We start from the raw sequence: 53,769 nt of genomic DNA, 5'->3' as shown, positions 1-53,769 counted from the left end.
GGGGCATGATCCAGCGGGTCGGTCCAGCCGGCGCGCAGCCGCTCGATGCCCGCCCAGGCGATCATCACCGCATTGTCGGTGCAAAGCCGGATCGGCGGCGCGATCAGCGGCAGCCCCGCCGCTTCCGCCTCGGCGCGGAGGGCCGCGCGCACGCCCTGGTTCGCCGCGACGCCGCCGGCCACCACCATCGCCGTGGCGCCGGGCAGCATGGCCAGCGCGTTGCGCGCCCGGTCGGCCAGCACGGCGGCGACGACGCGCTGGAAGGCGGCGGCCAGGTCGGCCCGGTCCTGCTCGTTCTCCAGCTTCGGGATGCTTTGCGCCACCGCGGTCTTCAGCCCGCTGAAGGAAAAGTCGCAGCCGGGGCGCCCCAGCATCGGCCGGGGCAGGGGAAAGCGCTTCGGATCACCGGACGCGGCCAGCTTCTCCAGCGCCGGGCCGCCGGGCCAGGGCAGGCCCATCAGCTTGGCGGATTTGTCGAAGGCCTCCCCCACCGCGTCGTCCAGGGTGGAGCCAAGGCGGCGGTATTGGCCCAGCCCTTCCACCGCCACGCATTGGCAATGCCCGCCGGAGAGCAGCAGCAGGAGGTAGGGGAAAGCCACGCCATCCTCCACCAGGCCGGGGAGGCGCGCCGTCAGCGCATGCCCCTCCAGGTGGTTCACCGCCAGGAAGGGCAGGTTGTGGGCGATGGCCATGCCCTTGCCGAAGGAAGCGCCGACGATCAGCCCGCCGATCAGCCCCGGCCCCGCCGTGGCCGCCACCCCACCCAGATCGGCGGGCGACACCCCGGCTTCCCGCATCACCTGAGCCGCCAGGGCGGGAAGATGCGCCAGGTGGGCGCGCGCCGCGATCTCCGGCACCACGCCGCCAAAGGGGGTGTGCTCGGCCAGCTGGGAGCGCACCGCCTCGGCCAGGATGGTGCCATCCGGCGCCAGCAGGGCGGCGGCGGTTTCGTCGCAGCTCGCCTCCAAACCCAGAACCGGTCCCCTGATCGCCACCAAATGCATCCGTGATATGCCTTTCGCCTTCCGGGGCGTGGTTCTATGACGACCCCATGTCACTTGCCCACCCCGTCCTGCCATCTGCCATGGCGGGCATTTCCGCGCGGGACCGGTTCTGATGTCGCTATCTCCTGGGGCCACCCCCTCCGGCCCCGCTTCCTGCGCCCCTGCCGCCGGCCATCCGGTGCGGCGTCACGCGCATCGTTCGCTGCCGCTGCGCGTGGGCACCCGTGGCTCGCCCCTGGCGCTTTGGCAGACCCGCACCTTTCTCGACCGGGTGCTGCATGTCTGTCCGGTGCTGCGCAATGCCAAGGCCTTCGAGGAGCATGTTATCGCCACCTCGGGCGACCGCATCCAGGACAAGCGGCTGGCGGATATCGGCGGCAAGGGCCTGTTCGCCAAGGAGATCCACGAGGCGTTGCTGGACGGGCGGATCGATTTCGCTGTGCACAGCCTGAAGGATCTGGAAACCGAGCTGCCGCCCGGCATCGTGCTGGCTTGCACCATGAAGCGCGAGGATGCGCGCGACGCCATGGTGCTGGGGCCCCGCGCGGGGGACACCGACCCGGCCAACCCCTACGCCGCCATCCCTTCCGGCGCGCTGATCGGCACCGCCAGCCTGCGGCGGCAGGCGCAGTTGCTGCATGCCCGGCCGGATCTGCGGGTGGAGATGATCCGCGGCAATGTCGGCAGCCGCCTTTCCAAGCTGGAATCCGGCGCCTTCGACGGCACGCTGCTGGCGCTGGCCGGGCTGAAGCGCCTGGGGCTGGAGCGCCACGCCTCCCTGGTGCTGGATGCCGAGACCATGGTGCCGGCCGCCGGCCAGGGCATTGTGGGCATCACCGTGCGCGCCGCCGATCTTGAGCTGTGCGAGCTGCTTTCGGCGGTGGAGGACCGCGAGGCCCGCGCCGTGTCCCGTGCCGAGCGGGCGCTGCTGGCTGCGCTGGACGGTTCCTGCCGCACCCCGATCGGCGGCCATGCGCGGCTGCTGCCGGATGGCCGGCTGCACCTCACCGGGCTGGTGGCCCGCCCGGACGGCTCCTTCCTGTTGAAGCGCACGGTGGCGGGCGCCGCCACCGAGGCCGAGCGCCTGGGCCGCGAACTGGGTGACGGGCTGCGCGCCGACAGCCCCGTCGACATTTTCGCCGGCTGATCCCTTGTTGCCGCCCGGCGTGCTGATCACCCGGCCGGAGCCGGGCTGTACCGAAACGGCCGAGGCGGTGTCGGCGATGGGCTGGATGCCCGTGCTGGCGCCCGCGCTGGTGCTGCGCCCGCTGCCGCTGCGCATCCAGGCGGGCATGCGGCCCCAGGCGCTGGTGCTGCCCAGCCGCGCCGCCGCCCGGGCCCTGGCCGGCACCGCCGATCCTGGCTGGCCGGTGCTGGCGGTGGGGCCTGGCACCGCGGCCGAGGCGCGGCGCGCCGGCTTCACGGATGTCTCGGAAGCGGAGGGCGATGCCGCCTCCCTCGCCGTCATGGTTTCCGGGCGCCTTGATCCGGCGCGTGGCCCGCTGCTGCTGGCGGTGGGCCGTGGCTACAGCACCCTGCTGGCCCAGGCCCTGCGGGAGCGCGGCTTCACCGTGCAGCGGCGCGTCACCTATCTGGCGCAGCCGGCCGATGCGCTGCCCGATTCGGCCGGGGAAGCGCTTCGGGCGGGGAGGGTGCGTGCGGCGCTGTTTTTGTCCCCACGCTCGGCCAGCATCGCGCAAACCCTGCTGGATCGGGCGGGCCTGATCGAAAACTTGCGTGATATCGAGGCGTTGGCCCTGTCTCCCCGCATTGCGGCGGTTCTGGCGGGCATGCCTTGGAGAGGGATCCGTGCTACGGCGAAGCCCGATTTTCAGGCGTTGCTGGCTCTGCTGGGGCGGGCGCCGGTGACCGGACAGCGAGGGGCAGGAGCAGAAAATGAGTGATACGCCGAAAGACACCCCGAAGTCTGATCCGGGCCGCAAGAATGGCGGCAAGGGTCGCCCGCCCGAGGTGACGCCGGGCGCGCCGCCCGCGGGGGCCGGATCTTCCCCCGCTTCCGCCCCGGCGGCGCCCGAGGCGAAGGCGGCGCCCGCGAAGCCGGCCGACGCCGCCCGGCCCATGGAGGCAACCCCGCCCGCGGCGACGGTGCCGCCGAAGCCGCGCCCGGAATCGGGCACGCCTTCCGTGCCGCGTCCCGCTTCGGCGCCCCCTGCGCCGGAGCGGCATGACCGCCTCGCCCTGCCGGTGGCGGTGGTCAGCGGCATTGTTGCCCTCGCGGCGCTTGGCATCACCCTGGCGGATCGCGGCCGGGTGGATCTTGGCCGCATTGATCGCCTGGAGCAGGGCCAAGCCTCGCTGCCGGCCCTGACAGGTCAGGTGCAGGCGCTGGCCGGACAGACAGGCCAGGCTGGCCAGCGCTTCGCGGCGCTGGAAACCGCGCTGCGCGAAGGTGCCGCCGCCCAGAACAACCAGATCCAGGCCCTGCGCGACCAGGTGGCCGGCCAGCGCAGCGATCGCGAGGCGCTGCAGCGTGCCGCCGATGCGCGCATCGAGGCCGCCGAGCGTTCCCTGTCCCAGCGCATCAATGGCGCCGAGTCGCAGCTGGCGCAGCGCATCGCCTCGGCCGAAGCCGCGCTGGGGCCGCGTTTCGCCGCCGTGGAGAACGCCATGCAGCAGCGCGTGGCCGCGGTTGAACGTGAATCGGCCGAGCGCATGGCGGCCGCCGAGCGCGCATCGGCCGAGCGGCTTGCGGCGCGCGACCGGGAGCTGGATGCCCGCTTCGCCGTGCTTCAGCAGCGTGAATCCCGCCTGGACGTGGCCGAGCGCCGCCTCGCGGTGCTGGTCGCCACCACCGCCGCCGATAGCGCGCTGGCCGCCGGCCGCCCGCTGGGGCGGGCGCTCGCCAACCTGCCGGGGGAGGCGCCGGCGGCCCTGTCGCGCTACGCATCCGCCGCGCCGCCCACCGAGGCCTCGCTGCGCCTGTCCTTCGACGACGCGGCCCGCGCCGCCCGGGCACAGTCTCAGCCTTCCACGGAAGGGCAGACCGTGTGGGAATCCGCCGCGCAGCGCCTGGGCAACCTGGTGACGGTGCGCCGCGGGGAAGACGTGGTCTGGGGCGATGCCATCAGCGGCGAGCTGGAGGAGGCCCGCCGCGCGCTGGATGCGGGCGACCTGCCCGCCGCCGTGCAGAAGGTGGAGGCGCTGCCGGGGCCGGTGCGCTCGGCCATGAGCGGATGGCTGGGCGAGGCGCGCGGGCTGCTGGCCGCCCGTGCCGCGCTTGAAACGCTGCGCGCCGGGGGCCAGGGCTGATGCGCCGCGCCATCAAGCTCCTGCTGCTGTGTCTTGTTGTTGTCGGCATTGCCTGGGGGCTGATGCGCCTGGGCGGCGTGGTGGAGGTGCGCGTCGGCGACACCTTCATCGGCCTGTCCCTGCCGGTGCTGCTGATCCTGCTGGTGGTGCTGTTCACCGTTCTGCACCTGTTGCTGGTCGCCTGGCGCGCCCTGGTGAACTGGCCGGCGCGGGCGCGCGCCAAGCGCGAGGCCCGCAACCGGGAAAAGGGCGAGGCCGCGCTGACCAGGGCGCTGGTGTCCATGGCCGCGGGCGCGCCGGAAGCGGCGCGCGGCGAGGTGATGCGCGCCCGGCGCCTGATGGGCGACAACCCGCAATTGCTGCTGCTGACCGCCGAGGCCGAGCGCATGGCCGGCCAGGAAGCCGCCGCCACCGAAGCCTTCCAGGCCCTGGCCAAGCGGGAGGATGCCCGCTTCATCGGCCTGCGCGGCCTGTTGCGCCAGGCGATCCAGCGGCAGGACTGGCCGGCGGCGCAGCAACTGGCGCGGGAAGCCGAGGCCGCGCGCCCCGGCACCACCTGGCTGCGCGAGGAGCGCGCCATGCTGGCGCTGCGCACCCAGGACTGGCGGGAGGCCCTGACCCTGGCGCCGGCCGACACACCCAGGGCTTCCCTGGCCCTGGCCGCCGCCCAGCAGGAGCCGGAGCCGGCGCGGGCCGCCGATTACGAGAAGCAGGCCTTCCAGGCCGATCCGGCCTTCGCCCCGGCCACCGTGGCGCATGCCGCCCGGCTGGCTGCCGCCGGTTCCACCCGCAAGGCCCGCTCGGTGCTGGAGCAGGGCTGGCGCGCGGCACCGCATCCGGACATCGCCCAGGCTTATCTGGAAGGCGAGGCCGACCCGCTGGCCCGGGTGAAGCTGGCGGAAGCGCTGGTGGCGGAAAACCGCACCCATGCCGAAAGCCGGCTGCTTCTGGCACGGCTGGCCCTGCTGGCCGGGCTGACGGGCCGGGCGAGATCGGAACTGGAAGCGCTGGTCGAGAGCGGCGAGGCCGATGCCCGCGCCTATCTGCTGCTGGTCGACCTGGAACAGGCGGAACATGGCGAAGGGCCGGTGTTCCGGACCGCCGAGGCCAAGTGGCTGCGGGCCGCGACCAGCGCCAGGCCGGAGCCCCGCTGGCGCTGCGGCCATTGCGGAAAAACCCATGCCGCCTGGAAGCCGGTTTGCGACCAGTGCAACACGCCAGGCCGCATCGCCTGGGGCTGACCAGCGCGGGCTGAAACCGGCCGGGGAACCCACCTCCCCGGCATGGGCGGTCCCGCCCGACCGATCAGCGCAGCGGGTTGCGCAACAGCAGGCCCGCCCGCCGCAGGCATGACCCCGCCTGCAACAGGGCGGGCAGGGCCGCCGTGGCCTCCGGCGCGGGCATGAGGCGCAGCAGCGCCGCCAGCGCTTCCCGCCGGGGGGCGCGCTGGCCCAGGGCGAAAGCCAGGAGCAGCGCGGCTTCGTCATCCGTCAGGCCGGAATGAAAAGGCGGCGCGGGAGACACATGGCGCTGCGCCAGCCGCAGCACCATGTCCAGCGCCGGCGCTGCCGAGACCGCATCTTCCGTGACCAGCACCAGGCGCAGCGCCGGCAGAACAGGATGCCCTTTCGCCGCCGCCATCATTCCGCTGCGGAGGACATCCAGCAGAAGCCGCTCGGGCGGGGGCAGTTCGTCGGCCTCCGACTGCGTCCAGGGCCAGATGGGCAGGCCATGTGTTGCCACGGGCTGGAACTCCCCTGCTGTTCCATCCGAACGCTAGAGCGGATGAGAATGCCTCGCAAGAAATGCCGGCGGGTTTCTCTACCATCCAAGCAGATCGGGCTGGGCCGTTTCGGGATGGGCCATTCCCGGGAAGGTGGAGCCGAACAAGGCCGCCGCGAATCCGGCTTCCGTCGCGGCGGGGCTCCAGGAGCCGGCGCGCGGCGCCTCGCCCGGATGGAGGGCGGGTTCGACCAGCCGTGCCGCGCCGGACAAGCCCAGCGCGAAGCTCCGCTCCGTCTCGAAGCTGAAATGCGCACCGTTCAGGCTTTGATCCTCGCCAGGCTGCAACAGCAGCGCCACCACCTGCTGATCCGTCAGCGCGGCGCCGGAGGCCGGTTCCTGGTCCAGGATCAGGTGAAACAGGCCGATCAGGCTTGTGGGAGCATTCGGCAGCAGCGGCCATGAGCCGGCATGGCCGGAGGAAGCCAGCGCCACCAGCGCGTCGGCCAGTTGCAGCTCGGCCGGCAGGCCTTCGCGCGGGATCACCCACGTGGCGAGGTTGCGGAGCACGAGATCCGGCGGCTGCCATTGCTCCGCGCCGGACAGCAGGACCGGTTGCGGCTGGCCCCGGTCCTGTTCCGCCTGCCAAGTCACGACCATTCTTCCGGCCGGACCGACCGTGAGCTGCGCCTGGACATGCCATTCCGCCGGCGGGGGTGGGGGAGGGGGCGGAGGAGGATCGGGCGGCGGCTGGTTCGGCTCCGTTGGCTCCCCTGGGTCGGGGTCCGGGTTTCCAGGTGTCCCTGGGTCAGGTGTTCCTGGGCTGGGGGTTTCGGGGCCGGGATTGCCAGGGGTGGTGCCGCCACCATCCCCGGTTCCGGGATCGCCCGTGCCTGGATCATTCGTGCCGGGGTCGCCCGTGCCTGGACCGCCCGTGCCAGGGCCGTTACCGCCGGGATCGGTGCCGCCATCGCCGCCGGGCGGCTCCTGCGGAGGGTCCTGCGGCGGGATCACCGGCGGCGGCGCGGGCGTGGTGTCCTCGTCGGTGGTGTTCAGGACATCGATGGCGAGCAGGAAGGCGGCTTCGTGGAAGCCGTCGGACACCTCGATCATGATGTGCTTCACCGTGCCGCCGAGGCCCAGCAGATCGACGCCCTCGCGCAGCTTGAGGATGTTCTTGTCGACGATCTCGAAGAACCAGTCATCCTGGCCGACCAGCGCATAGGTGAGCTTGCTGGTGCCCGTGTCGGGATCGCCGCCCTGGACGCGGCCGATGATGCCGCCCACGTCGCTTTCCAGCACGAAGCCGCCCGCGGCGAAGAAGATGCGGCTTGGCGGCGCGTCCTCGATCCCCAGCAGCGTCACCGACCAGCTGCCGCTGACCTCCTGCCAGCCGCCGGCCAGCCTGACCCGCAGCCCGAAGGTGAACACCGGGTCGGCGCCCGCCGCATAGCCTTCCCGGTCAAAGGTCATGACCGGCAGGATGGTGATGGCGCCGCTGGGATGATCCACCGAGGCCTCGAAGAACCGGGCGCCGGCGCCGGTCAGCTCGGCTTCCAGCGGCAGCTCCGGCGTGCTCAGCGTCAGCCTGCCGATCCAGTCGCCGGACCGGTTGTTTTCCAGGATGGTGTTGGGCACGTCGCCATGGGCTGAGATCGGGGGCGGCACCTGGGATGATCCTCGGATTTCGTGTCCGGGCCTCCTGCCGCGATCCTTGGTTGATCCTTCGGGATGAACATGAAGAAACCCTGAGCGGGATGGGGCGGCCGGCCAGCATGGCCAGCGGCGATCAGGAACGCCTCCGAAAGGAATTTTTTCATTCTTCGGGCTCACACTGCCGCGAGGCGTCAACCGACTTGTCAGCCCCGCCCGGGAGGATCCCTGTGAGCCTTAAGACCCGAATCACCGCTTCGCTGGCCGTTATGCTGCTCAGCTTCGTGGCCCTGGGCGGCTTCGCGCTGCAGCGCATGGCCACCATGCAGACGGTTTCCGAGAACATCACCCGCAACTGGCTGCCGGGCCTGGAGGCAAGCAGCGGCATCGCGCGCCAGGGGCTGCATCTGCGCCAGCTGGTGATGCGCCACATCGTCATGACCGACCTGGCCACCCTGCAGGCGATCGACCGCGACATCGACGCCACACGGGCCCGCGCGGGCCGCGCCATCGCCGAATATGAGCGGCTGGCGACGAGCCCGCAGGCGCGCGCCCTCCATCAGGAGCTGCTGCGCAACTGGGCCGCCTATGTCGAGCTGCTGCCGCAAACCCAGGCGATGAGCCATGCCGGGGACAAGGGGGGCGCGGCGATCCGCACCGGCGGCGTCATCCGGGAAGCCTTCGAGGCCTTCGACAAGACGCTGGACCAGCTGACGGCCTACAACATCGATGGCGCCCATGCCGCCACGGACCTGGCCGGCCGCACTTATGACACGGCGTTCTGGATGATCATCGCCGCCTTGTGCGCCGGTGCGGTGCTGGTGGCGCTGATCGGCTTCAACCTCATCGCCCGCGTCAGCCTGCCGGTGCTGCGCCTGACGGGCAGCATGGAACGCATGACCGCCGGCGACCTGTCGGTCCCGGTGGCCGACCGGGACAATGCCGACGAGATCGGTGCCATGGCCCGCGCGCTGGAGGTGTTCCGCGCCAAGGTGCAGGAAGGCGAGCGCCTCGCCACGGCGCAGGCGGAGGTGGATCGCGCGCAGCAAGAGCGCGGCCGCCGGCTGGAAACGCTGGTCGGCCGCTTCGGCGAGGAAACCAGCCAGGCCCTGGCCACGCTGCAGGGCGCGGCGCAGCGGCTGAACGGCACTTCCGTTGAAATGACCCGCAGCGCCGATGAGGGCGCCCGTCTCACCCGCACCCTGTCCACCGCCTCGGAAGGCGCGTCGAGCAACGCGCAGACCGCGGCGGCGGCCACCGAGGAGCTGACCGCCTCCATCGGCGAGATCACCCGCCAGGTCAGCCGCTCCGCCGAGGTGTCGCGCCGCGCCGTCGAGGAAACCGAGCGGACCGACCGTGCGGTGCGCGAGCTCGCCGAAACCGCCAACAGGATCGGCGATGTGGTGAAGCTGATCTCCGACATCGCCGGCCAGACCAACCTGCTCGCCCTGAACGCCACCATCGAGGCGGCGCGGGCCGGCGAGGCGGGGAAGGGCTTCGCCGTGGTGGCGTCCGAGGTGAAGTCGCTCGCCTCCCAGACCGCGAAGGCCACGGAGGAGATCGGCCAGCAGGTCGGCGCGATCCAGGGCGCCACCGGGCTGGCGGTGGAGGCGATCCGCGCCATCGCGCATGTGGTGGCCGAGATCGACCAGACCGCCGCCGCCATCGCCGCGGCCGTCGAGGAGCAGGGCGCCGCCACCCAGGAGATCGCCCGCAACATCGCCGGCACGGCGGAAGCGGCCGGGGCCGTGTCGCGGGAAACGGCGGTGGTGCGCAGCGCGGCGGAAGACAATGGCCGCGCCGCCGATCAGGTGCGGGTCGCCGCCGGCGAGCTGTCCGGAACCAGCGACACGCTGCGCCAGCAGGTGGCCCGCTTCCTCAAGGAGGTGAAGGCCGCCTGAGCCGTGCCGCGAAACGCCGCGAAAGGCGGCCATCCAGCAAGGCGAAGCCGCCCGCGATCAGCACCATGCCGGCAAGGTGGCGGGGCAACAGCGCCTCGCCCAGCACGATGACGCCGAGCAGGATGGCCGTCACCGGCACAAGCTGCGTCACCAGCGCGGAGTTGGTGGCGCCGCCTTCCGCCAGGATGCGGAAGAACAGGGCATAGGCGAGGCCGGTGGACAGCAGCCCCAGTGCCAGGATGACCAGAAGGGTCGCCCCATCCGGCCAGAACAGGTTCCAGGGCGCGTCGAACCACAGCACCAGGGGCAGCACCAGCAGGATGGAGGTGCTGGTCTGCCCCGCCGCCGCCGGCAGCGGCGCCACACCCAGCCGCCGGAAGCGCCGCCCCCAGACCGCGGCCATCGCATAGCTCAGGCACGCGCCCAGCCCCGCCAGGATGCCCGGCAACTCAGCGCCGCTGCCGTCGTCGGGCGCGAAGGCGGCGGGCCCGGCCAGCACGGCGACCCCGGCGAGGCCCAGCAGCACGCCGCCCAGGCGCGGGCCGGTCAGCTTCTCATCCCGCGTCGCCACATGCGCGACCAGGGCGGTGAGCACGGGCGTCGCCGCATTCACCACCGAGGCCAGGCTGCTCGAGATGCTTTGCTGCGCCCAGGCGATCAGGATGAAGGGGATCAGGTTGTTGAGCAGCGACATGCCGAGGCAGGCGAGCAGCACCGGCCTGGTCAGGGGCAGGCGCTGCCGCTGCATCCCCGCCAGCAGCCACAGCAGCGCGGAAGCCAGGACCACGCGCGAAAGCACCACGGTCAAAGGCGGCCAGGCCTGAACGGCGATGTTGATGAACATGAAGCTGCCGCCCCAGAGCAGGGACAGCAGCAGCAACAATCCCCACAGGCGGGGCGTCATGGAGCGGGACTCGGCGTTATTGGCATGGCGGCACCCTAGCGGCACCGCCGGCGGCCGCCACCGCCGCTCCTTGCCCGGGAATCAGCGGCGCCGGTCGAACAGCACGCCTTCCGCCTTGAGGGCCGCGATCTCCTCCGCCGAATAGCCATGGCGGCCCAGCACCGCCTCGCCATGCTGGCCGAAGCGCGGCGGCGCGGCGCGGGTGCCGCCCGGCGTGCGGGACAGCTTCACCGGCGTGCCCAGGGCGCGGAATCCGCCCAGCTCCGTCACCATGGCGCGGTGCTCCGTGTGCGGCTCGGCCAGCGCCTCATCCACGTTCAGCACCGGCCCGGCGGGCAGGCCGGCGGCGAGCAACCGGTCGCAGAGGGAATGGCCGTCCTCCTCCGACAGCCGCTCTTCCAGGATAGCGGTCAGCGCGTCGCGGTTGGTGACGCGGTCGCCATTGGTGCGGAAGCGCGGGTCGTCCGGCAGGCTGTCGAGGCCCAGAAAGGCGCAAAGCTTGCGGAAGGCGGGGTCATTGCCGCAGGCGACGAAGATCTGGCAGGTGCTGGTGCGGAACGCCGAATAGGGCGAGATGTTCGGGTGCGGATTGCCGGTCGGCTTCGGCCGCTTGCCGTTGAGCAGGAAGTTGGCGGCGTGCGGGTGCAGCAGGGCCATGCCGCAATCATGCAGCGTCATGTCCACGAACTGACCCTGGCCGGAGCGCGACCGTTCCTGCAGCGCCATCAGGATGCCGATGGAGGAATAAAGGCCGGTCGCCAGGTCGACGATCGGCGTCGCCATGCGCACCGGCCCGCTGTCCGGCGTGCCGTTGATCGACATCAGCCCGACCATGGCCTGCACGATGGCGTCATAGCCCGGCAGCCCGCCGCGCGGCCCGGTGGCGCCGAAGCCCGACACGCGGCAATGCACCAGCTTAGGGAAACGCTCCCGCAGCACGGCCTCGTAGCCGAGGCCCCATTTCTCCATGGAGCCAGGCTTGAAGTTCTCCACCAGAACATCGGCGTCTTCCAGCAGGCGCAGCAGCACCTCCCGCCCCTGCGGCTTGGCGAGGTCGAGCGCCACGGATTGCTTGTTGCGGTTGACGCCGATGAAATAGCTGGCCGCGCCGCCCAGCTCCTCGGGGCCGAAGGGAGGGCCCCATTCGCGTACCTCGTCGCCCTGGGGCGGCTCGATCTTGATCACCTCGGCGCCATGGTCGGCGAGGATCATGGTGCAATAGGGGCCGCCGAGCACCCGCGTCAGGTCGATCACCTTCAGCCCGGCCAGGGCGCCGGCGGAAGCGGCCAGGCCCTTGCCTTCGGGGAGGGGGATGGCGTCGGTCATGCGGCTTGTCTCCTGTTGAACACGCGGGCACAGAATTCGGGATAGGTTTCCAGCATCTCGTCGCAGACCGGGCCGCGCAACAGCGCCAGCTCCTCCGGCGTCGGCTCCGGGGTCAGCGGAACCGGCTCGGGCGCGTCATAGTCGAAGCCGGTGGCATCGCGCAGGCTGGCGGCGTCCTCGCCTGCATGCACGCTGTCCAGGGTGAAGCGGGCGCGCGCCGGGTCGAAGCGGAACACACCCTTGCCGGTGACCAGCGCCTGCGCCGTGCCGCGCCGGAACACGCCGGGTGCGGACACGCCGGGGGCCGAGACATGCTCGACCCGCGGCACCAGCACGCGCGTGGAATGCTCCTCGCGGAACAGGATGGTGCGCGGCGTCATCATGTACATGAAGGCGCTGCCGAAGGAGCCGGGGAAGCGCACCCCCATTCCGGGCCATTCCCCGGTGCCGATCAGGTTGATGTTGGCCTGGCCGTCGATCTGCCCGCCGCCCAGGAAGAACAGGTCGATGCGCCCCTGGCCGGTCAGGTCGAACAATTCGCGCGTGCCCTCGGTGAAGGGATTGCCGCTGCGCTTGTGCAGCAGCGACAGGCGCACTGGATGCCCCGCCTTCTTCACCAGCCAGCAGGCGGCGGCCGGGATGGGGGAGGCGGCACCCACCGCGATGTGCCGGGCCGGCGGCGCGGCGGGGTCCAGGATCAGCCGCGCCAGCACGGCGGCCAGGCGCTCCTCGGGCCGGATCGTCGCGTCCGTCATGCCACGGCCTCCGGCGCCAGCACATGCTCGGCCAGCCAGGCCTGGAAGCCCTCGGCCGTCCGGGCCGCGCGGGCATAGGCGGCCACATGGCCGTTGTCGGCGCCATATTCGTCGAGCAGCGCCACCGGATGCGCGCCCCGCTCGGCCACCGCCAGGGCGGTGATGTAGGTGGCGTTGATGGTGCCGGGGGCGAGGCGCTCATCCTCCAGCAGATTGCCGGGATGCAGGCGCTCCACCGTCACCAACGCGTGGCGCGAGGCATGCGCCAGCGTGGCGCATTCGCGGCGCCGGCCCACCCAGACATTGCCTTCGCGATCCGCCAGCACGGCGTGGAACAGGGCGAAATCCGGCTGCAGGGCGGGCAGCAGCACGATCGGGTCGCCATCATGCCCGGCGAAGGGATTGTCGATCACCTTCCAGTCGGGCCGGTTGCGCAGGATGTCGCTGCCGATCAGGCCGCGCAGCGGCATGAAGGGCACGCCCTTCTCGGCGGCCTGCAGCATGGTGTGCATGGCGGGGCAGGTGGCGTCCCGCACCGTGATGCGGCCTTCCTTCAGCGCGGCGGAGAAGCGGGGGGCGAAGCCGGCCTCGCCCAGGCTCACGGCGCTGGTTTCCACTTCCACAACACAGCCGGCGCCGATCAGCATGTCGGTGGCGAGACCGGACACCGGGACGCCGATCAGCCGCAGCCCTCGCGCGCCCTTGCGGATCAGCGCCTTCGCCAGGGCCAGCGAGGGCAGGGAATTGTCCGGCGGCAAAGCCACGCGGGCGCCGTCCGGGATGCGGGCGGCAAGCGCCTCGACAGCCTCTGGTTTCATTGCGTTCCGATCCTCCGGGGCGGCAGCATAGACTCCCTCGCCGCGAAGGCAAAAACCGGCCGGTTGACGCCGCCCCGCCTTCCATCCGACGCTGCGCGGAATGAAATGGAGGAACCGTGATGTTGCCTGAGGATGCCCCGGCACGCGCGCATCATGACATGGGCGGCGTGTCCCGTTTCGCCTGCGAGCAGGTGGACAAGAGCCACCATGAGATGACCCCGTTCGACCGCGACGTGGATGCGCTGCGCCAGGTGCTGGGCGGCACCGGCCTGTTCCGCACGGACGAGCTCCGGCGCGGCATCGAGGGGCTGCCGCCGGATGTTTATGACCGCTCTTCCTATTACCAGCGCTGGCTGTACTCGATGGTGCGGATGATGCTGGAGAAGGGCGTCATCACCGAGGCGGAACTCCGCGCGAGGCTGTCCGCATGAGCCGCTTCGCGCCGGGCGACGCCGTCAGGGTGCGCGATTCCTGGCCCGAGGCCGAGGGCCCGGTCCATATCCGGACGCCGCATTACCTGCGCGGCCGCGAGGGCGTGGTGCTGCGCCCGCTGGGGCAGTTCCCGAACCCCGAGGACCTGGCCTTCGGCCGCCCCGCGCCGAGCATCCCGCTCTACCATGTCCGCTTCGCCCAGGATTCGATCTGGCCGGAGAACCAGCCGGGCGACGAGTTCCTGGTGGAAATCTACGAGCACTGGCTGGAGGCCGCATGAACCTCACCGAAATCCCGACCGACCGGCTGCTCGCCGGCTTCCGCGGCCTGCTGCTGGAGAAGGGCGTGGTGACCGAGGCGGCGCTGCGCCAGAGCGACGAGACCATGCAGGCCGCATCCCCCGCGCGCGGCGCGGAGGTGGTGGCGCGTGCCTGGACCGATGAGGGCTTCCGCGCCCGGCTGCTGGCCGATGGCACCCGCGCGGTGGAGGAGATGGGCATCTTCCTCATCGGCGCCCCGCCGCTGGGCGTGGTGGAGAATGACGCGGCGCTGCATCACCTGATCGTCTGCACCCTGTGCAGCTGTTATCCGCGCGCGCTGCTCGGCTATCCGCCCCACTGGTACAAATCCGCCGCCTTCCGCGCCCGCGCCGTGCGCGACCCGCGCGGGCTGCTGCGCGAGGAATGGGGCACCGAGCTGCCGGCCGGAACCCGGCTGCGCGTGGTGGATTCCACCGCCGATTACCGCTGGATGGTGCTGCCGCGCCGCCCTTCCGGCACGGAAGGCTGGGACGCTGCGCGTCTGGCGGGGCTGATCCGGGACACCGACCTGATCGGCGTCACCATTCCCACCGCCTGACCGCCCTCAGGGTGGCAGGAACAGCGCCTGTTCCGCCCGCACCTCGGCGCGGATGAAGTCCCGCATGGCGCGCAGGCGCCTTGTGCCGGCGGCCGCCGCTTCCGACACCAGCCAGTAGCTGCGGGTCAGGCGCAGCGTGTCCGGCAGCACGGGGCGCAGCTGTGGGCGCGTGCGGGCCATGAAGGCGGGCAGCACGCAAAGCCCGTGCCCGGCGCAGGCGGCCTCCATCTGCGCGTGTAGGCTGGAACTTTGCAGCCGGGCGCGCAGCCCGCGCCGGATCTCGTCTAGATAGTCGAGGCCGCGCATGAACACCAGATCGTCGATGTAGCTGATGAAGGGATGCGCCGCGAGGTCGTCCGCCGAGCGCAGGGCCGGGGCGCGGGCAAGATACCCGACCGAGCCATAGACCAGCAGCGCGTAATCGGTGAGCTTCTCGCGCAGGAAGCGGTCGCTGTCGGGCGGCTGCAGGGTGATGGCGAGGTCGGCTTCCCGCCGCGACAGCGCCAGGATCTGCTGGATGGTGATCAGCTCCACCGCCACATCGGGGTTGCGGGCGGCGAAGCGCGGCAGCCGCCCGGCCAGGAAGAAATTGCCGAAGCCTTCGAGGGAGGAGATGCGCACCAGCCCCGACAAGGGCGCGTCGCCCCCGGCCAGGGCGTGCTGCGCGCGCTCGGCTTCCTCCTCCATGCGGCGGGCCGAGGCCAGCAGCGCCTCGCCGCGCTGCGTCAGGTGGTAGCCGCGCGGATTGCGCTCCACCAGCTTGACGCCCAGCGCCTGTTCCAGCGCGTCGATGCGGCGGATCACCGTGGCGTGGTCGGCCCCCATGCGGCGGGCGGCCAGCGACACGGTGCCGGCGCGGGAGACGGCCAGCAGGTAGCGCAGGTCATTCCAATCGAAGCGGCGGGACATCGGGGCCTTCGGCATTTGCGCACAGGATAACGGCGGCATTTCCTGTTTTCCGCAAGGGAGGAGCGGCCTAGCCTCGGTTCTTGAAACAAGGCCATGGGGAGGAACCATTCATGATCGCGGCCATTGCGCTGCCCGGCATCCTGCGGATCGGCGGCGGCGCCTTCGCGGAAACGCGGGCTGTCCTGGAAAGCCTCGGCCTGTCGCGGCCCTTGATCGTCACCGACCCGATGATGGTGAAGTTCGGCCTGGCCGAGCGGCTGCAAGGCCTGCTGGGCGGGGCGGCGGTGTTTTCCGACACCGTGCCCGAACCCGACACCGACGCGGTGGACCGCGCCCGCGCCGCCGTGCTGGCGGGCGACTATGACTGCCTCGTCGCGCTGGGCGGCGGCTCCCCCATCGACACGGCCAAGGCCGTCGCGGTGCTGGCGAAGCAGGGCGGCCGGATGCGGGACTACAAGGCGCCGGCGCAGAACTCCGGCCCGGCCCTGCCGGTGATCGGCATCCCGACCACCGCCGGCACCGGCTCGGAGGCGACGCGCTTTACCGTCATCACCGACAGCGAAACGCATGAGAAGATGCTGTGCATCGGGCAATCCTTCCTGCCCGTCGCCGCCATCGTCGATTACGAGCTGACGCTGAGCAAGCCGCCGCGGTTGACCGCCGATACCGGCGTGGATGCGCTGACCCACGCGATCGAGGCCTATGTGTCGCGCCGCGCCAACCCGTTCTCCGATGGCTTCGCGCTGAACGCCATGCGCGCCATCGCCGGCCATCTGCGCCGCGCCTATCGCGACGGCCAGGACCGGGCGGCGCGCGAGGCGATGATGCTCGGCGCGACGCAGGCGGGGATCGCCTTCAGCAACGCCTCGGTGGCGCTGGTGCATGGCATGAGCCGCCCGATCGGCGCGCATTTCCATGTGCCGCACGGATTGTCCAACGCCATGCTGCTGCCGGCCGTGACGGCCTATTCCGCGCCCGCCGCCGAGCGCCGCTACGCCGATTGCGCCCGCGCCATGGGGCTGGCGGGCAGCGACCGGGATGATGCCTTCGCCGTCGCCGCCCTGCTGGACGAGTTGCGCGCGCTCAACAGGGATCTCGCCGTGCCGGGGCCACGCGCCTACGGCATCGAGGAGGCGGCGTGGTTCCGCCTGCTGCCGCTGATGGCGCAACAGGCCATCGCCTCCGGCTCGCCCGCCAACAATCCGATGGTGCCGGACGAGGCCGCCATCCAGGCCCTGTACCAGCAGGTCTGGGCCGAATGACGAGGAACGCGACCATGAAGATCATCCACCACCATATCGGCGGCATCGAGGTGCCGAGCCGCACCGGCGAGCGGTCCCCGGTCTACAACCCGGCGACCGGTGCGGTGACGGCGCAGCTCGGCCTGGCTGATGCCGCCGAGGTGGATCTGGCCGTCGCCGCCGCGCGCAAGGCCGCGCCGGACTGGGCCGCGACGCCGCCGCATCTGCGCGCCCGCGTGATGTTCCGCCTGCGCGACCTGATCGAGCGGCACACCGACCGGCTCGCCTCCATCATCACCGCCGAGCATGGCAAGGTGTTGTCGGACGCCAAGGGCGAGCTGGCGCGCGGGCTGGAGGTGGTGGAATTCGCCTGCGGCATTCCGCAATTGCTGAAGGGCGAGTTCAGCGAATCCGTGGGGCGCGGGATCGATTCCGTGGCGCTGCGCCAGCCCCTCGGCGTGGTGGCGGGCATCACGCCGTTCAACTTCCCCGCCATGGTGCCGATGTGGATGTTCCCCGTCGCGCTGGCCTGCGGCAACGCCTTCATCCTCAAGCCTTCCGAGCGCGACCCGAGCCTCGCCAATGAGTTGGCCCTGCTGCTGCGCGAAGCCGGCCTGCCGGATGGCGTGTTCAACGTGGTGCATGGCGGCAAGGCGGCGGTGGACGCGCTGCTGGATCATCCGGCCGTCGATGCCGTCAGCTTCGTCGGCTCCACGCCCATCGCCGAATATGTCCATCGCCGCGCGACGGAAGCGGGCAAGCGCGTGCAGGCGCTGGGCGGCGCCAAGAACCACATGATCGTCATGCCGGATGCCGATCTGGACCAGGCGACGGATGCGCTGATGGGCGCGGCCTTCGGTTCCGCCGGGGAACGCTGCATGGCGGTGTCGGTCGCCGTGCCGGTGGGGGAGCGCACCGCCGGCGCGCTGATCGAGCGCCTGTTGCCCAAGGTGCGCGCCCTGCGCGTCGGGCCGGGCACCGACCCGGAAGCGGAGATGGGGCCGCTGGTCACCGCCGCGCATCGCGACAAGGTCGCGGGCTACATCGAGGCCGGCGTGCGGGAAGGCGCCGAGTTGCTGGTGGATGGGCGGGGCCTGATGCTGCAGGGATATGAGGAAGGCTTCTTCCTGGGCGGCACGGTGCTGGACCGCGTGAAGCCGGGCATGGCCTGCTATGACGACGAAATCTTCGGCCCCGTCCTCGGCATCGCCCGCGCGGATGATTTCGAGGCGGCGCTGGGCTTGGTGAACGACCATGAATTCGGCAATGGCGCCGCCATCTTCACGCGCGACGGCGACACGGCGCAGGCCTTCCTGTCGCGCGTCAAGGCGGGCATGGTGGGGGTGAACGTGCCGATCCCGGTGCCGATGGCGTTCCATTCCTTCGGCGGCTGGAAACGCTCCCTGTTCGGCGACCACCACGTGCACGGGCCGGAAGGGGTGCGCTTCTACACCCGGCTGAAGACCGGCACGGTGCGCTGGCCGAAGGGCATCCGCGCCGGCGCCAGCTTCACCATGCCGGTGCATGGCTGAGGCGGTCAGGTCAGCCGCCATCCTTTGACAGCATGGCGGCGACCCGCTCGGCCAGCGCGGCGATGGAGAAGGGCTTGGTCATCAGCTGCAAGCCCGGCTCCAGCGGCGCCTGGCCGATCACCGCGTTCTCGGCATAGCCGGTGATGAACAGCACCGGCAGGCCGGGCCGGCGGAGCCGCGCCATATCCGCCAGCTGCCGGCCATTGGTGCCGCCCGGCAGGCCGATATCCGTGACCAGGAGGTCGAGCCGCTGTGCCGTGTCCAGCAGCGCAAGGCCGGAGGCGGCGTCCTCGGCCTCCAGCACGTTGTAGCCGCACTGCGCCAGCGCCTCGGTGACCAGCAGGCGGATGGTGGCCTCGTCATCCACCACCAGCACCACCTCGCCTCCCACGGGCGTCACGGGCATGTCCGAGGCCGAGGTGGCGGTTTCGGCTTCAGCCGTCCCGGCATGCACCGGCAGATGCAGCTGCACCGTGGTCCCGAGGCCCGGAATGCTGGCGATGTGCGCCTGCCCGCCGCTTTGCCGCGCGAAGCCATACACCATGGACAGTCCGAGCCCGGTGCCCTGGCCCATGGGCTTGGTGGTGAAGAACGGGTCGAAGGCACGCGCCGCGACATCGGGCGCCATGCCGCTGCCGGTGTCGGCGGCGCTGAGGCGGACATAGGCACCAGGCGCCAGGCCCAGCGCCGCAGCCGCTTCGCCTTCCAGCCGCACCGCCGCCGTGGTGATGCGCAGCGTGCCGCCCTCGGGCATCGCGTCCCGCGCATTGATGCACAGGTTCAGCAGCGCATTCTCCAGCTGGTGCGGGTCGCACAGCACCGGGGGCAGGGAGGGCGGGCCGATGACATCGACCCGGATATCCGGGCCGACGCTGCGGCAAATCATGTCCGCCATGCCGGCGACCAGCGCGTTCACCTCAACCGGGCTCGGGTCGAGCGTCTGGCGCCGCGCGAAGGCCAGCAGGCGGTGCGTCAGGGCGGCGGCCCGCGCGGTGGCGTCCTGCGCCGTGATGATGTAGCGCTCCAGCCCTTCCTGCCGCCCGGTGGCCATGCGCAGGGACAGGATCTCCAGACTGCCGCTGATGCCGGTCAGCAGGTTGTTGAAGTCATGCGCGATGCCGCCGGTGAGCTGGCCGATCGCCTCCATCTTCTGGCTTTGCCGCAGGGCCTCCTCGGCCTCGCGCAGGCTGCGGGTGCGCTCCTCGATGCGCTGTTCCAGCGTTTCGTTCAGCTCGCGCAGCTGCTGCTCCGCATGGCGGCGGGCGCTGACGTCATGCGCCATGCCGATCAGTCGCACCGGCTGACCATTCTCGAAGAAGCACTGCCCGGCGGCGGACACCCACCGTTCCACCCCGTCCGACAGCCCGATGGTGCGGTACTCGGTGACATAGGCGCCGGAACCGGACGGATCGAGCGCCCTGCGCACGGCGGCGTCGGCGGCGTCGCGGTCCTCCGGGTGCAGGCTGACCAGGAAGCTGCCGGCATAGCTGACCGGCGCGCCGGGCTTTATGCCGAACAGGGCACGGCAACGGTCATCCCACAACAGCGTGTTGCTGGGGATATGGTAGTCGAAGGTGCCGAGGCCGGCGGCGGCGGTGGCGAGGCGCAGCCTTTCCTGGCTTTCGCGCAGCGCCTGTTCCGCCTGACGCCTGCGGCTCAGATCGAGCATGGCGCCGATCATGCGGGTGGCGCGGCCGGCATCGTCGCGGATCACGAAGCCACGGTCCAGCACGTCGGCGTAGCTGCCATCGGCGCGGCGGAAGCGGTATTCCTCGGTCCACTGGCTGCCCTCGCCCCCGATCGCGGCCTGGATGCTGTGGTGGATGCGTGCCCGGTCCTGCGGGTGAATCTGCGACAGCCACCAGTCGCCGTCATGCGCGTGGCTGGCGGGGGCGTGGCCATAGGCGGCTTCCAGCGCCTCGTTCCACAGCACGCTGCGGGTTTCCAGGTCCCAGTCCCAGATTGCGTCGTTGGTGGCGCGGGCGGCCAGGCGGTAGCGTTCATTCGCCGCTTCCAGCGCCCGCTGGGCCAGGTGTTCCTCGGTGCGGTCCCGCATCACCTTCAGGAAGCCGGTGAGATGCCCGGCCGCGTCCCGCAGGGGCGCTACCTCGCCACGGCCCCAGAGCCGGCTGCCATTCTTGCGCATGTACCAGCGATTGCCGGTATCCTGCCCCTTGAGAAGGGCTCGCTGGCGCTCCGCCTGCGGATGGCCGGCCTCGCGGTCCCTGGCGGTGAAGACCCGCCCCACATCCCGGCCCAGCATCTCGGCCTCACCCCAGCCCAGGAGCCTGGCCGCGCCCGCGTTCCAGCTGGTGACGGCGCCTTCGGGGCTGGTGGTGATGATGGCGTAGTCGACGGCGCTTTCCAGGGCCTGGCGCCGCAGCGCCTCCGCCGTGTTCTTTCCGGCGGCGCCGCGAAGCGCGATCCGGTCGCAGGCCTGGCTCGCCAGGCTGCGCAGAAAGGCGCGCTGCTTCGCATCCAGCCCCATGGGCCGGGGCGCGGTGTCGATGATGCAGAACAGGCCGATGGGCTGGCCATCCACCAGCAGCCGCTGGCCGGCGAAGAAGCGGATGCCCGGCCTGCCGGTGACCAGGGGGCTGCCGGCGAAGCGCGGGTCACGCGCCGCATCCGCCACTTCCAGCCCGTCCGGCGCGAGCAGGGCGCGATCGCAGAAGGCATCGCGCGGCGTTTCGCGCCGGCCGAGGCCGATCTCCGCCATGCTCCATTGCCGCCCGGCATCCACCAGCTGGATGGCCGCCAGGGGCACGTCGAAAAGCTGCGTGGCGAGCCTGGCGAGTTCGTCGAAGGCCGGTTCCGGCGCGGTGTCCAGAAGGCCGGTCCGGTGCAGCGCCGCCAGCCGCGCCGCCTCCTCCGGTGGAAAAGGCCGCTCGCTCAGCGTGCTGCTCCGTGTGCGACATCAGGGCAAGGCATCCCCAAGGTATAGGGGCGGCGGTCCCTGCAATGAAACAGAATTGCCGCCGCCGCTGCTCAACCCAGTGTTGCCGTCAGCAACTCCGCGCTGCGGCCATTGGCGATGGTCGCCGCGCGCCCGTCCCAGGAATGGCCGCCCATGCGGGCGAAGGCGTGATCCACGCCGGGGTAGACATGCAATGCAACGCCGCCCATGCCGCCCAGGGCGGCCTGCATGGCGTCACGCGCCGCTTCCGGCACGAACCGGTCCTTTTCCGCCACATGCAGCAGCAGCGGCTTGTGGATCCGGTCCTTGCCGTCCAGCAGACCCTCGATGCCGACGCCATAATAGGAGATGTTGCAATCGGCATCCGATTCGGTGGCCATCATGAAGGCCAGCCTTCCGCCCAGGCAGAAGCCCATGGTGCCGGCCTTCCCGTTGCAGCCCGGCAGCACCCGCGCCGCAGCCAGCGTGGCCTTCAGGTCCTCGATGCCCTTCTTCTGGTCGAACCGGTTCATCAGATCGAAGGCGCGGTCCCATTCGGCCTTCGTGGCATCGGTGATGTCGACGCCGGGCTCGATGCGCCAGAACAGGTCGGGGCAGATGGCGATGAAGCCCATATCGGCCACCCAGTCGCACAGCGACCGCATGGCGTGGTTCACGCCGAAGATTTCCTGGATCATCACCACGGCGCCGGCGGGCACCTGTTTCGGCATCGCCAGATAGGCGCCGAAGCTGCCGCTGCCGTCGGAAGCCTGGATGGTGATTTCGGGCATGGCGCGTTTCCTTTGCCGGTGAGGCGGAAAGGATAGCGCCGGCCGCCGCCGGGGCGAAGCCGGTTGCCGGCGCTAGCCGCCGGCTTCCTCGAACAGGCCGCGCACCAGCGGATAAACCTCCCGCGTCCAGCGGCGGCCGCTGAACACGCCGTAATGGCCGGCGCCAGTCTGGACGTGATGCCGCTTCATGTGCGCCGGCAGTTCCGAGCAGAGATCCAGCGCGGCCGAGGTCTGCCCGATGCCGCAGATGTCGTCCCGCTCGCCTTCCACGGTCAGCAGATAGGTGCGCCGGATCATCTCGGGCCGCACCGGCTTGCCATGATGCGTCATGCGGCCGAGCGCCAGGTCGTGGTCCTGGAACACCGATTTCACCGTTTCCAGGTAGAATTCCGCCGGCAGGTCCATCACCGCCAGGTATTCGTCGTAGAAGCGCCGGTGCGCGTCAGCCAGGTCCGAATCGCCGCCGACGAGGTTGCGGTATTGCTCCAGATGGGCATCCACATGCCGCTGCATGTTCATCGAGATGAAGGCCGAGATCTGCACGGCGCCGGGATAAACCTTGCGCCCGCCGCCCTTGAGCCGCCAGGGCACGGTGTCCACCAGATTGTCGCGGAACCAGGAGATGGGATGCGAATTGGCCATCTCGTTGACCTTGGTGGGGCTTTGCCGCGTGTCGATCGGCCCGGCCATCAGCACCATGGAGCGCGGCGTCGCGGGATTCTTGTCTTCCGACATGCGCGCCACCGCCGCCAGCACGGGCACGGCGGGCTGGCACACCGCCAGCACATGGGCGCCGGGGCCGATCTCCTCCTGGAAGCGGATCACATGGTCGATGAACTCGTCCATGCCGAAGCGGCCGGCCGAGACGGGGACGTCCCGGGCATTGGTCCAGTCGGTGATGTAGACGTCGTTCTCCGGCAGCAGCACCTGCACCGTGCCGCGCAGCAGGGTGGCGAAATGGCCGGACATCGGCGCCACCACCAGCACCTTGGGCTGCTGGATGTCGGTGTCCTTGCGGAAATGCAGCAGCGTTCCGAAGGGGGTCGAGAAGACCGGGTCCTCCTCGACCTTCACTTCCTGGTTGCCGACCTGGACCGTGGTGAAGCCGAAGGGGGGGCGGGCATGGGTGATGCCGCTGCTGCCGAGGATTTCAAGCGCGGCCGTGAATTGCCGGAGCGGAAAGGTTTCGGGCCGTCCATTGTCGAACTGGCGCAGAACCGCGCCGGTTCCCTTGGCGAACAGCCGGATCGGAGTCAGCAGATCCTGCTGGGCCTGGTAGAGTTGGTACATCATCCGCCCGCCAATCTCCCGCGTCGCAGTTCATTTAATCATTGAAAGACGCCTGATGCGGAGCCTTTCAAGGTTATAACGCAGGCAACCGACATCCTGTTACTGCCCACGCCACCGGTCACGACAATCTTCCGCGTGCCGCGGCCCCAGGGTGGTGGTGCAGTGGTAAGCATTTCGTCAAGGCCATGGCCCCGATAAGGTGCCTTCTTCGGAAAGAAGGGGATGCCCATGGCCGAAGCCAAGCTCCTGATCAGCAGCCGGAATTATTCCTCCTGGTCCCTGCGCGGATACCTGCTGTGCCGGTTGTCCGGCCTAGCCTTCACCGTCGTACCGGTGGCCGCGGACGACCCGCAGGCACGTGCCGAACTGACCCTGAACAGCCCCACCATCCGGCTGCCCAGCCTGCTGCATGGCGAGGTGACCATCTGGGACACCCTCGCCATCGCCGAATACCTCAATGAAATCCATCCCGAGGCAGGGATGTGGCCGGAAACCCGCCAGATGCGCGCGCATGCCCGCGCCATCTCCGGTGAGATGCATTCCGGCTTCGTGGCGCTGCGCTCCTCCCTCCCGCTGAACATGCGGGCGCGGCGGCCGGGCCACCGGCCCTGGTCAGGGGCGCGTGCCGATATTGCGCTGATCCAGGAAATCTGGCGCGACTGCCTCGAGGCGCATGGCGGGCCCTGGCTGTTCGGCGGCCGCCCCACCATCGCAGATGCCATGTACGGCCCGGTGGCCAGCCGCTTCCTGACCTATGACGTGGCGCTGGAGCCGCCTTGTGCCGCGTATCGCGACCACATACTGGCCTGGGAGCCCATGGTCGACTGGATGCGGGAAGCGGCGATGGAGCCCGAGGCCATCGAGGAACTGGAGGTGGACTGAGCTTCCTGCCGGGGCGCGCTCCGCTGAACCGCGCCGGCCGCCGCCCCTCGCGGTCCGCCACAACCGGACGCGGCAGGGTGAGTTTGTACCAGCACAGAGACTGGGCAGGGAAGCGCATCAATGGCTGAGGCGGCGGGATGGAAGGCGGACCGGAACAATGCAAACCGGGACTATGCCCTCGGCCTGGCGCGCGGCTTCGCGGGGGCGCTGATCTTCGCCTTCCCGCTGATCATGACCATGGAGATGTGGTGGATCGGCTTCTATGTCGAGCCATACCGGCTGCTGCTGTTTCTGCTGACAGGCCTCGGGCTGCAGGTCGGGCTGGCCTATTTCAGCGGCTTCCAGCCCGCGCGGGACATGACGGATGCGTTGATCGGCGGCGTCACCGCCTTTGGCATCGGCTGCCTCGGCAGCGTGGCGGTGCTGTGGCTGCTCGGCGTGCTGGACCAGATGCAGGGCTGGCGCGGCGCCGCCGGCATGGTCGCGATCCAGGCGGTGCCGGCCGGCATCGGCGCGGTGGCGGCGCGGCAGCAGCTTGGCGGAGCGCCGGACGAACAAACCAAGGAGGACCGCGCCGGCTACCCCGCCCAGCTTTTCCTGATGGCGGCCGGCGCCGTCTTCCTGGCCTTCAACGTCGCCCCCACCGAGGAGATGGTCCTGATCACCTTCCGCATGGGCCCGTGGCAGATCCTGCTGCTGATGGCCGTCTCGCTGCTGCTGCTGCACGCGCTGGTCTACACGGTGGGCTTCGCGGGGCAGGAGGAGCCGGCGGATGAGGGCTTCTGGGCCACCTTCTTCACCTACACCCTGGCCGGCTACGGCTTGGCCCTGGCGATCAGCGCCTATGTGCTCTGGACCTTTGGCCGGACGGATGATGCCTCCATCCCCATGGTGGCGATGATGACGGTGGTGCTGGCCTTTCCCGGCGCGCTGGGCGCGGGGCTGGCCCGCCTGGTGGTGTGAGCATGGCCAGGCGGCCCTCCCTGGAATGGATCTGCGCCGCGCTGGGCGGCGCCGTGGTGGCGGGCACGCTCGGCATCGTCGCCGCGCAGATCCCCGGCGGCGATCCCGGGGCGACGCCGGAGCTGCGGCTGGAAGCCAGCCCTGGCCCCGCCTCCGGCACCGGCCACGTGGTGCGGCTCATGGTGCATAATGACGGCATGCGGACCGCCGCCGCCGTGGAGATCGAGGGGCGGCTCTATGATGGCGAGGCGACGGTCGAGACCAGCCGCGTGACGCTGGACTACGTGCCGCGCGGCTCCGCCACCCGCGCCGGGCTGTGGTTCGCCCGTGATCCCACAGGGTTGCGGCTGGAGCTGCGGGCCCTGGGCTACCAGGAACCCTGAGGCCCGGGGCTACAGCGCCCCCCCGGCGCACCAGCCGCTGGCCCAGGCCCATTGGAAATTGTAGCCGCCGAGCCAGCCGGTCACGTCCACCGCCTCGCCCACCACGTGCAGGCCGGGCACCGCCTTGGCGCCCAGTGTCTGGGAGGACAGCGCGGCCGTGTCCACGCCGCCCAGCATCACCTCGGCCTTGGCATAGCCTTCCGTGCCGGAGGGTGTGAGGCGCCAGTCGCCCAGCATGGCGCCCAGGCGTCGAAGATCCTTGTCGGTCTGCTCGGCCAGGATACGGTCGGGCAGCTGCGCGGCGGCCAGGGCCTGCGCCAGGCGCTGGGGCAGCAGCTCGGCCAGGGCGGTGCGCGGCTCGGCGCGCGGGCGCGCGCGCTTGGCGGCCAGCAGCGCGGCGTCGGCATCCCGCCCCGGCAGCAGGTCGAGCCGGATCTCGCCCCCTTCGCGCCAGGCGGAGGAGATCTGCAGCACCGCCGGACCCGACAGGCCGCGATGGGTGAACAGCACCGCCTCGGGGAAGGCCAGCTTGCCGATCCGCGCCACCGCCGGAAGGGCCACGCCGGAAAGCGGCCGCATCAGCGCCAGCATCTCCTCAGCGAAGGTCAGCGGCACCAGGGCCGGCCGCGTTTCCGTCAGCGGCAGGCCGAAGCGGCAGGCGATGTCCAGCGACAGGCCGGTGGCGCCCATCTTCGGAATGGACAGCCCGCCGGTCGCCAGCACCAGGGCGGGCGCGGCGAAGGCGCCGCGATCGGTGTCCACGCGGAAGCGGTCGGCGCGGGACACGTCGGTGACGCGGTGGCCGAGGCGGACCTCCACCCCGGCGGCGGCGCATTCCGCCAGCAGCATGGCGACGATCTGCCGCGCCGAGCCGTCGCAGAACAGCTGCCCGAGCGTCTTCTCGTGCCAGGCGATGCGGTGCTTCTCCACCAGCGCCAGGAAATCCGCCGGGGTGTAGCGGCGCAGTGCCGATTTGGCGAAATGCGGGTTGTTCGAGAAGAACCGCTCCGGCACCGTTCCGGTGTTGGTGAAGTTGCAGCGCCCGCCGCCGGAAATCAGGATCTTGGCGCCCGCTTCCCGCGCGTGGTCCAGCACCAGGACCCGCCGCCCGCGCTGCCCGGCGCGCAACGCGCACATCAGCCCGGCCGCGCCGGCGCCGAGGATCACCGCATCGAAATCTTGCATGGGGCGCGGCTTAACCGCCCCGGTGAGGGCAGGGCAAGCTACAGCGCCGCGAAGGCGCCGGCGATGGCGCCGTAGCGCGCCGCCTTGCCCAGCGTCACGAGAACCAGGAACACCCGCCAATCCTCGCGCAGGGCGCCCGCCACCAGTGTCAGCGGATCGCCCACCACCGGCACCCAGGAACACAGTAGCGACCAGCGGCCGAAGCGCCGGTACCAGCCCACAGCCTGTTCGTAGCGGCGCGGGGCGACCGGAAACCAGCTTCGGTCCCGGAACCGTTCCACCCCCCGGCCAATGCCGTAATTCACCACCGATCCCAGCACGTTGCCGGCGGTGGCGGCGGCAACGAGCCACCAGGGCGGCAGCGCCGTGCCGGCGAGCAGCGCGACCAGCGCCGCTTCCGAGGAGCCCGGCAGCAGGGTGGCGGACAGGAAGGCGCTGGCGAACAGCCCGAACAGCAGGCCCATCACGGCGCGCCCGGAGGAACAGGCGCCCCGATGACGGTCATGGCCGCAACCTAGCCTGGGCGGTGCCGGCAGCGGAAGGGCGGCGAAAGGCGCTGGCCTTGCCTGGCGGGCCTGCGCCAGCATGCGCCATGCTCCGCCCCCGCCGTTTGATCTTGTTCATGCGCCGCACAGAACTGTTGCCGCTGCTTGTTCTGCTGGTTCTGGCCGGCGGCTGCTCGCCGCAGGTGATCCCGGCCGGGCCGGTGGTCACCGCGCCGTCCATGGCGCCCGAATCCTTTGTCATGGCCGATGGGGCGGCCCTGCCGATGCGGGCCTGGCTGCCGCCGGAGCCGCCACGCGCCGTGATCCTGGCGCTGCATGGCTTCGGCGACACCGCCAGCAACGCCTTCCGCCGTTCCGCCGAGCCGCTGCTGGCGGCCGGCATCGCCTTCTACGCCTATGACCAGCGCGGCTTCGGCGGCGCGCCGCATCGCGGCGTCTGGCCTGGCGCGGCGGCCCTGGCCGGGGATGCCGCCCGCGCCGCGCGGCTGCTGCGGGCGCGGCATCCGGGCCTGCCCTTGTTCCTGCTGGGCGAAAGCATGGGCGGCGCCGTGGCGCTGGTGGCGCTCGCGTCGCCGGACCCGCCGCCGGTGGATGGAGTGGTGCTGGTGGCGCCCGCCGTGCAGGGCCGCGACAGCCTGGGATGGCTGGCGCGCAACGTGCTGGATTTCGCGGCGCATACCGTGCCGCTGCTGGAATTCCGCAATTCCGCCCCCGGCTTCGCGCCCACCGATGACGAGGAGGCGATGCGCGGCTGGAGCCGTGACCCGCTGACCTACAAGGAGGTGCGGGTGGACACGCTTTACGGCCTTGTCGGGCTGATGGACGAGGCCGCCCGCGCGGTGCCGCGCCGGACCGTGCCCATGCTGCTGCTCTACGGCGCGCAGGACCGCATCATCCGCGCCGGCCCGATCCGCGATTTCCTGCGCCGCGCGGCTGGTGACCCGGCCCTGCGCGCCGCCTACTACCCGGAGGGCTTCCACATGCTGCTGCGCGACAGGAACCGCGCCACAGTGGCCGGCGACATCCTGGCCTGGATGGCGGCACCGGCCACAACCTTGCCCTCGGGCGCGGACCGCGCGGCGGCGGCCTGGCTGGCCGCGCCGTAGCGGCCGGCCGCGCGCTCAGCGCAGGGCGGCGAAAGCGGCAAGGCGGCGCATGGACGCTCCTGGAGGCATGAGCTGGCGGTGGCGGATCACTCGGCGGCTGCGGGCGCCGGCCCGCGCGGCATGCGCCGCAGCCCGCCATCGCGCAGATGCCAGCCCATCCGGTGCAGCAGGCTCAGAATCCTGTAGGTTGTCTTGAATGCGATCACCGGCAGCTGGCGGCTGGTATCGGCATGCACGTCTCCGGCCAGCAGGCTGACCAGCCCGTCCCGCATGCGGAAGCGGTTGGAGGGCTGCATGAACATGTCCCGCAGCACCGGCCGGTTGATGCGGTAGACCAGCCAGGACATCGCATCGATGGCGCGGCGCACCTTGCCCTCGAAGGCGCGCAACAGCGGCGCGGCGCGCGCCGGGTCGTCCAGCCAGATGTCGGCCGCCTCGGCGCCCAGCTCGGCGCTGGCCATGGCCAGCATCACGCCGGAGGAGAACACCGGGTCCAGGAAGGCGAAGGCATCGCCGGCCATCAGCCATCCCTCGCCCTGCATCACCTTGGCGCGGTAGGAATAGTTGCCGGTGGTGGTGACCGGCGAGATCAGCTCGGCCTCCCGCATTCGCGCCCGCGCCGAGGGGCTGCGGTCCAGCTCCTGCATCAGCAACTGCTCGAAGCTGCCCTGGCGGCGCTTGAACAGGGCCGGGGTGCCGACCACGCCGACGCTGGTGACGCCACCCGGCAGCGGAATCATCCAGCACCATCCATCGTCGAGCAGGTGGATGGTGATGTTGCCTTCGGGGCAGTCCTCGCAGGGCGCGACGCCGTGGAAATGGCCGAACACGGCGGCGGAATTGTTGTGCGGGTCCCGCTGCTTGCCGCCCATCGCCTGCGCCAGCACGGTGTCGCGGCCGGAGGCGTCGATGACGAAGCGGGCCTGCCAGGCGCGCGTCCGGCCATCGGCGCCGCGCGCGGTGATGCAGTGGCCCTGGCGGCCGCCCAGCGCCACGGACAGGACGCGCGTGTTCTCATGGGTCTCGGCGCCTCGCGCGGCGGCGTGGCGGAACAGGAGCGCGTCGAAATCGGCGCGCTTCACCTGGTAGCTGTGCGTGTAGTCCTTGTTCAGCCCATTGATGAACAGGAACGACACCTTGCTGCCATGCTCGTCCGAGATGAAGGAGGCGCCCGGCTTGTGCACGCCGATGGCGCGCACCTCCTCGGCCACGCCGAGCTTCTCGAAGATGCGCAGGTTCAGCGGCAGCAGGGATTCGCCGATATGGAACCGGGGATGCGCATCCTTTTCCAGCAGCACGACGCGGCGGCCGCGCGCCGCGAGCAGGGCGGCGGCGGTGCTGCCCGCCGGCCCGCCGCCGATCACCAGAACGTCGCAGGGGGAAGGAGGCGCCCCGGCGGGGGACGGCATGGTGGCGGCTGCGGCTTCAGGCGGCATTGGCGGCTTCCGTGATTCTCGTGCCAGGGCGGCTTCGCGGCGCGCAACAAGCTGCGGCGGAAGCGTATGGCTTGTCCAGCCGGAATGCGGGCTAGTCCTGCCTCAGGCCAGTCCGCCATTGATCGAGATGGTCTGCCCGGTGATGTAGCCGGCCTTGTCGGACGCCAGGAAGCCGACCAGCTCCGCCACCTCCTCCGGGCGTCCGGCGCGGCGGGCGGGAACCATTTTCGCGATCTGCTCCCGGCTCATCACCGCCGCCGTGGCCGGACTGTCGATGATGCCGGGGGCGACCACGTTGGCGGTGACGCCGCGCGGCGCGCATTCCAGCGACAGGGAACGGATGGCGCCGCCCAGCCCGGCCTTGGCCGCGGCGTAATTGGCCTGGCCCCGGTTGCCCATGATGGCCGACACGGAGGAGATGGCGACGATCCGCCCCCAGCGCGTGCCGATCATCGGCAGCAGCAGCGGCTGCGCGAGGTGGAAGAAGCCGTTCAGCGACACGTCCATCACGGAATGCCATTGCGCCGCCGACATGCCCGCCATCGGCACATCGTGGTGGGTGCCGGCATTGTGCACCAGGATCTGGATTGGTCCGTCCCGCAGCAGGTTGTGCAGCGCCGCCTCGGTGGCCGCAGGGTCGGTCAGGTCGAACCCCGCCGCCTCGGCGCCGTGGCCGGCGGCGCGCAGGGCGGCGGCTTCCTCCTCGGCGCGGCGCAACCCCGCATGGGCGTGCAGGATGACGTGCTCCCCCTGCGCCGCCAGTTGCCGGGCGATGGCGAGGCCGATCGGGCTGGCCGCGCCGGACACCAGGGCGCGCCTCACCGGGACACCGCCGGCAGGATCACCGCCGCCTGGCCGGCCACCAGCACCCGCCCATCGGCGGCCAGGGTGAAGCCGTAGATGAAGGAGCGCGCTTCCCGCGCCAGGGCCACGGCCTCCACCTTCAGGGGGGATGGCTGGCCGTCCAGCCGGTCCGCGTGGAGGTCGACGCCGCGCAGGCTGGCGAGGAAGCCGGCCGGCTGCGGCCCGTCCCCGGTGAGGGCGCCATGCAGCGCCATGGCCTGGAGCGCGTATTCCACGCCGCAGATCGCCGGCAACAGGCCATCGCGGCGCAGCGGGTTCCGCGGATCGGCATGGGACAGGGCGGAACAGCTTATGCGATCGGCATCCCAAGCCTCGGCGCGATGGAGCAGGCACATGCTGCCGGCATGCGGCACCAGGGCGGCGATGGCCTCATGGTCCAGTGGCGCGCTCAGCATGGCGAAAGCGCGGCGCACACGGCGCCGCCATCCAGCAGCGGCCAGCACAGATCGGCCGGCCGGCCGGCCGCCAGGGCTTCCAGCATCGGCAAGGCGCGGGCTACGGGATTGCCATCCTCCAGCGCCTCGCCGAGGGCGCCGCGTGTGGCGGGGGCGGCGCAATCCTCCGCCTGGTGCCACAGCCGCAGCCCGGCGAGGCCGCCCTCGCGTCCCGGCCGCAGCACAAGGGCCATGGCGAAAGGAAAGGCGGCGGGGTGGCAGGCATCCAGCGGCGGCGGCAAGGGCGCGTCATAGGCGCAGAACAACACCGGCCGACCCCACGCCGCGCATTGGGCGGCCGCCTGCAACAGGCCCAGCGGCAGCACGTCGTCATGCCCGCCCAGGCTGACCGAGGGGCGCATGGAATGGGTGCCGATGCCCCAGTAGCCGGCCGCCGCGTTGTGCACCGAGTTGTGGAACTGCGTGGGCGAGACATCGCTCCCTTCGGCAGTCAACGCCTCCAGGATCGCGCCCAGCGTGGCGCCATCCCCGTTGGAGGAGGCGAACACCGTGTCCAGCGCGGCGGCGTCCAGCCCGGCGCTGGCTTCCGTGGCCGCGGCCAGGGCGAGGCGCGTCACGGCTCCCGCGCGCCGCCGCTCGGTGGGCGGCAGCAGGGGGGGCGGTGGCAGGACCGTCTCGGCCGGGACCCATGGCGCAGCGCCGGACAGGACCGGTATGGAAGCCGCCCAGCCCGGCAGGCCCGGCCCCAGCAGCCCGACGCCCGCGATGTGGCAGAAGGCGCCGCTCATGCGCGGCCCAGGATCAGGCTGCAATTGCTGCCTCCGAAGCCGAAGGAATTGCTCAGCACGCGGGCAAGCGGCGCGGCGCGGTTGCCGGTGGCGATGTCGGAGGTGAAATCCGGGTCCGCCGCTTCCACGCCCAGGCAGCCGGGGATCAGCCCATCCTCCAGGCACAGGGCCGCGATCACCGCCTCCAGCGCGCCGGAAGCGCCCAGCGTGTGCCCGGTCCAGCCCTTGGTGGAGGAACAGGGCACACCGGCGCCGAACAGCTGCGACACGGCGCGGTCCTCCATGGCGTCGTTGGCGCGGGTGCCGGTGCCATGCAGGTTGATGTAGCCGATCGCCTCCGGCGGCAGCCCGGCGGAATCGAGCGCCGCGCGCATCGCCAGCACCGCGCCGAGCCCTTCCGGGTGCGGCGAGGACATGTGGTGCCCGTCGCTGCTGGCGCCCGCGCCCAGCACCGCCAGCGCGCCCGGCGCCGGATCGCGCTCCAGCAACAGGAAGCCGGCGGCCTCGCCGATGCTGATGCCGTTGCGGTCGGCGGCGCAGGGGCGGCTTGGCCCCTCCGACAGCAGGGCGAGAGAAGCGAAGCCCCGCAGCGTCATGCGGCACAGCGTGTCCACGCCGCCAGCCACCACCGCGTCGCACAGCCCGGCGCGCAGCAGCGCCGCCGCCTCCAGCACGGTGCGTGCGCCGGAGGTGCAGGCGGTGGAAACGCACAAGGCCGGCCCGGCCAGCCCGAGGCGCCGCCGCACGAAGCGCGGCAGGGCGTGCAGGTCATGCGTTGTGGCGTAGTGGAAACCGGCCGGCAGCGCGGCCTCGCCCGGGGCGCGGCCGCGATAGGCCGCCTCCGTTTCGGCGATGCCGGCGGTGCTGGTGCCGAGCAGCACGGCGATGCGCGACGCGCCATGCCGTTCGCGCGCCGCCACCACGGCTCCGGCGAAACCGTCCGTGGCGAGGGCCATCTCGGCCAGGGCGTTGTTGCGGCACTGGAACGCGGCCAGCTCCGGCGGCAGGGCCACTGCTTCCAGCCCGGCCACGCGGCCGATCCAGGCGCCGGGCACGCCATCTTCCTTGGCCGCGGCGGAAAGCCCACTTTGGCGCTGGTGCAGCGCCGCGCGGGTGGCGGCGAGGCCGCGGCCAATGGCGCTGACGGCGGTGAAGGCGGTGACCGCCAGGGGCGGGAAGGGGGCGGAAGCAGTCAAGCGCCGGTCCGTCGGGTTGCTGATGGCGAAGCGCCGGAAGAAGGGATGGCCGGAGCCGCCGTTACCACGCCGCGCGGGGCCAGGGCGAGAGCCAGCACAAAGGCGGATGCCACGCCGATGCTGACGCACAGCCCGATCCCGCGCAGAACCGGGGTGGCGCAGAAGGACAGCAGGCCGAAGGTCAGCAGGGTGGTGGCGGCGCAGTTGAACACGGCGCCGAGATTGCGGTCCCCTTCCGCCGCATCCTCCGGCGCGGGCAGGCCGAGGAACAGGGCGTAATCCAGCCCCACCCCGGCGGCCAGCAGCAGGGCGGCCAGGTGGAAGGGGTTCAGCGCCTCGCCCAGCGCGGCCAGCACCGCCAGCGTCACCAGCACCGCGCCACCGATCGGCAGGGCGATGCGCAGCAGGGCCGCGAGGCCGGGGCGCCAGCCGCCGCGCTGGTGCCATTGGCCGAGCAGCAGCAAGGCCAGCACGCCGATGCCGCCCAGCGCCACCCAGCGCAGGGCCTGGGCGATGGCGGTGGCGACCAGGGCCTCGGTCTCGCCCTTGATGTGGATGAACAGGATGTCCGGGTCGCGCAGGGCCGCCACGGCAGCGCGCAGCGCGGGCAGGCCCCGCACGCCATCAGGGATCACGAAGCCCTGCCAGGCGCCGTCCCGTTCGGTCAGCAGCAGGCCAAGGCGGGCGGCCATGGTCGGCGCGGGGCCAAGTTCCGCCGGGGTGAGCGGCGCCAGCCCGCGGCTTTCCTGGACGCCTGCCAGGAAGCGATCAAAGGCTGTGGGTCGGAAGGGCAGGTCCCGCGCGGCCTCGGACAAGGCGGAGCGCAGGCGTTCCTCCGCCGGCAGGGCGGCCTGGCGGGCGCGCTGGGTGGCGGCGCTGGGCAGGTAGCGGGCCGGGCTGTCGAAGCCGGCGATGGCGCCCGCCTCCACCAGCGGGGCCAGCGCCGCGCCGGCACGTTCCGCCCGGCGCAGCACGGTTTCCGCATCGTCGCCGCGGAGCGCGATCAGCGTGCCGACATCGGGGGCCCCGAGCTGCCGCCGCAACTCGGCGTCCTCCTGCCGCAGCTGCTCCGGCACGGGGCTCAGGTGGTTGATGTCGTCGTTCCAGCGCGGCCCGCCCATGGCCCACAGGCCCAGCGCCGCCAGCGGCAGGATAAGCGCCGGCCAGGCCGAGCCCCGCAATCGCCGCAGCAGCCCGGGCAGGGGGCCGGGAAGAGGGCGGGGCCGGATCGCCCCGCCCGGCAGCAGCAGGGGCAGCAGCCAGCGCGTCGCGGCCGCCCCGGCCAGCAGCCCCGCCGCGCCGAACAGGCCAAGCTGCGCCAGCAGCGGAAAGCCGGACAGCAGCATCGCGGTCAGCCCCATCGCCGCCGCCAGCGCCGAAAGGGCGAGGGTGAAGCCGAGGCGCCGGGCGGTGCCGCGCAGGTCCTCGCCCGGGCGGCGCTGGCCGGCCAGCAGCATGGGATAATCGGCCACCACCCCCAGCATGGTCATGCCGAAGCCGAAGGCCGCGCCATGCACGGCGCCGAACACCAGGAAGACCAGCAGCGTGCCGGCCAGCATGCCCGCCAGCAGCGGCACCGCCACCGCCGCCAGCATCAGCAGCGACCGCGTGCGCCACAACAGGAAGCCGGCGATCAGCAGGCCCGACAGGATCGAGATCATCCGCACATCCGCCTCGATCGCGGCGGCGGCGGCGGCGCTGAACACGCCAGGGCCGCGCAGCATCAGCCGGGCGGGACCGGGATGGGCGGCGGCGAAGGCGCCCTCGAAGGCGCGCACCATGGCAGCCTGGGCTTCCAGATCGGTTCCCGGCGCCCGGCCGCGCGCCACGATCAGGGCGCGGGGCGGCGTGTCACCAGCGGCGAACCAGACGCCGCCGCGCATCGTCACCCGGCTTTCGCCGAGCCAGGAGCGCAGCAGGTCCAGGAACGCGCCCGGCGGGTCGGCGAAGCCGAACTGCGCCAGCACCGGCGCGGCGGCGGAGCGCAGCCCGTCGAGCAATCCCTGGAGGCGCGGGCGCAGCGCGTCGGCGGTGAAGCGCGCCGGGTCCTCCGCGATGGGCGACAGCAGGTAGCGGTAGCGGAACAGCAGGTCGCGCTCCTGCGGCGGCAGGTCCTGCGCGCCGTTGCCGACAAACACGAAATGGCCGGAAGCCCGTAAGGCATCGCCCACCTCCCGGCTGATGCGGGCGAGTTCCGGTTCCGGCGCGCCCTCGATGCCGGCCAGCAACAGGCTGGTGGCGGCGCCGCCGCGCAGCTCATCCAGCAGGAAGCGCGCGGCCGGCGTGCCGGCGGGGGGCAGCAGGTCGCCCAGCTCGGCGCGAAACGGAACCAGGCGGAACAGCGCGGCGGCCAGCAGCCCCAGCAGCAGCAGGGCGAGGCCCAGGCGCCGCCACGCCGTCGCGGCGGCGCTCACGGCTCCGGCTGGATGGTCATGCGGGTTTCGCCCTGGTTGCCGCGCGTCACCACCGACAACACGGCGTCGCCGCGCCCGCTTATCGCCACGGATTGCAGCGCCGCGTAAACCCGCATGGAGCGTGGCGTGAGGTCGATGCGCCAGCCCCCATCGGGCTGCGCGGCGAAGCGCACCTCGTAATGCCGTTGCAGCGTCGGCAGGTCCCCGGCCAGGGTGGCGCGGATCGATTCCACCAGGGGGCGCAGCTCGGGCTGCTCGTCCAGGCCCAGTTCGCGGCGGATGTTCTGCGCCGGGCGGGCGAAGACCAGCCGGTCGCCCTCGATGCGCAGGATTTCCTCGACCGGCTCGGTGGTGTGCTTCTCCAGCCGGTCGGGTGCGGCCCAGCTCAAGGTGCCACTACTGGGCAGCGGCATGCTCAGCTCGGGGAATTCCCGGGTTTCGGTGAAGCGGGCGTGGCCCTGGCGGCGGGCGGCGAGGGCGGCCATCACGGAATCCAGCGTCGGCGCCGGCTGCGCCAGCGCGGGCGGGGCCAGGCAGGCCAACGCAAGGGCGATAAGGGCGCGGCGATGGGTCATGATGCGTCCATCTCCTCCCAGAAATCGTGGAAGTTGAACCAGTTGTAAGGATAGGCGCGAGCCACCGCCTCGATCCTGAGGGCATAAGCGGCGGCGGCCTCGGCAATGGCCTCCTGCCGGCGGCGGCGGTCCAGCACGATGCGCTCCGCGAAAGGCTCGAACCGCACCTGATATCGGCGCGGACCGGTCCAGACGCCATAGGCCAGCATCACCGGGGCGCCCAGCACCCCGGCCAGGATGTGCGGTCCTTCCGGGAAGGCGGCGGGCCGGCCGAGGAAGGGCACATGGACGACGCGCATGCCGCCGGTGCGGCCGGGCATGGCGGGCGCGCGGTCCGCCAGGATGCCGACCAGCCCGCCGCGGTCCAGGCATTCCTTGGCGCGCAGCATGGCATCGGGCTGGCCCAGCGGGATGACCGTCGTGTGGCGGCTCGCCGCGTGCTGGGCGAAGAAATCGCGGCTGATGGCGGCGTGGTCGCCATGCATCAGCGCCACCACCTCCACCGGGCAGCCGGCATCGGCCACCGCCCGCAAGGCGTCGAAGGAGCCGATATGGGCGCCCAGCAGGATGCAGCCCCGGCCGGCGGCGATGCGGGCATCCAGCGCCTCCATCCCCTGCACCTCGATGCGGAAGCCGCGCCGCTGGCCATCCAGCAGGAAGACGCGGTCCAGCAGGGTGGCGGAAAAGGTGAAGAACAGGCGGAACAGGTCGCGCCAACCGGCCTCGCGGCCCAGGGCGCGGCCGAGGAACAGCCGGGCGGCGCGCCTTTGCCGGGGGGAGGAGAGCAGGAAATAGCCGGTGATCGGATACAACAGCAGCCAGGCCGCCCGGTAGCCGAGGCGGGTGATGACCCAGCCCATCAGCCGCAGGGCGCCGAGGCTGCCCCGCTCGCGCTGGCGCTGCCAGCTCATGCCGCCGGCCCAGCCTCCAGCGCCGCCTCGCCGCTGAAGGCCAGGGTGCCGCCGCAATGGCCCTCGAAGGCGACGCGGCCGGGGGCGGCGGCCTTCCAGCGCAGCTCCACCGCCTCCTCAGGCCCCACGGGGGCGGTGAACTTGGCGCGGGTCAGGCGCAGGGCGCGACCGAGGCCGCAGGCGGCGAGATGCGCCAGCGCGGCGTCCAGCAACATGACCCCCGGCACCAGCGGACGGCAGGGAAAGTGGCCGGCGAAGGCCGGATGGCCCGCGGGAATGGCGAAGCGGTGCGTGCCGCCTTCGGGCGCTGCCATGCTCAGGCGAGGCCCGCGACCTGCCGCCGCAGCCCTTCCAGCGCGGCGCGGGGCAGCTTGCCCACCGCGTCGCGTGGCAGGGCCGGCACCAGGGTCACGACGCGCGGCAGGAAGACCGGCTCGATTTCCCGCCGCAGCGCGGCCAGGATGGCTTCGGCGGTCAGGCCCGGCGCCACGGCGAACACCGCCAGGCGCGCGGACGGGTTCCGGTCGAGATCCTCCGGCACGGCGAAAACCCCATCCTCCACGCCTGGAATGCCCAGCAGGATGCGGTTCAGGCTGGCCAGGGAAGCGCGCTTGCCGCCCAGCTTGACGATGTCGGTGCGGCGGCCGAGCAGGCGGAACTGGCTGCCTTCCTTCAGTTCCACCGCATCGGCCAGCGGCACGGGCGCGGCCATGCCTTCCACCAGCGCCTCGGTGCCGTCCGGCATGTCCTTGGCCTGCCGCAGGGACACGTTGCGGTAAAGGGTCCAGCAATCGCCTTCCAGGGTGCGGCGGCTGGCGATGGAGCCCATTTCCGTGGCGCCGTAGATTTCCAGCATCCGCGTGTTCCAGCCGGCTTCGACGGCGGCGGCCAGCGCCGGGTCGAGCGGCGCCGTGGCGGAGATCACCGCCTCGATGGGCGGCATCGCGGTGCCGGCGCCGAGCAGGGCGCGCAATTGCAGCGGCGTGCTCACCAGCACGCGCGGGCCCGGCGCCGCGTGCAGCGCCTCGGCCACCTCCACCGGATAGAAGCAGGGGCCGGCATGGCTGGTGGTGGGCACGTGCAGCGGCAGCATGATGGTGGTCTCGAAGCCGTACATGTGCTGCGGCGGCACGGTGGCGACGATGTCGGCGCCGCCCTGCAGCCCGAAGCGCTCCCCGGCGGCGACCGTGGCGGCGACCAGGGTTTCCCAGGTTTTCGGGTGTGCCGCCGGGCGGCCGGTGCTGCCGGAGGTGAAGCCGATCACCGCCACCTGATCGAGGGGGATGCGCGGGTTGGGTCCGTCCGGCCGCGGGATGGCAAGCGGCGCGACGCGAATGGCGCCGGGCGGCGGCTCCCAGGGCGCCTCGCCGCGCACGGCCTCGATCTCGGCATCCACCAGCAGGGCGAGATCGGGATAGGCGGCGGAGATCTCGGCCAGGCGCCGCTCGGACCGGTCGCTCGACAACAGCACCACCTGGCCGCGGCTGAGGGCGGCGGCGAAGGCCAGCAGGGCGTTGTAGCGGTCGGCGCACAGGTTGAGCGCATGGGTGCGGGGCGGCAGGCGGGCGGCGAGCGCCGCCACATCGGCCAGGAACCGGCCGACCGCGATGCTTTCGCCATTGCGGCGGAACAGGATGCCGTTCCCGGGGCGGCTGGTGAGCGGAAGGGAACGGCGCAGGGGATCAGTCATGGTGCTGCGGCTGGGGTCTGGACGAATGGGCCGATCGGATGGCCCGCAGGGTGCGGGCCGGCGTTGCGATGCCATGTTGCGGAAAGCGCAGGCTGCGGATGACGTGTTCCCCCAGAAACATCAACAGGGTGAAGCCCAGCGTGGCGCCCAGCACAAGCCCGGAATCGCAGCGCGGCAATGGCGGAACGCCCAGCAGCAGGGCCGCGTGCAATGGTGCCAGGAGCAGGAACAAGGCCGCCCAGATCGCCGTCAGCCGGCGCGTATAGGACGCGCATTCGGGCGGCAGATAGCCGAAATCGTGGCGGGTATAGTGGCTGATCAGGGCTTCCCGGCCGGGCCGCAGCGTGGCGCCGAAATGCCAGCACATCAGCAGATCCCCCGCCGGCATCAGCAGGGCGGCGCCCAGCCCCGGCTCCGGCGCCAGAAACCACCAAAGCAGCGCGGCCAGCATGGCCAGGGCGGCGAAGAACATCTGGCGGCGCCAGTTCTGGCCCCGCGTCGCCGCCAGGGCCAGGGCCGGCAGGGCGATCAGCAGCGCCAGTTGCGGCAGGCCAGCCAGCCGCGCCGCGACAACGGCCAGGGCCATGCCGATCCAGGGCAGGCCGTTCAGCGTTGCCGGTGCTTCTCGATATGCGCGGCGAGGTTGCGCAGGGAAGCAAAGATCTGCCCGTTCCGCTCATCATCCGAGCGCAGCTGAAATCCGTAGCGGCGGGAGATGGCCAGGGCGATCTCCAGCGCGTCGATGGAGTCGAGCCCCAGCCCCTCACCAAACAGCGGTGCATCGGGGTCGATCTCCTCGGCGCGCGTTTCGAGATGCAGCGCTTCAACAATCAAGGATGCGACCTCGGATTCGATGGCCAATGCTGAACTCACGCTGAACCTCCATGCTGCCGCGCGAACCGGTCCGAGATGTTAGAGCAATGAAATGCGGCCCATTCATGAACATCTCTCATGTTCCGGGCGGCCGTGCCAGCATGGCATCAGCCGGGCTTTTCAAGTCCGGCGACAGCGGCCGGCGCGCGCGGCGCCAGGGCCAGCCTGGTCAGCGGCATCGTCACCACGGTGCACAGGATCGCCATCGCCACCAGGGCGGAAAAGGCCGGCGGCGCGATCAGTCCGGCATCCAGCAGCACCGCCAGGATCACCACCTCCATCAGCCCCTTGGTCTGCATCAGCGTGCCCAGCGCCAGGGCATGGCGCCAGCTTTCCCCCGCCAGCCGCGCCGGGATGGCGGTGCCGGCCACCTTGCCCGTCACGGTGGCGGCGGTGACCAGGACGAGCAGGCCGAGGAAGGCCACGGAATCGGGCGTGATGGTGGCACGCAGCCCGGTGGTGGCGAAAAAGAAGGGCAGCAGCGCCGCGGCCGTCAGCGGCTCCAGCCGGGCCAGCAGCGGCGCGCGCCAGGCGGGCGGCATCGCCACGCCGGCCGCGAAGGCGCCGATGATCAGGCCGAGCCCCGCCATCTCGGCCGTGGCGGCGGCGGCCAGCAGCACCGACAGGGCCACCACCAGCAGGGTGCCGGGCGCCTCGGCAAGGGCGGCGAAGCGCCGCAACAGCGGCCACAGCCCGAGCGCCAGCGCCGCCAGCCACAACAGGGACAATCCGCCGACCCGCAGGCTGTCCGCCATGTCGCCCTGCGCGAGCGCCAGCAGCAAGGCGATGGCCAGCCACAGCGCCAGGTCGTTCACCGCCGCCAGCGCCAGGGCCGACTGGCCCAGCCGCGTCCTGATCAGCCCCATCTCGCCCAGGATGGCGGCCAGCACCGGCAGGGCGGTGACGGCGACGCAGATGCCGATGGCGGTGGCGAAGCCGCCGGTCGAGGCACGCGGCCCCACCGCTTCCGGCCACCAGATGGCGATGCCGAGGCCGGCCGCGACCCCCAGCACCATCGGCAGGGCCATGCTGCCCACGGCGGGGGCGCCCAGCCGGGGGATGCTGTCGCGCAGCGCCGCGCCATCGAGATGCATGCCGCTGCAGAACACGTAGAAACAAACGCCGAGGGTCGAAAGCCCGCCCAGATTCCCCAGAAGCGACGGGCCGAACAGCGCCGCGTGGAATTCGGGCGCCAGCCGGCCCAGCGCCGTGGGGCCGAGCAGCACGCCCGCCAGGATCTGCACCACCGCCAGCGGCGCGACGCGCCGGACCGCCGGGATGCGCCAAACCAGCCATGGCCCGAGCACCAGCAGCAGCGCCACTGCCAGCAATGCGACCTTGTCGTGCATGGCGCGGCCTCAGTCGAAGGGGGAGGCGGTGGAGGCCACGCGGGCCTGCGACTGGAAGAAGGACCAGGCGAAGCCCAGCGCCACGGACGTGTTCCATTTGTCGCGGAACAGCGGGCTGCCCTCGTTGGTGGCGCCATGGAAGCTTTCGACCCGCCCGCCGGCCACCAGCGACAGCCGCTCCGTGATCGGCATCCGGTAGGAGAATTGCATGCGGGTGCCGAGATAGCCGGACTTGCCGTCATATTCCGGACGGCCGGGGCGCACATCCTCCGGCCCCACGCGGTAGAAGTAATCCATCAGCCGGCCAGTGGCGAAGATCGGGCCCACGCCGACGCGGAAGCGGCCGCCGGGGCGGAACAGGTCCAGCCGCTCATAGGCCAGCTCGGGCGAGGCGGTCAGGCCGCGATAGCGCACGGAGGCGAGGTCGGTGGAGAACACCGCGCGCACCGGCAGTTCCAGGTTCAGCCTTTGCCGCGTTTCCGTGTCGCGCCACAGGGTCAGGCGCAGGGCGGGCCCGACCTCCCCCTGCCAGTCCAGGTCGGCCATGCCCTCGCGGGCGCGGTTGTCGTCGGAACTGGACGGAAAGGCGCCGGAAAAGGAAAGGTCCAGCCCGATCGCGTCGCTGTTGTAGAAACGGCCGCGTATGCCCTGGTCGTCCGAGCGCAGGATCTCGCCGCGATAGATCAGGTATGGAAAGGCCAGGCCCTGGAGGTGGTTCTGCTCGGCCGCCGGGTAATCCGGCAGCCAGCCGCCGCCGCCAGCCAGCCCGGCCTCGATCTTCGGCCGGCCGCCCTCGGCCAGGGAGGTGGTGCCGGTCTGGGCGGCGGCCGGGGCGACCAGCGCCAGGACCATGGAAACGACCAGCCACCTCATGCCGCGCCACCCCGCTCGGCCACCAGCAGGACGTTGGGCAGGGGCGTCGCGCCCCAGCAGGGGCGGGTGGTGACGCGGAAGCCGGCTTCCTCCAGCGGGCGCGCCAGCTCCGGCAGCGGCAGCGGGCGGATGCTGGCGCCCCACGCGCCGCGCGCCGCCCGGTTCAGCCATTCCATGGCGAGCCCGGTGCGGCTGCGCCAGCCGAGATCGGGATCAAAGGCGCGGATCACCACGCGCTGCCGCGCGGCGCGGGCGATCCGTCCGAGCAGGGTGCGCTGCGCCGCCTCCGGCATCTGGTACAGAACATCGACCATCAGGATCGCATCGGCCTCCGGGATCGGGTTGGCGGTGAGGTCGGCGGCCTCGAAGCGGGCGAGCAGGCCGGCCGCCGCGGCATTGGCTTCCGCCACCTTGGCGGAATCGAAGTCGAGTCCGGTGACGGACCTCGCGCCGCCATCCAGCAGCAGGGCCAGGGCCAGTTGCCCGCGCCCGCAGCCCAGGTCGAGCACATGGCCAAGCGGCGCCGCCCTGGCCAGCGCCAGGATGGCGGCCGTGGCAGGGTCGTTCCGCAGCTTGGAACGCACATAGCCCTGGGCGAAGCGGGAAGCGCCGGCATAACGGCGGCCCACGGCGTCCAGCAGCGCGGCGTGGCGGGAAGCATGGGCGGCCACCGGCCCGGCGCGGTCCTGGCCAGGGGCGGCCGTCATGCGGCGGGCGCGCCGGCCCTGCCATTCCGCCGCGCGGAATAAGCGCGGAAGATGGCCGCCGAGGTTTCGCACCCCACCTCCGCGAAGCCGGCGCCGCGCAGATGCGCCTGAATGGTTTCGGCCGGGACGCAGGCCTCGATGGTGTCCCAGTAATAGCGCATCAACGTGCCGGAGCGGGCGCGGGGCGCCGACAGGCGGCACAGGGCCGGCACCACATGCCCGAGATAAAGGCGCGCCAGGGCATGGGCGGCGGCGCCGTCGGGGCGGCCGATCTCCAGCAGCAGCAGTTGCCCGCCCGGACGCAGCACGCGGTGGAACTCCGCGAAGGTGGCGGCAAGGTCGGCCACATGGCGCAGCGCGTAGCCCATGCTGATGAAGTCCACCGAGGCATCCGGCAGCGGGATGGCCTCGGCACGGCCTTGCAGCAGGGCGGCGGGCGTGCCCGCCAGGGCGCGGCGCGCCTCGGCCAGCATGCCGGAAGACGGGTCGAGGCCCCAGACGCGGCCCTCGGGCCCGGTCAGCCGCGCGGCTTCGCGCGCGACGAGGCCGGTGCCGGTGGCCACGTCCAGCACCGTCATGCCCGGCCGCAACCCGGCGCGCCGCAGCGCGTGCCGGCGGTACCAGGCGCCGGTGCCCAGGGAAAAGACGCGGTTGATGCGGTCATATTGCGCCGCGGTGTCGTCGAAAAGCTGTCGAACAAAGGCCGCCCGCCGCGCCGGCTCCGGATAATAGGCGGGAAGCACCGGATGCGGCACGGCATGAGGTGTTGGATTGGCCATCAATGATTCCTCTTGGCGCTTCCCCGGGCGCAATCCTGCGGCACGATCCGGCCGTGTCGGCGGCTGGTTCCCGCACAGCGATAAACCGGGCGCGGCGGAGTGACCAGAGGGATGACGGACGGGATGACGGAAGGGATGACAGAAGGGTGACCGGAGGGAGTGTTCAGGCGGGGCGCCGCCGGCGGAATGGCGGCCACCCTGCCTATGTGGCTGATCCGGCGGTATGTTGCCGAGGTTTCCATGGTTTCGGCGGGCGCTTGTCTGCTCTAGGGTCTGGGCAGCGGCGGGGAGGAGAAGGAACTGCTTCAGCATCCGGCCATGGCCGTGCCTGATCACCGGAGCTGGCTGCGCTGGCTGTTCGATGCCGCCCGATTCTATCCCCTGCTGTTGTTGTTCGCGGTGATCTGCCTGGCCTGGAGCCTGCCCGCCGGGCTGCTGTTCCGCCTGTTGCCGGCACGCATCGGCCAGCCGCTGGGGCGCTGGGGCATCTCGCGCGGCTTCCGGCTGTATCTTGGCGTGCTGCGCGCCTTTGGGATGCTGCGCTGCGACCTTTCGGCGCTGGACGCGCTCCGCCAGGAACGGGGCCTTGTTATCGCGCCGAACCACCCCTCGATGATGGATGCGGTGCTGATCGCCTCCCGCCTGCCACGCGTGGCCTGCATCACCAAGGCCTCGGTCTGGAACAACCCGCTGCTGGGCGGCGGGGTGCGGCTGGCCGGCTATGTGCGCAACGACGCCACGCTGCCGATGATCCGGAATGCTGCCGCCATGATGCGGCGGGGCGGGCAGCTGATGATCTTTCCCGAAGGCACGCGCAGCCCGCCCGACGCGCCGCTGGGGCCGGTCACCCGTTCCTTCGCGCTGATGGCCGAGGCGGCTGGGGCGCCTGTGCAGACGGTGCTGATCGAGCGTGGCAATCCGTTCCTGTGCAAGGGCTGGCCGGCCTGGCGCATGCCGCCCTTGCCACTGATCTACCGGGTGCGGCTCGGACGGCGCTTTCAGCCGGAAGGCTCCGCCGCGGATCTCAGCCGCCGGGTCGAGCATGCCCTGCGCGAGGCGCTGGCGCCGGAGGCGGAGGCGGAGCAGGGCGCCGCGGGATGCCCGCGCCGCAACGTTGCCTGAAGCCCGGCCATGACCATTGCCTCCCGCACCCATCTGGTGCTGATCCCTTCCTTCAACACCGGCCCGATCCTGGCCGACACGGTGCGCGCGGCGCGGGCCGCCTGGAACCCCGTCTGGGTGGTGGTGGATGGCAGCACGGACGGGTTCGACCGCGCGCTGGAAGCCATGGCGGCGGCCGATCCCGGATTGCGGCTGCTGCGGCTGCCGCGCAATGGTGGCAAGGGCGCCGCCCTGCTGCACGGGATGGAGGCGGCGCTGGCGGCGGGTTTCACGCACGCCCTGGCCATGGATGCCGACGGGCAGCATCCGGCCAATGAAATTCCCGCCATGATGGCAGCCTCCGCCGCCGCCCCACGGGCGCTGGTGCTGGGCGTGCCGGTGTTCGGGCCGGAAGCGCCGGCGATCCGCGTCCGCGGGCGGCGCGTCTCCAATTTCTGGGCCAATCTGGAAACGCTGTGGGCCGGCATCGGGGATTCGCTGTTCGGCTTCCGGGTTTATCCCCTGGCGCCGCTGGTGGCGGAGATGCGGCGCACACGATGGATGCGGCGCTACGATTTCGATGCGGAAGCGGCGGTGCGGTTGAGCTGGCGCGGCCTGCCAATGATCAACCGCCCCGTCCCGGTCCGGTACCTGGCGCGGGAGGAGGGGGGCGTGACCCATTTCCGCTATGGGCGGGACAACCTGCTGCTCACGGGGATGCATCTGCGGTTGTTGTCGGGCTTTCTGCTGCGGTTGCCGCTTCTGGCCATGCGGCGCCTGGCTCGCTCAAGGCCTGCGGCAATGACCGACAGCTGATGCCGGCGGCGCGCAGCCGCGCCAGCAGAACGGGAAGCACGTCCAGCACAACCGGGCGTCCATCCGCGCCGGGCCGGCTGTTGCCGTCATGCAGCAGCAGGATCTCGCCCGCGCGGGGAGGGCTCAGGCGGCGCAGGATGCGTCCCGCATCCCCGATGGCGCCATCCGCCCCGCGCCGCGACCAATTGGCCAGAAGCAGCCCGGCCCCGGCCAGCACCGGGTCGAGAAACGGGCTCCTCAGCCCGGCGGGCGGGCGGAAGAAGCGCGGTGCTCCGCCCGCATCGGTGATCGCCGCCTGGGCGGACATGACCTGCCGCCGCATGCCGGCCGGGCCGAGGGCGGCGAAATGCAGCGGATGGGTATGGGTGTGGTTTTCCACGCTGTGGCCCTGCCGCAGGATCTGCCGCACCAGGGCCGGATGCCGGGCGGCGCGGTTGCCGATCAGGAAAAAGGAGGCCCGCGCGCCGGCGGCGTCCAGCAGGTCCAGCACCCGCGGGGTCACCTCCGGGTCGGGGCCGTCATCGAAGGTGAGGGCGACCCGTGGTGGGCCAGGCGGCAGGCGCACCAAGTTGGGCCCGAGCAGGGAGGAGCGCGGCACCATGCCCGCCACCGTCAGAACCGCGTGGTTGGCGGCGAGCCCCCCGAGCCACCAGGGCCAGAGCTGCGGCGCCAGCGCCAGCCCGCAACCCGCCCCGCCATGCAGCCAGAAGGAAGCCCGGATCAAGGGGGAAGGGCGCCAGGGGCGAGGGGCTCCGCCGCGGCTCAACCGCGCCGGCCGCCGCCGATCATCTTGGCCAGCAGCATCAGCCCGAGCCCGGCCAGGATGATGCCGGCCGTCCAGGGTTGGTCGCGCAGGGCTTCCAACGCCATCTGCGGAATCCAGAGCAGCGTGTCCCAGCCCAGCAACCAGGCGGCGAGCCCGATCGCGACCAGCAGGCTGCCGAGGGACCAGAGCCTTGCGGCCATGCGGTGGAAACCTCCGGGTGTTGCGTGAGGGGGGAAACTGGCGCGGCGGGAACCGGAATGCCAGGGGAAGATGAGCCAGGGGGAGAGAGACCAGCCGGGAGAGGGGGAAGGAGATGGAGGGGAAAGATGGTAAAGGCGAGGCCGCAAGGAGGCTGCGATGCGACAGGCGGTTCACCGCGTGCAGGTCAGGACCCGCGGCCGGGGGTTGGTCGATGTTACCGGAAGGTTGCGCAACTGGCTCACGGAGCAGGGGATCGCCGACGGGCTGCTGACACTGTGGTGCCGCCACACCTCCGCCTCCCTCATTGTCGGGGAGAACGCCTCGCCGGAGGTGCTGCAGGATCTGGAGGATTTCATGTCGCGGCTGGCGCCCGATGGCGATCGTCAGCGATATCGCCATGCCGATGAAGGGCCGGACGACATGCCGGCGCATCTGCGGGCCGCTGTGACGCTGACGCAGCTTTCCATCCCCGTTCAGGCCGGGGAGATGGTGCTGGGCACCTGGCAGGGCGTGTTCCTGTGGGAACACCGCCACGCGCCGCATCAGCGGGAACTGGTTCTGCACCTTCTCGGGGAATGAAGCATAGGTGATTGAAACTTATGATCGCGTTCGCGTGAATAGTGGAACATAAGAAGAACATTGTTCTCGCCTTCCCCGCATGGCACATGCTCAGGGGAAGGGGAAAGACCGATGGAGAACCTCGCGCGCTGGATCCTGGCCCAGGCCTTCGGGCTGCTGGGGACGCTCGCGGTCGTGTTCCGCGACAATTACCGCATGCCGCTGCCGGTGGATTCCCTGGGCGAATGGATGGTGCATTTCGCGCCGCAAACCTCGGCGCTGGGCCTGACCCTGGCCCTGTGGCCCGTCTCCGACCTGCTGTTCCGGGCCTGTGACCGGGAGCGGCACTGGCAGTGCCTGGGCGATTCGAACCGCTGGCTGGGGGCGATGCTGCTGATGTTCCTTTGCGCCCATGCGGCGGTGCTGGGCCTGGCCGCCATGTCGGAGCCGGCGACCCTGGCCGGGGCGCTGCAGCCCAACGTGTTCCATGCCTATGGCGCCGCCCTCGCGGCCACCGCGCTGCTGTCCCTTGCCTATGTCGCGAGGCTGGAATTCGTGATCTGGAGGGGCCATAATCCAGGGATGGGGAACGGAGCATCGCCCTGATCATGGGATCGCAGGACATCCTTGCCGCCCTGCTCTGGGGGGCCAGCCTGCTTGGCATCGGCCTCGGCGGGTATGGGGTGGTCCGTTATGGCTATGGGCTGGTCCGGTTGCGCCGCAACGGTCACCGCCCCGTTCGCTGAGGCTGCCCGGCACCGGATTTCCTTCGGCCCTCGTTCCGCGCCTTTATTTCCGTCATGCGCGCCGGCACGCCGGGAAAGGCGATGGCCTTCCCGGCGCCGGGGCGCGCTTGCGTCAGGTGACCGCGCCGAGTTCCGGCAAGGCGGGGCTGCCCCATTCGGCGGTGATCTTCTCCACCGCCCGCCCGGCGCGCAGCAGCAACGCTTCCTCGAAGGGGCGCCCGACCAGCTGCGCCGACAAGGGGAGGCCCGATGCGGAGAAGCCCGCCGGCATCGACAGGGCCGGATTGCCCGTGACGTTGAAGGGCAGGGTCTGGATGTGCATGGGGCCTGCCCGGTCATGCGGGAACTCTGCGAAGGCGGGGGCGGGGCCAAGGGTGCAGGCCGTCAGCAGCAGGTCGCAGCGGCGCAGCGCCACCTGGTTCACCGCCACCGAGAGTTCGCGCCGCAGCCTTTGCGCCTGGATGTAGTCGGCGGCGCTCAGCGTGGCCCCCGCGGCGACCCGCATCAGGAACAACGCGCCATAATCCTGCGGTCTTTCGCGGATGTCCTTCTCATGGATGGTGAAGGCCTCGGACAGCATGATGACGCGGCCGCAGGCGTTGAACAGATCGTAATCCGGCAGCGTGATCTCCTCGACCACGGCGCCGGCCCTGGCGAGCGCCTCCGCGAGGCGGTCCAGCGCCGCGGCGGTTTCCGGCGCCAGCCCCTCGGCGTCGCGCCACAGGTTCCGCGGCAGGCCGATGCGCAGGCCGGCCACGCCATCCTCCAGCCCGCTGCACAGATCCGGCGCGGGGCGGTCGGCGCTGGCGGGGTCCCGCGGGTCATGGCCGGCGATGACCTGCGTGGTGATCGCGGCGTCTTCCACCGTGGCGGAAAGCGGGCCGCAATGGTCCAGCGTGTAGGACAGCGGGAACACGCCGCGCCGGCTGACCAGCCCGTAGGTCGGCTTCAATCCGACCGTTCCGCAATAAGCGGCCGGACCCCGGATGGAGCCGCCGGTATCCGAGCCCATCGCGGTGCGCACCAGCCTGGCCGCCACCGCCGCGCCGGAGCCAGAGGAGGAGCCACCGGTGACATGATCGGTGTTCCACGGGTTGCGGGCGGGCGGAAAGGGCAGATCGAAGCTCGGGCCGCCGATGGCGAATTCATGCGTCGCCAGCTTGCCCAGCAGGACGCCGCCCGCGGCGGCCAGCTTCGCCGCGACGACGCTGTCCTGCGCCGGAACGTGGTCCAGCAGCAATTTGGAATGGCAGGTCGTGCGGATGCCGGCCGTGTTGTAGATGTCCTTCAGCGCATAGGGCACGCCCTGCATCGGGCCATGGTCGCGGCCCGCCGCCAGCTCGCGGTCGGCGCGCTCCGCATCGGACAGGGCGCGATCGGCCGTGACCTCGATAAAGCTGTGCAGCGCGCCGTCCAACGCATTGATGCGGTCCAGCAGCGCCTGCGTCAGCCGCACCGAGGTGAGGGAGCCGTCGCGCAGCCGGCGGCCGGCTTCGGCGATGGAAAGATCGTGCAGCGCCACCCCGCTCATGCCGCGCCATCCCGGGTGATGGTGTCCAGCGAATAGGTGGCGGCTGGTTCGGCCGCGGCGTCGCGCGGCCCGCGCAGCAGGGCCAGCATCGCCTGCAATTCGGTGAAGCCCGTAAGCGTGCCGGGCAGGTGCTGCGGCGGAAGCGTTACGCCGGCGCGCCGCAATGCGTCCTGCAGCGCGCGCATGGGGTCGTCCTGTGATGGGGCCATGATGCGGGTCCTTCAATCATCAGCTTGGCAACGCTAAGGCGGGCGCGCCGGATTGTCGCGCGCAAAGAACGACCCCTAGCGATATGCGCAGCCTGCGCGGCGCCTGATCCGCGTCGCGCGGCGGCCCGGCTCCCCATCCCGCAGCGCCGGTTTCCAGACGGAAATGATGAAATCGGGCAATAACGGGAAAGTCGCCGATCCGGCAGGATCGCGGAGGGTGAAAACGGCGTCCGCCGGGACACCACTGCGGTTCCGGCCCTTCGTGGCGGGATCAGGCCGTGCAAGCACCGCCGCCATGCCGGAACCCGCGCGCATGAGCCCAGGCGCATCGCCCCGCAGCGCAAGCCGTTCGGCCGGCCTGCGCGAGAGGCTCCGCCCGTCAGAAGGGTGTCCGCCCGGCGGGCTTGGGGCAGGCATCTCCGCGATGCCCGGATCATCCAGGGCCATAGCCCTGCATCCGTATTTCAGGGTGCCGCCCCCGAAATTGGGACGGTGGGAGCGTTATCCGCTTCGAATTGCGATCACATCCCCGCGCTTATCGCGTTTTCAAACAATCCAGTCATCCACTGAGACTTTGGGGATGTTATGGCATTTGCCGATGCACGGAAAAGACGATGAACCTTTGTTCACGGCAACTCATCGATGGAAGAAGTGCCATGATCGTGAAGCCGGCCACCGAACGCATGGAATGGCTGATCGACGCCGGATGGAACATCGGGCAAAGGCACTACGCCCGCCACGCCGGGGTGCAGGGGGCCTTCATGGCCATCTCGCCTGACGGACGGTGGTGTGCCGTCGGCGATGATCTGGCAGGACTGGTGGAGCGCGCCTGGGCTCACCAATACCCGGAACCCTCAATGACGACGCCGGCATTTCCCTGGCTGACCTGGCTGTCGCCACGGAAGGCATGATGGCAGGCCGGGCGTTTTGCCCAGCCTGTTCGGATCAAACGGCCGCTGCCTCGAGCCCGGAAAGGGCGGGGGTCGCGATCACCGGGAATGGCGCGAAGGCGGCGGCGGCCAGCTCGAACAGGTGATGGTGCAACCTGTTGCGCGCCTGTTCGGCACCCCGCGTCAGCACGCCGCGTCCACCTTCCGCCGTCAGTTCCAGCCGGTGGCCGCTCAGGATGGTGCGGATCAAGCGCCCGGCCTCGCCGCCTTGCAGCGATTCCGAAAGCGCCGGCAGCGGGATGGCCTTGGGCAGCAGGCAGCGGATCACAAGGCCCTGTCGGACAAGGGAAGGCACATCCCCCGTGGCTTCGAGGGGTGCCTCGATCTCGACCGTGACGCCGTGCAGCGCACCGATCTTGAGATAAGCGCCGCTGGTCATGCGGCGGACATCATCCAGCTCGGACACGCTGTCGAGCATGGACTGGTCGATACCGCCCAGGGCATCCGAGAAATTCGCTACCGGTCGCGCCATTTTGGCTCCGCCTCCACACTCACGTTTTCGTGATGCCTTCTCGTATACAGGAATGGTGGCGGCCCGCAACAAAGATTCTCGGCTGCTCCGCATCCATGTGAAGCAAGGCAGCCATGCGGCCGGCGCTACCCTGGTGGACCCAACCAGAAGCGTGTCCGTGCAACGGGGAATGGCTGTTCAATGTAACGAATTCCGCTGGGCAGCGAGCATCCAGGAAAACAGGACCCTTGGCGGACGCCCAGGGCGCCGCCTCGTGGCAAGGAATTCGGCGTGGGAGAGATGCCGCCGGCCAGGCAGGGCAGGAAATTACTGCAAGCACAGGAGGAAATTTTTCTGTAGAATGGAACCATGCAAAGCCGTTCCAACAATTCGTACCAGAATGACCATTTCAACAATCGACTGAGTTCAGCCGCCCGGGCGAAAGAAGCCGCCCTGGCGAAGTTCCGTGCCCTGCCGGGCCCGAATGACCCGGCCGTCCTCGCCCGGCAGGAAGCCCAGATGGCCGTGGCCGCCGCCCGCGAGGCGCGCGCCGCCGAGCGCAAGGCGGCCCGTCAGCGTGAAGCGGAGGAGCTCGCGGCCGCTCAGCGGGCCCAGGCCGCCGAACAGGCCCGGCTGGAAGCCGAGGCCGCCGCCGCCGCCATCGAGCGTGCCGCCCAGGAAGCGGCCGAGGCTGCCCGCGCCGAAGCCATGAAGCTCGACGCCGAAGCCCGCGCCGCGCTGCTGGACAGCGAAGCGAAGGCCCGGGCCTTGGCCCTGGCGGCGGAACAGAAGGCGTTGCGGGATGCCCGCTACGCCGCCCGCAAGGCGCGCCGGTAAGCCAGCCCGGCCTTGCCGAATGGCCCCGGGGGAGGTGCGGTGACGCCGTGCCCCGGGGATCAGCCGAGGCGGAGATCAGTCGACGCGCAGGATCTCCACCATGGGGGGCGATAACAGGATCTCGCTGAAGGCGCGCATCCAGTCCCCCGTGTCGTCCTTGTCACCATTCCGGTGGCGGAGGCCTTCAAGCTGATCAAGGCTGGTCAGCTCGACCTCGAATTGCAGCGCGGCCCCACCCTGGCCCCGCGTCAGCGGCACCAGCAGGCGGGCCTTCAGGCCCTCCCGCCCGGCCGCCTCCGCTTCCCGCCGGATGAAGTCGATCGCCTTCTGTCGGTTGGCCGGCGACACGTCATAAGAAAACCGGGCGAGATACATCGTGCTCTCCTGCTTCGCGGCGACGGCCGGTTGGGGATGGGCCTCGCGGCTGCGGAACAGGGCGCCCGGCGCTCCATCCGGCAGCCCGTTCCGCGATCCGCCTCAGGGATTGAAGCGGGTCCATCCCGGCACCTGTGCCGTCAGGTTGACCTCGCGCCATTTCGGATGGCGGGGTGGCTGCAGCAATGCGGGGAATTTCTGGTTGAACCGCTCCAGGAAGCGCACAAGCTTGCCATGGCGTTCCGTCCCGGCCTTCCAGGCATAAACGGCGAGCACCGCGCCCACCGCCATGGTCTGCACCGAGCTGTTCTCGGCAATCAGGGCGGGATAGTCGGCATGCTCGATCGGCGCCGGAAGATAGGTTTCCAGCAATTGCGGAGCCAGGGGCAGGGACAGCAGATGCAGCCCTTCCTCCGCCCGCACCCCCGAGAACAGGCGGGCCGGCTTGCCGGCCACATAAACCAGCGCGGCGATCTCGCCCCGCCGCAGGCGTTCCAGCGCCAGGTCCTGCGGGGCGTGCACGGCCCTGATGTCGATCCCTAGGCTGCCGAAGATGAGGGAGGCCGTCATCGCGGTGCCGCTGCCGCGCAGGTCCACATTCACGGCCTGGCCCGCCAGATCCTCGACCCGCTCGATGTCGCGCCGGGCGAGGACATGGACTTCCTCGTCGTAAAGCTTGGCGACGTATTGCACGAGCTGCGTCATGCCCGGGAAAAGGCGGTCCCGTGTCGCCGCCGCCAGAACATCGGACTGAACAATGGCGAGGTCGATGCCCCGGAGATAAAGCAGGTCGGAGATGTTCTGCAGGGAGCCTTTGCCGATCACCGGCAGGACCCGGAGATATTCGCCTTCGTCGAGCACGGCGGCGAGGTCGGCGGCGATGCGGATATAGGTGCCATCGACGCCGCCGGTGATCATGCCGACCGTGCCCGCATTCACCTCCCGCGTGGTGTCCGCCAGGCCGCGCCGCGCCCCGGTTCCCTGCGCCCAGGCGGTGGGAGCCGCCAGCAGGGCCAGGGCGCCGGATGCCAAGGCGCCGGATGCCAGGGCGGCGCGCCGTCCGAAGGGATGTTGCGTCATGTGCCAGCCTTCCTTCCTTCGATGCGGCAACGTTCAGCGCTGCTCCAGGCGTGACAGGGCGGGGGCGACCTGCCCCTCTCCCAGCGACATGGCCCGCCGGTACCAGCGCGCGGCCAGGGCCTGATCCGGGCGGATGCCCTGGGCACCGATCTCGTCGAGGAAGGCGGGATCATAGGTCCGTCCCAGCGCGGCGGCCGCGCGGCCGCTCCCGGCCTCGGCCGCATAGGCGTAAAGGCGGCGGGCGGCCGAAATGTCGCGCAGCGCCAGCATCTCGTCGGCGCGCCGGATCACAGCCTCCAGCTGTTCCGGTAGGCGCGCCGGAACGGAACGGGACGGGCCGGGGCGGGGCGCCGGCGTTGCCGCGACCGGCTCCGGAGGCGCCTGCTCCGGCGTGGGCGGCGGTGCCGGGCTGGCTTCCAGGGCGGGTGGCGCCGCTGGTCGGGCCGGGGCGGGCAGAGCTGCCGGCCCTCCCGCCCGTGTGGCGCCTGATACGGTGGCCACGCTGGCGGGCGGCGGCGGGGGTGGCGGCGCTTCCGCGGCCGGCGGTTCGGCCGCGGCGAGAGCTTCCGCGCGGCGGGCCCAGATCAGCGCCAGCAAAGGATCGGGCGGGATGTTGCTGGCCCCGATGCCGCGCAGGAATTCCGGGTCATAGGTGCGGCTGAGGGCGGCGGCGCCCCGGCTGCTGCCCGAGAGTGCGGCCTGCTGGTAGAGCTGGCGGGCGGCGGCGATATCCCCAAGGGCGAGCTTTTCCTCGGCCCGTTGCAGCAGAGCCGTTTTTTCTTCCTGCGAAAGCGCCGGCGGGGTGGCGGCCGCCGCCGCCGTGCGGGCGGGCGCGGCGATGGGGGGCGGTGCGGGATCGGCCAGCGGCGAAGCCGTGGCCCCGGCACGGGCAGGCGGCTCACCCGCTGGTTCCGCGATGGTCGAGGGTGCCGCCGGGAGAGGCGTTTCCTCCGCCACGATGACCGGAGCGG

57 protein-coding genes and 1 pseudogene (1 of these 58 only partly in view) are annotated in these 53,769 nt (G+C 71.3%); 21 read left to right on the top strand and 37 right to left on the bottom strand.

Annotated features, from left to right (window positions below; translation table 11 throughout):
* Positions 1–995 carry the 5' portion of a tRNA (adenosine(37)-N6)-threonylcarbamoyltransferase complex transferase subunit TsaD gene (gene tsaD, locus F0Q34_RS10610; RefSeq protein ID WP_241665431.1) on the bottom strand. 61 nt of this gene lie to the left of the window's left edge, so the window shows 995 of its 1,056 coding nt (coding positions 1–995); it begins with the start codon at positions 993–995; its stop codon lies off the left edge, out of view.
* 118 nt (positions 996–1,113) lie between these two features.
* Between tsaD and hemC the strand changes: the two genes are divergently transcribed.
* From hemC to F0Q34_RS10590, 4 genes are read left to right on the top strand one after another with little or no spacing between them, the layout of a single operon-like run.
* Entirely contained in the window at positions 1,114–2,151 is a 1,038-nt protein-coding gene (gene hemC, locus F0Q34_RS10605) for a hydroxymethylbilane synthase (RefSeq protein WP_370751227.1), read from the top strand.
* A 4-nt stretch (positions 2,152–2,155) separates the two neighbouring features.
* Complete coding sequence (locus tag F0Q34_RS10600) at positions 2,156–2,908, top strand: uroporphyrinogen-III synthase (RefSeq protein WP_149812196.1); 753 nt, start codon at positions 2,156–2,158, stop codon at positions 2,906–2,908.
* A complete protein-coding gene (locus F0Q34_RS10595; RefSeq protein ID WP_149812195.1) occupies positions 2,901–4,274 on the top strand; it encodes a hypothetical protein in 1,374 nt (457 codons plus the stop codon). Before F0Q34_RS10600 ends, F0Q34_RS10595 begins: the two co-directional genes overlap by 8 nt.
* Positions 4,274–5,515 carry a heme biosynthesis HemY N-terminal domain-containing protein gene (locus F0Q34_RS10590; protein ID WP_149812194.1) on the top strand — a complete coding sequence of 414 codons (1,242 nt, stop codon included), beginning with the start codon at positions 4,274–4,276 and terminating at the stop codon, positions 5,513–5,515. Before F0Q34_RS10595 ends, F0Q34_RS10590 begins: the two co-directional genes overlap by 1 nt.
* 64 nt (positions 5,516–5,579) lie before the next feature.
* Here F0Q34_RS10590 and F0Q34_RS21785 read toward each other — a convergent pair whose 3' ends face one another.
* Together F0Q34_RS21785 and F0Q34_RS22075 are read right to left on the bottom strand one after the other, a co-directional pair.
* The gene (locus F0Q34_RS21785) at positions 5,580–6,017 is read right to left on the bottom strand and encodes a hypothetical protein (RefSeq protein WP_161600833.1); all 438 of its coding nucleotides are present in this window, start codon (positions 6,015–6,017) and stop codon (positions 5,580–5,582) included.
* A gap of 78 nt (positions 6,018–6,095) precedes the next feature.
* Positions 6,096–7,664, bottom strand: coding sequence for a hypothetical protein (locus F0Q34_RS22075; RefSeq protein ID WP_194163320.1), 1,569 nt, complete (start codon positions 7,662–7,664; stop codon positions 6,096–6,098).
* A gap of 215 nt (positions 7,665–7,879) precedes the next feature.
* Between F0Q34_RS22075 and F0Q34_RS10580 the strand changes: the two genes are divergently transcribed.
* The gene (locus tag F0Q34_RS10580; RefSeq protein ID WP_149812193.1) at positions 7,880–9,550 is read left to right on the top strand and encodes a methyl-accepting chemotaxis protein; all 1,671 of its coding nucleotides are present in this window, start codon (positions 7,880–7,882) and stop codon (positions 9,548–9,550) included.
* Here the strand turns inward: F0Q34_RS10580 and F0Q34_RS10575 are convergent.
* From F0Q34_RS10575 to F0Q34_RS10560, 4 genes are all read right to left on the bottom strand, one after another.
* The gene (locus tag F0Q34_RS10575; RefSeq protein ID WP_149812192.1) at positions 9,528–10,454 is read right to left on the bottom strand and encodes a DMT family transporter; all 927 of its coding nucleotides are present in this window, start codon (positions 10,452–10,454) and stop codon (positions 9,528–9,530) included. The genes F0Q34_RS10580 and F0Q34_RS10575 overlap by 23 nt on opposite strands.
* Positions 10,455–10,535: 81 nt before the next feature.
* Positions 10,536–11,780, bottom strand: a complete 1,245-nt coding sequence (locus F0Q34_RS10570) for a CaiB/BaiF CoA transferase family protein (RefSeq protein ID WP_149812191.1) — start codon at positions 11,778–11,780, stop codon at positions 10,536–10,538.
* The gene (locus F0Q34_RS10565; RefSeq protein WP_149812190.1) at positions 11,777–12,535 is read right to left on the bottom strand and encodes a CoA-transferase; all 759 of its coding nucleotides are present in this window, start codon (positions 12,533–12,535) and stop codon (positions 11,777–11,779) included. Before F0Q34_RS10565 ends, F0Q34_RS10570 begins: the two co-directional genes overlap by 4 nt.
* Positions 12,532–13,353, bottom strand: coding sequence for a CoA transferase subunit A (locus F0Q34_RS10560; RefSeq protein WP_149812189.1), 822 nt, complete (start codon positions 13,351–13,353; stop codon positions 12,532–12,534). The genes F0Q34_RS10565 and F0Q34_RS10560 overlap by 4 nt, the downstream gene beginning before the upstream one ends.
* A gap of 119 nt (positions 13,354–13,472) precedes the next feature.
* On the opposite strand from F0Q34_RS10560, the gene F0Q34_RS22635 reads away from it, so the two are divergent.
* The 3 genes from F0Q34_RS22635 to F0Q34_RS10545 are packed head-to-tail and all read left to right on the top strand — an operon-like array spanning position 13,473 to position 14,643.
* Complete coding sequence (locus F0Q34_RS22635) at positions 13,473–13,784, top strand: SH3-like domain-containing protein (protein ID WP_149812188.1); 312 nt, start codon at positions 13,473–13,475, stop codon at positions 13,782–13,784.
* Positions 13,781–14,065: an SH3-like domain-containing protein gene (locus F0Q34_RS22630; protein WP_149812187.1), complete on the top strand. Its 285-nt coding sequence runs from the start codon at positions 13,781–13,783 to the stop codon at positions 14,063–14,065. Before F0Q34_RS22635 ends, F0Q34_RS22630 begins: the two co-directional genes overlap by 4 nt.
* On the top strand, positions 14,062–14,643 hold the full coding sequence (locus tag F0Q34_RS10545) for a nitrile hydratase subunit alpha (protein WP_149812186.1): 582 nt from the start codon (positions 14,062–14,064) through the stop codon (positions 14,641–14,643). The genes F0Q34_RS22630 and F0Q34_RS10545 overlap by 4 nt, the downstream gene beginning before the upstream one ends.
* A 6-nt stretch (positions 14,644–14,649) precedes the next feature.
* Here the strand turns inward: F0Q34_RS10545 and F0Q34_RS10540 are convergent, their stop codons facing one another.
* Positions 14,650–15,552, bottom strand: coding sequence for a LysR family transcriptional regulator (locus tag F0Q34_RS10540; protein ID WP_149812185.1), 903 nt, complete (start codon positions 15,550–15,552; stop codon positions 14,650–14,652).
* A 110-nt stretch (positions 15,553–15,662) separates the two neighbouring features.
* Between F0Q34_RS10540 and F0Q34_RS10535 the strand changes: the two genes are divergently transcribed.
* The gene (locus F0Q34_RS10535; RefSeq protein WP_149812184.1) at positions 15,663–16,814 is read left to right on the top strand and encodes an iron-containing alcohol dehydrogenase; all 1,152 of its coding nucleotides are present in this window, start codon (positions 15,663–15,665) and stop codon (positions 16,812–16,814) included.
* A 14-nt stretch (positions 16,815–16,828) separates the two neighbouring features.
* Entirely contained in the window at positions 16,829–18,325 is a 1,497-nt protein-coding gene (locus tag F0Q34_RS10530; RefSeq protein ID WP_149812183.1) for a CoA-acylating methylmalonate-semialdehyde dehydrogenase, read from the top strand.
* A 10-nt stretch (positions 18,326–18,335) separates the two neighbouring features.
* Here F0Q34_RS10530 and F0Q34_RS10525 read toward each other — a convergent pair whose 3' ends face one another.
* From F0Q34_RS10525 to F0Q34_RS10515, 3 genes are all read right to left on the bottom strand, one after another.
* The gene (locus tag F0Q34_RS10525) at positions 18,336–21,155 is read right to left on the bottom strand and encodes a PAS domain S-box protein (protein WP_277755277.1); all 2,820 of its coding nucleotides are present in this window, start codon (positions 21,153–21,155) and stop codon (positions 18,336–18,338) included.
* Between the two features lie 158 nt (positions 21,156–21,313).
* A complete protein-coding gene (locus tag F0Q34_RS10520) occupies positions 21,314–22,012 on the bottom strand; it encodes a dienelactone hydrolase family protein (RefSeq protein ID WP_149812181.1) in 699 nt (232 codons plus the stop codon).
* A 72-nt stretch (positions 22,013–22,084) separates the two neighbouring features.
* Positions 22,085–23,305 carry a polyhydroxyalkanoate depolymerase gene (locus tag F0Q34_RS10515; protein ID WP_149812180.1) on the bottom strand — a complete coding sequence of 407 codons (1,221 nt, stop codon included), beginning with the start codon at positions 23,303–23,305 and terminating at the stop codon, positions 22,085–22,087.
* 225 nt (positions 23,306–23,530) lie between these two features.
* Between F0Q34_RS10515 and F0Q34_RS10510 the strand changes: the two genes are divergently transcribed.
* From F0Q34_RS10510 to F0Q34_RS10500, 3 genes are all read left to right on the top strand, one after another.
* Positions 23,531–24,184, top strand: a complete 654-nt coding sequence (locus F0Q34_RS10510; RefSeq protein WP_149812179.1) for a glutathione S-transferase — start codon at positions 23,531–23,533, stop codon at positions 24,182–24,184.
* 120 nt (positions 24,185–24,304) lie between these two features.
* Entirely contained in the window at positions 24,305–25,147 is an 843-nt protein-coding gene (locus F0Q34_RS10505) for a TIGR02587 family membrane protein (RefSeq protein WP_149812178.1), read from the top strand.
* Positions 25,148–25,149: 2 nt separating this feature from the next.
* A complete protein-coding gene (locus F0Q34_RS10500; RefSeq protein ID WP_149812177.1) occupies positions 25,150–25,530 on the top strand; it encodes a TIGR02588 family protein in 381 nt (126 codons plus the stop codon).
* Between the two features lie 9 nt (positions 25,531–25,539).
* On the opposite strand, the gene F0Q34_RS10495 is transcribed toward F0Q34_RS10500, so the two are convergent.
* Both F0Q34_RS10495 and F0Q34_RS10490 read right to left on the bottom strand, forming a co-directional pair.
* Positions 25,540–26,715 (bottom strand): BaiN/RdsA family NAD(P)/FAD-dependent oxidoreductase, encoded by a 1,176-nt coding sequence (locus F0Q34_RS10495; protein WP_149812176.1) that lies wholly within the window; start codon positions 26,713–26,715, stop codon positions 25,540–25,542.
* A gap of 38 nt (positions 26,716–26,753) precedes the next feature.
* Positions 26,754–27,302 carry a YqaA family protein gene (locus F0Q34_RS10490; RefSeq protein ID WP_306419387.1) on the bottom strand — a complete coding sequence of 183 codons (549 nt, stop codon included), beginning with the start codon at positions 27,300–27,302 and terminating at the stop codon, positions 26,754–26,756.
* 35 nt (positions 27,303–27,337) lie between these two features.
* Here F0Q34_RS10490 and F0Q34_RS10485 point away from each other — a divergent pair, with 35 nt between their 5' ends.
* Positions 27,338–28,327 carry an alpha/beta fold hydrolase gene (locus tag F0Q34_RS10485; protein ID WP_149812175.1) on the top strand — a complete coding sequence of 330 codons (990 nt, stop codon included), beginning with the start codon at positions 27,338–27,340 and terminating at the stop codon, positions 28,325–28,327.
* A gap of 86 nt (positions 28,328–28,413) precedes the next feature.
* Here the strand turns inward: F0Q34_RS10485 and F0Q34_RS10480 are convergent, their stop codons facing one another.
* The 16 genes from F0Q34_RS10480 to F0Q34_RS10405 form a co-directional block, all read right to left on the bottom strand.
* Positions 28,414–29,763: an FAD-dependent oxidoreductase gene (locus F0Q34_RS10480; protein WP_206667995.1), complete on the bottom strand. Its 1,350-nt coding sequence runs from the start codon at positions 29,761–29,763 to the stop codon at positions 28,414–28,416.
* 102 nt (positions 29,764–29,865) lie between these two features.
* Entirely contained in the window at positions 29,866–30,585 is a 720-nt protein-coding gene (fabG, locus tag F0Q34_RS10475) for a 3-oxoacyl-ACP reductase FabG (RefSeq protein WP_149812174.1), read from the bottom strand.
* Entirely contained in the window at positions 30,582–31,040 is a 459-nt protein-coding gene (locus F0Q34_RS10470) for a phosphotransferase (RefSeq protein ID WP_206667994.1), read from the bottom strand. The genes fabG and F0Q34_RS10470 overlap by 4 nt, the downstream gene beginning before the upstream one ends.
* Positions 31,016–31,810, bottom strand: coding sequence for a beta-ketoacyl synthase chain length factor (locus F0Q34_RS10465; protein WP_149812173.1), 795 nt, complete (start codon positions 31,808–31,810; stop codon positions 31,016–31,018). Before F0Q34_RS10465 ends, F0Q34_RS10470 begins: the two co-directional genes overlap by 25 nt.
* Complete coding sequence (locus tag F0Q34_RS10460; protein WP_241665430.1) at positions 31,807–33,006, bottom strand: beta-ketoacyl-[acyl-carrier-protein] synthase family protein; 1,200 nt, start codon at positions 33,004–33,006, stop codon at positions 31,807–31,809. The genes F0Q34_RS10465 and F0Q34_RS10460 overlap by 4 nt, the downstream gene beginning before the upstream one ends.
* Positions 33,003–35,420, bottom strand: a complete 2,418-nt coding sequence (locus F0Q34_RS22305; RefSeq protein WP_149812171.1) for an MMPL family transporter — start codon at positions 35,418–35,420, stop codon at positions 33,003–33,005. The genes F0Q34_RS10460 and F0Q34_RS22305 overlap by 4 nt, the downstream gene beginning before the upstream one ends.
* Positions 35,417–35,995: a LolA family protein gene (locus tag F0Q34_RS10450; protein WP_149812170.1), complete on the bottom strand. Its 579-nt coding sequence runs from the start codon at positions 35,993–35,995 to the stop codon at positions 35,417–35,419. The genes F0Q34_RS22305 and F0Q34_RS10450 overlap by 4 nt, the downstream gene beginning before the upstream one ends.
* Complete coding sequence (locus F0Q34_RS10445; RefSeq protein ID WP_149812169.1) at positions 35,992–36,906, bottom strand: LpxL/LpxP family acyltransferase; 915 nt, start codon at positions 36,904–36,906, stop codon at positions 35,992–35,994. Before F0Q34_RS10445 ends, F0Q34_RS10450 begins: the two co-directional genes overlap by 4 nt.
* On the bottom strand, positions 36,903–37,220 hold the full coding sequence (locus tag F0Q34_RS10440) for a hypothetical protein (protein ID WP_149812168.1): 318 nt from the start codon (positions 37,218–37,220) through the stop codon (positions 36,903–36,905). The genes F0Q34_RS10445 and F0Q34_RS10440 overlap by 4 nt, the downstream gene beginning before the upstream one ends.
* A gap of 2 nt (positions 37,221–37,222) precedes the next feature.
* Positions 37,223–38,596: an AMP-binding protein gene (locus tag F0Q34_RS10435; protein WP_161600832.1), complete on the bottom strand. Its 1,374-nt coding sequence runs from the start codon at positions 38,594–38,596 to the stop codon at positions 37,223–37,225.
* Positions 38,589–39,182: a COG4648 family protein gene (locus F0Q34_RS10430; RefSeq protein WP_149812166.1), complete on the bottom strand. Its 594-nt coding sequence runs from the start codon at positions 39,180–39,182 to the stop codon at positions 38,589–38,591. The genes F0Q34_RS10435 and F0Q34_RS10430 overlap by 8 nt, the downstream gene beginning before the upstream one ends.
* 20 nt (positions 39,183–39,202) lie before the next feature.
* The gene (locus tag F0Q34_RS10425; protein WP_149812165.1) at positions 39,203–39,469 is read right to left on the bottom strand and encodes a phosphopantetheine-binding protein; all 267 of its coding nucleotides are present in this window, start codon (positions 39,467–39,469) and stop codon (positions 39,203–39,205) included.
* A gap of 107 nt (positions 39,470–39,576) precedes the next feature.
* The gene (locus F0Q34_RS10420; protein ID WP_149812164.1) at positions 39,577–40,818 is read right to left on the bottom strand and encodes a cation:proton antiporter; all 1,242 of its coding nucleotides are present in this window, start codon (positions 40,816–40,818) and stop codon (positions 39,577–39,579) included.
* Between the two features lie 9 nt (positions 40,819–40,827).
* A complete protein-coding gene (locus F0Q34_RS10415; RefSeq protein WP_161600831.1) occupies positions 40,828–41,691 on the bottom strand; it encodes a MipA/OmpV family protein in 864 nt (287 codons plus the stop codon).
* Entirely contained in the window at positions 41,688–42,398 is a 711-nt protein-coding gene (locus tag F0Q34_RS10410) for a class I SAM-dependent methyltransferase (protein ID WP_149812162.1), read from the bottom strand. Before F0Q34_RS10410 ends, F0Q34_RS10415 begins: the two co-directional genes overlap by 4 nt.
* On the bottom strand, positions 42,395–43,177 hold the full coding sequence (locus tag F0Q34_RS10405; protein WP_149812161.1) for a class I SAM-dependent methyltransferase: 783 nt from the start codon (positions 43,175–43,177) through the stop codon (positions 42,395–42,397). The genes F0Q34_RS10410 and F0Q34_RS10405 overlap by 4 nt, the downstream gene beginning before the upstream one ends.
* Positions 43,178–43,495: 318 nt before the next feature.
* Between F0Q34_RS10405 and F0Q34_RS10400 the strand changes: the two genes are divergently transcribed.
* The gene (locus tag F0Q34_RS10400) at positions 43,496–44,299 is read left to right on the top strand and encodes a lysophospholipid acyltransferase family protein (protein WP_149812160.1); all 804 of its coding nucleotides are present in this window, start codon (positions 43,496–43,498) and stop codon (positions 44,297–44,299) included.
* Positions 44,300–44,308: 9 nt separating this feature from the next.
* Positions 44,309–45,094 carry a glycosyltransferase family 2 protein gene (locus tag F0Q34_RS10395; protein ID WP_149812159.1) on the top strand — a complete coding sequence of 262 codons (786 nt, stop codon included), beginning with the start codon at positions 44,309–44,311 and terminating at the stop codon, positions 45,092–45,094.
* Here F0Q34_RS10395 and F0Q34_RS10390 read toward each other — a convergent pair.
* Positions 44,988–45,818 (bottom strand): polysaccharide deacetylase family protein, encoded by an 831-nt coding sequence (locus F0Q34_RS10390; protein ID WP_206667993.1) that lies wholly within the window; start codon positions 45,816–45,818, stop codon positions 44,988–44,990. The genes F0Q34_RS10395 and F0Q34_RS10390 overlap by 107 nt on opposite strands.
* A 38-nt stretch (positions 45,819–45,856) precedes the next feature.
* Entirely contained in the window at positions 45,857–46,060 is a 204-nt protein-coding gene (locus tag F0Q34_RS10385; protein ID WP_149812157.1) for a hypothetical protein, read from the bottom strand.
* 157 nt (positions 46,061–46,217) lie between these two features.
* Here F0Q34_RS10385 and F0Q34_RS10380 point away from each other — a divergent pair, with 157 nt between their 5' ends.
* The 3 genes from F0Q34_RS10380 (at position 46,218) to F0Q34_RS21780 (ending at position 47,365) form a co-directional block, all read left to right on the top strand.
* The gene (locus F0Q34_RS10380) at positions 46,218–46,640 is read left to right on the top strand and encodes a secondary thiamine-phosphate synthase enzyme YjbQ (RefSeq protein ID WP_149812156.1); all 423 of its coding nucleotides are present in this window, start codon (positions 46,218–46,220) and stop codon (positions 46,638–46,640) included.
* Positions 46,641–46,751: 111 nt separating this feature from the next.
* The gene (locus F0Q34_RS10375; protein ID WP_149812155.1) at positions 46,752–47,225 is read left to right on the top strand and encodes a hypothetical protein; all 474 of its coding nucleotides are present in this window, start codon (positions 46,752–46,754) and stop codon (positions 47,223–47,225) included.
* A 2-nt stretch (positions 47,226–47,227) separates the two neighbouring features.
* Positions 47,228–47,365 carry a hypothetical protein gene (locus F0Q34_RS21780; RefSeq protein WP_161600830.1) on the top strand — a complete coding sequence of 46 codons (138 nt, stop codon included), beginning with the start codon at positions 47,228–47,230 and terminating at the stop codon, positions 47,363–47,365.
* A gap of 112 nt (positions 47,366–47,477) precedes the next feature.
* On the opposite strand, the gene F0Q34_RS10370 is transcribed toward F0Q34_RS21780, so the two are convergent.
* Together F0Q34_RS10370 and F0Q34_RS10365 are read right to left on the bottom strand one after the other, a co-directional pair.
* The gene (locus tag F0Q34_RS10370; RefSeq protein ID WP_149812154.1) at positions 47,478–48,896 is read right to left on the bottom strand and encodes an amidase; all 1,419 of its coding nucleotides are present in this window, start codon (positions 48,894–48,896) and stop codon (positions 47,478–47,480) included.
* Entirely contained in the window at positions 48,893–49,105 is a 213-nt protein-coding gene (locus tag F0Q34_RS10365; protein WP_149812153.1) for a hypothetical protein, read from the bottom strand. Before F0Q34_RS10365 ends, F0Q34_RS10370 begins: the two co-directional genes overlap by 4 nt.
* 656 nt (positions 49,106–49,761) lie before the next feature.
* Between F0Q34_RS10365 and F0Q34_RS10360 the strand changes: the two genes are divergently transcribed.
* Positions 49,762–50,016 carry a hypothetical protein gene (locus tag F0Q34_RS10360; RefSeq protein ID WP_149812152.1) on the top strand — a complete coding sequence of 85 codons (255 nt, stop codon included), beginning with the start codon at positions 49,762–49,764 and terminating at the stop codon, positions 50,014–50,016.
* Positions 50,017–50,050: 34 nt separating this feature from the next.
* Here F0Q34_RS10360 and F0Q34_RS10355 read toward each other — a convergent pair whose 3' ends face one another.
* Positions 50,051–50,527 (bottom strand): hypothetical protein, encoded by a 477-nt coding sequence (locus tag F0Q34_RS10355; protein ID WP_149812151.1) that lies wholly within the window; start codon positions 50,525–50,527, stop codon positions 50,051–50,053.
* 348 nt (positions 50,528–50,875) lie between these two features.
* Here F0Q34_RS10355 and F0Q34_RS10350 point away from each other — a divergent pair, with 348 nt between their 5' ends.
* Positions 50,876–51,343: a DUF6481 family protein gene (locus tag F0Q34_RS10350; RefSeq protein ID WP_149812150.1), complete on the top strand. Its 468-nt coding sequence runs from the start codon at positions 50,876–50,878 to the stop codon at positions 51,341–51,343.
* A gap of 75 nt (positions 51,344–51,418) precedes the next feature.
* Here F0Q34_RS10350 and F0Q34_RS10345 read toward each other — a convergent pair whose 3' ends face one another.
* The 3 genes and pseudogenes from F0Q34_RS10345 to F0Q34_RS21775 form a co-directional block, all read right to left on the bottom strand.
* Positions 51,419–51,718 carry a hypothetical protein gene (locus F0Q34_RS10345; protein ID WP_149812149.1) on the bottom strand — a complete coding sequence of 100 codons (300 nt, stop codon included), beginning with the start codon at positions 51,716–51,718 and terminating at the stop codon, positions 51,419–51,421.
* Positions 51,719–51,820: 102 nt separating this feature from the next.
* Positions 51,821–52,798 (bottom strand): TAXI family TRAP transporter solute-binding subunit, encoded by a 978-nt coding sequence (locus F0Q34_RS10340; protein ID WP_149812148.1) that lies wholly within the window; start codon positions 52,796–52,798, stop codon positions 51,821–51,823.
* A gap of 33 nt (positions 52,799–52,831) precedes the next feature.
* Positions 52,832–53,769 (bottom strand): annotated as a pseudogene (locus F0Q34_RS21775) (hypothetical protein); the annotation flags it as partial.

It is taken from the genome of Teichococcus oryzae, assembly GCF_008386565.1.
Taxonomy (GTDB): Bacteria; Pseudomonadota; Alphaproteobacteria; order Acetobacterales; family Acetobacteraceae; genus Pseudoroseomonas; species Pseudoroseomonas oryzae.
Note: the sequence above shows the minus strand (reverse complement) of the source record. Positions and strands in the feature narration are given on the sequence as shown.

Coding starts and splice junctions, on each gene's coding strand:
- F0Q34_RS10490 (WP_306419387.1), bottom strand. CDS start 27,302: ATGCTGGCGCAGGCCCGCCAGGCAAGGCCAGCGCCTTTCGCCGCCCTT.
- F0Q34_RS10540 (WP_149812185.1), bottom strand. CDS start 15,552: ATGTCCCGCCGCTTCGATTGGAATGACCTGCGCTACCTGCTGGCCGTC.
- F0Q34_RS10495 (WP_149812176.1), bottom strand. CDS start 26,715: ATGCAAGATTTCGATGCGGTGATCCTCGGCGCCGGCGCGGCCGGGCTG.
- F0Q34_RS10430 (WP_149812166.1), bottom strand. CDS start 39,182: ATGGCCCTGGCCGTTGTCGCGGCGCGGCTGGCTGGCCTGCCGCAACTG.
- F0Q34_RS21780 (WP_161600830.1), top strand. CDS start 47,228: ATGGGATCGCAGGACATCCTTGCCGCCCTGCTCTGGGGGGCCAGCCTG.
- F0Q34_RS10465 (WP_149812173.1), bottom strand. CDS start 31,810: ATGAGCGGCGCCTTCTGCCACATCGCGGGCGTCGGGCTGCTGGGGCCG.
- F0Q34_RS10500 (WP_149812177.1), top strand. CDS start 25,150: ATGGCCAGGCGGCCCTCCCTGGAATGGATCTGCGCCGCGCTGGGCGGC.
- F0Q34_RS10520 (WP_149812181.1), bottom strand. CDS start 22,012: ATGCCCGAAATCACCATCCAGGCTTCCGACGGCAGCGGCAGCTTCGGC.
- F0Q34_RS10340 (WP_149812148.1), bottom strand. CDS start 52,798: ATGACGCAACATCCCTTCGGACGGCGCGCCGCCCTGGCATCCGGCGCC.
- F0Q34_RS10535 (WP_149812184.1), top strand. CDS start 15,663: ATGATCGCGGCCATTGCGCTGCCCGGCATCCTGCGGATCGGCGGCGGC.
- F0Q34_RS10395 (WP_149812159.1), top strand. CDS start 44,309: ATGACCATTGCCTCCCGCACCCATCTGGTGCTGATCCCTTCCTTCAAC.
- F0Q34_RS10485 (WP_149812175.1), top strand. CDS start 27,338: ATGCGCCGCACAGAACTGTTGCCGCTGCTTGTTCTGCTGGTTCTGGCC.
- F0Q34_RS22630 (WP_149812187.1), top strand. CDS start 13,781: ATGAGCCGCTTCGCGCCGGGCGACGCCGTCAGGGTGCGCGATTCCTGG.
- F0Q34_RS10345 (WP_149812149.1), bottom strand. CDS start 51,718: ATGTATCTCGCCCGGTTTTCTTATGACGTGTCGCCGGCCAACCGACAG.
- F0Q34_RS10420 (WP_149812164.1), bottom strand. CDS start 40,818: ATGCACGACAAGGTCGCATTGCTGGCAGTGGCGCTGCTGCTGGTGCTC.
- F0Q34_RS10595 (WP_149812195.1), top strand. CDS start 2,901: ATGAGTGATACGCCGAAAGACACCCCGAAGTCTGATCCGGGCCGCAAG.
- F0Q34_RS10355 (WP_149812151.1), bottom strand. CDS start 50,527: ATGGCGCGACCGGTAGCGAATTTCTCGGATGCCCTGGGCGGTATCGAC.
- F0Q34_RS10450 (WP_149812170.1), bottom strand. CDS start 35,995: ATGACCCATCGCCGCGCCCTTATCGCCCTTGCGTTGGCCTGCCTGGCC.
- F0Q34_RS10515 (WP_149812180.1), bottom strand. CDS start 23,305: ATGATGTACCAACTCTACCAGGCCCAGCAGGATCTGCTGACTCCGATC.
- F0Q34_RS10350 (WP_149812150.1), top strand. CDS start 50,876: ATGCAAAGCCGTTCCAACAATTCGTACCAGAATGACCATTTCAACAAT.
- F0Q34_RS10370 (WP_149812154.1), bottom strand. CDS start 48,896: ATGAGCGGGGTGGCGCTGCACGATCTTTCCATCGCCGAAGCCGGCCGC.
- F0Q34_RS10410 (WP_149812162.1), bottom strand. CDS start 42,398: ATGACGGCCGCCCCTGGCCAGGACCGCGCCGGGCCGGTGGCCGCCCAT.
- F0Q34_RS10445 (WP_149812169.1), bottom strand. CDS start 36,906: ATGAGCTGGCAGCGCCAGCGCGAGCGGGGCAGCCTCGGCGCCCTGCGG.
- F0Q34_RS10440 (WP_149812168.1), bottom strand. CDS start 37,220: ATGGCAGCGCCCGAAGGCGGCACGCACCGCTTCGCCATTCCCGCGGGC.
- F0Q34_RS10560 (WP_149812189.1), bottom strand. CDS start 13,353: ATGAAACCAGAGGCTGTCGAGGCGCTTGCCGCCCGCATCCCGGACGGC.
- F0Q34_RS10435 (WP_161600832.1), bottom strand. CDS start 38,596: ATGACTGATCCCCTGCGCCGTTCCCTTCCGCTCACCAGCCGCCCCGGG.
- F0Q34_RS10480 (WP_206667995.1), bottom strand. CDS start 29,763: ATGCCGCCTGAAGCCGCAGCCGCCACCATGCCGTCCCCCGCCGGGGCG.
- F0Q34_RS10375 (WP_149812155.1), top strand. CDS start 46,752: ATGGAGAACCTCGCGCGCTGGATCCTGGCCCAGGCCTTCGGGCTGCTG.
- F0Q34_RS10360 (WP_149812152.1), top strand. CDS start 49,762: ATGATCGTGAAGCCGGCCACCGAACGCATGGAATGGCTGATCGACGCC.
- F0Q34_RS22635 (WP_149812188.1), top strand. CDS start 13,473: ATGTTGCCTGAGGATGCCCCGGCACGCGCGCATCATGACATGGGCGGC.
- F0Q34_RS10510 (WP_149812179.1), top strand. CDS start 23,531: ATGGCCGAAGCCAAGCTCCTGATCAGCAGCCGGAATTATTCCTCCTGG.
- F0Q34_RS10575 (WP_149812192.1), bottom strand. CDS start 10,454: ATGACGCCCCGCCTGTGGGGATTGTTGCTGCTGCTGTCCCTGCTCTGG.
- F0Q34_RS10545 (WP_149812186.1), top strand. CDS start 14,062: ATGAACCTCACCGAAATCCCGACCGACCGGCTGCTCGCCGGCTTCCGC.
- F0Q34_RS10415 (WP_161600831.1), bottom strand. CDS start 41,691: ATGAGGTGGCTGGTCGTTTCCATGGTCCTGGCGCTGGTCGCCCCGGCC.
- F0Q34_RS10590 (WP_149812194.1), top strand. CDS start 4,274: ATGCGCCGCGCCATCAAGCTCCTGCTGCTGTGTCTTGTTGTTGTCGGC.
- F0Q34_RS10405 (WP_149812161.1), bottom strand. CDS start 43,177: ATGGCCAATCCAACACCTCATGCCGTGCCGCATCCGGTGCTTCCCGCC.
- F0Q34_RS10505 (WP_149812178.1), top strand. CDS start 24,305: ATGGCTGAGGCGGCGGGATGGAAGGCGGACCGGAACAATGCAAACCGG.
- F0Q34_RS10365 (WP_149812153.1), bottom strand. CDS start 49,105: ATGGCCCCATCACAGGACGACCCCATGCGCGCGCTGCAGGACGCATTG.
- F0Q34_RS10570 (WP_149812191.1), bottom strand. CDS start 11,780: ATGACCGACGCCATCCCCCTCCCCGAAGGCAAGGGCCTGGCCGCTTCC.
- F0Q34_RS10400 (WP_149812160.1), top strand. CDS start 43,496: ATGGCCGTGCCTGATCACCGGAGCTGGCTGCGCTGGCTGTTCGATGCC.
- F0Q34_RS10380 (WP_149812156.1), top strand. CDS start 46,218: ATGCGACAGGCGGTTCACCGCGTGCAGGTCAGGACCCGCGGCCGGGGG.
- F0Q34_RS10530 (WP_149812183.1), top strand. CDS start 16,829: ATGAAGATCATCCACCACCATATCGGCGGCATCGAGGTGCCGAGCCGC.
- F0Q34_RS10385 (WP_149812157.1), bottom strand. CDS start 46,060: ATGGCCGCAAGGCTCTGGTCCCTCGGCAGCCTGCTGGTCGCGATCGGG.
- F0Q34_RS10565 (WP_149812190.1), bottom strand. CDS start 12,535: ATGACGGACGCGACGATCCGGCCCGAGGAGCGCCTGGCCGCCGTGCTG.